Source organism: Bdellovibrionota bacterium (genome assembly GCA_040386775.1).
Classification (GTDB): domain Bacteria; phylum Bdellovibrionota; class Bdellovibrionia; order Bdellovibrionales; family JAEYZS01; genus JAEYZS01.
This window is the reverse complement of record JAZKEU010000017.1, coordinates 115344-156401: the sequence shown is the minus strand read 5'-3', so window position 1 is coordinate 156401 and position 41058 is coordinate 115344. Positions and strand designations below refer to the sequence as shown.

The following is a 41058-nucleotide window of genomic DNA, read 5'->3' as shown; positions in this document are numbered from 1 at the left end:
CTTTTGTGATTTTAAAATCGGCAATATGAGGCCTCTTTATAGAAATATGATCATCACTTTTTGACCAGAAAACCGGATTCGAAATATCTCTTAAAGAGCTTAAAGAATAAATATCAAAGCCTTGAGATGACTCAATTTTTCCAGTGTACAGTTTCTCCGAAGGATCTTCTAAATCATTGAAATCATCCGGCACCAACACATCACCTTTTAAAGTGAGCTCACCATAAAGAGAAACACTTTCCTCTTCCGGCTTTGGAGCCTGTCCAATTTCCCAAAGAATTCCCGCCGCTACCGCAAGGTCAATCCCTCGAGAACTTTTTTTTAAATAATTGGGTTTAAGCTGAACGATAATTTGTTTGGATTTCGGAAGATCAAATCCGCAATGCTTTAAGGCCGATTGAATTCTCAACACACTTTCCTTGATGGTCGCATCCGGCAACCCCAAAAACTGAATCCTCGGGATTCCAGGCGTTAAGCTGACTTCCACTTCTACTGGCCGAAGCCCCATCTTATCTCTAATGAACGATTGAATTTTCATAAAAGACAATAGATGCAAAGTTAAAGCACTGCTTAAACTTAATTAAATAAGCCCTTAAATAAATTGTCCGGACGGATTTCGAAATAAATTCGGATTTAAGACAACTTATCTCGCATGAATAAATTTGTTAGATATCTTTGATTGTAGAAAGTGGATGGTGGTCTTCAACAGTTTGGGCGAGCTTATTGCTGGTCACTGTTGTGTAGATCTGGGTGGTCTGAAGACTTGAGTGACCTAATAGCAGTTGAATGGATCTTAAATCCGCACCCGATTCTAGCAATGCCGTTGCACAACCATGTCGGAATTGGTGGGGGCTTACCGCTTGCTTGAGGCCCGCTTTCTTTGACCAACTTGATAACCATCGCCAGATATCGACTCTGCTGGGACGATTTCCACGATCATTGATGAAAATACTTTGCGTGTTTTCTTTTAAAATTTTAGGTCTAATTTGTTCAAGGTAAATCTTAAGTTCTGACTTTAAGTGTTCGGTTAAAGGAACGGCTCGCTGCTTGTTGCCTTTACCCGTAATGATCAAATAACTTTCTGTTTCGTTAAAATCTTTAAGGTCTAGGCCGATCAATTCTGAAACTCGGCAGCCCGATCCAAAAAGCATTAAAAGCGTCATTTGGTTTCTTGCGGATCTGAAGGGATCTTCGGCTTTGCAAGATTCAAACAAGCTATCGAACTCTCCCTTAGTTAAAACATCGGGAAGCTTGTTCTTTACTTTTGGAAGCTTAAGCTCGCGAAGTTCTGGACTCTTCATCCCGCGATCTTCACAGAACTTAAAATAGGTTCTAAGGCTTGAGATCACACGAGCTTGAGATCTTTCACTCAAACCCTGCTCTTTCATAAAATGATAGAAAGCTTGGATATTGGAAGATGTTTTTTTGAAGGCCACATAGAGCTCAAGATCACGACGATAAGCCATGACTGTGTTCAGAGAACGACCTCTTACATTTTGCAATTCATCAAAGAATTCAACCCATTGTGGAAGTGACATGGCTATATTAAATGTCCATAACGAGAGAAGCGCAAGAAAATAAAACAATACAATGTAGGTTCCTAATATTTGGTTTTGAGCATCAATTTAATATGTATCAATGATCACAAGATCGCCCGTTAGCGCATCTATTAAAATATTATCTCTTTTTAAAGATAGAATAGAATAAGCTGGAGGTATTATATAAGCCCATTCTAAAATACTATTACCGGCCTCAACCCGAAGCGCTCCAAGATTTCTTTTAATTCTTTCCTCTAAAATTTTACTTATTTCTAAATATCTAGACTCATAATGTTTTGCTTTAGGATGTTGAGAATCAATATAAAAACTAAGATCTTTACCTTGCACTGACTCCAAATCAATAAAAGACTTTGAATAATCTAAGACTTTTACTACCCTTAACCCCTCAATTCCTTCTGCATTTTTTTGAAATTGAATAATATTTTCCACTTCTTCTTTAGTAGAAATATTTTCTTTTATTATTTTTCTTACAAAAACTTTAGAGTCAATTGTACTTTTGAACCTGAAGACTCTGCCCGTAGCTCCTTCACCCAAAAAATATACATCCCAACCAGGATTTTCCTGGCTCATCTGAGCATCTAATACTCCATATTCTATGATTTCCGATTTCTCAAATAAAGAAGCACACTGCGCAGAATTGGCAGCAAGTACCATTTCGAAAGTTAGCCCAGATAGGAAGCCAATACACCCGATAAATAAAATCAATTTGGCAGGCAAGAACATAGATTGTTGACTCCTATTTTTTCGATATCGTTCAACTCTTCTCTGAAAGTCATTGCTTTGAAGGAAATTACATTACGTTCATAGATCCGCAACCTGTGAGCACAACCACACCGCTCATTCTGCGTGCACCGTCTGGTTCTTGTTGGTTCGTTAAAAAACCTTCAACATAAACATCGATACCATTCTGAGTTCTCATCGTAAAACCTTGGCCCATCGGAGGAAAGAAATCTCCATTGTAGTAAACTCCTGGAGCAATCGTTTCTAGGTTGTAAGTTTGTCCTGCGATTAATCCTGGACAGGCATTTGACTTCACAATTAAAACTCCCATTGCACCGGCTCGTCCACCGTTGACACCACTGATGGTGAATCGGATGTCTATATCATAACCTGATCCAACAGCATTGGCCAAAACACCGCCGCCCACTCCTGGACCGTATCCATATTGTCCGTTAGGATTCGGGTTCGTGTTATTTTTTTTATCTTTACTGCAAGCATTCATATTGAGCGCTACAAAAGCAAGCACCAGAAATCCTAGTACCGTAAAGATTTTTTTGATTAAATTTTCCTTCATAACTTACCTCTGCGATTAATTCTGCTGTTCTTCTTTAAGGTCTTTTACAACCCTTGGTTTAAAGCTTCATCTATATCTAAATTCGTAATTGTAAAGAGCTGTTGGTATCCTGGACCGTTGTAACCATCTGGATCTGATCCATAACCTGGAAGATCAACAGCATCTGGTTTTACATTTTTTCCACTCATGTAGGCTCTACAGTCGTAGGGACCTGCAGAAATATTCCAACACTTCGATGGAGATTGAATATTACACTGTGCCGCCATCCAAGGAGGTGGGTTTGAACACACCCCAAAGTCAAAGTTTCTAAAGTAAACTCTTCCTTTATATTTAGTTTCTAAGTCATTCACGTTTATGGCTTCTACAGATACGATGATCGCGCCGAGATTATCTTGGAAGAAAAGTTTTAACTTCTCTGTTCCGCCAGTGTTGTAGAACTTGTTGTACCTAGTGTCTTGAATCGAAGTTCCAGAATTAAAGTTTCCAGAAACTGTTCTCGTACCACCATTGTATGATTCTTCGTAACTGATTTTGAAAGTACCACCGTATTGTTTAGTTGCGCCTGTGTTTGCAACGTTGAATACATCAAGAGTGATTCTTAAGTTCTTTGGATTATTGATTCTTCTACCAGCATACGTTTCAAGTAATGATAAAGAGAAACTGTCCACTGGTGCTGTACCGCCGTCGTATACAACATTGCCTGCATCGTCTACGCCTTGCGTATCATCAGGGATATTGTCGGCAGCTTTCTTAGTTTCTTTTTTAGAACAACCAGCAGTTGCTGATAAAGCTAAAGCCATCACTAGCGTGCTTTTCAATAGGTTGTGTAAGAATGCGTTTTTCATAAATACTCCTCACTCATACATTACTAATGCGAGTGGCATGCCGACTTTATGTACACGGTTTAAGTATATGAAATTATTCAACTATGATTTAAAAGTGTAGATGATTGAGACACTGCTTTTTAGACACAAAAAGACTTTTTTTGTCTCAACTTGATCGTAATTTGAAAATGTACTTTAGAATTCAATGACTTAGGAGTTTGTAGAAGGTCAGTAACGGCTGACCAGTTATTTTACAGGACCAACTAACTAGCTGCTTTTTCTGATGTTTCTGACTTGATCTCTGCATAGACCTGCTTAAAATGAGAAAAAATCTGCATTCGGGCCTTTGGATCTGTTTGTTTTCTAAGCTCCTCAAGAGTCTTCTCAAGTTCTTGCGTGAGTTGCTTTAGTTTTTTGATATTCATGCTCACTCCCCTCATCCTTGAAGGATTAACTTCAGATATTATGACATAGCCAAATAAAAAGTGGGTTACAAAAAAGTCTAGAATTGACCATTTTGCCAGATGTCGTTATTTCTATTGTTCTCTCAAACTCAATGAAATGCGAGCGTGGTGGAATTGGTAGACACGTACGTTTGAGGGGCGTATGTCGAAAGACGTGGGAGTTCGAGTCTCCCCGCTCGCACCAATCTCCAAGCTATTCGAACACCTACGATTTTTAATAAAATTTAGCCTAAGAAGTCAGTATAAATATAAATGCCTATTGAATCGAAACCATTCCATTTTTTGTCAGTGTAAAGAGATTATGATCGTTTGTACCACCTTTAAACTATTTCCTGATCATTTTCTTCTGGGTTTAAAATAAAGGACCCCAGTACAACTTGAACTACTGCATCTTGATCTTGAGAACTTGAGAGTTCGTATACGGATTTTCTAAAGTCTCTCACGAGATCCTTGAGTTTTATGAAATCCTCTTTTTTTATTTTTGCAGTAAAAGCGGTGTATTCACGCTCATTCAAAGGTAAATCATAATTTTTTTTCATTAGATCAAAAGATTCTGCAAGGTATTGCTTTGCGTGATCAAGCCTTACTCCAGATGGTACTGACAACTGATATTTTCTTTCTGTTTTGACAAGGGTTTGAGAGTCTTCTGCTACAAGCAATCCTTCTTTTAATAAGAGCTCTATAGATAAGTGAATTAAACTTCCAGGGAAAATAGAATTCATGCTCCGAACAATGTCTTGAGATTTCATTTTTTTGTTAAGGCCACAAAGATTTAAAATCATTGTGTGAATGGGATGCGAAAGAACATTTGCGGAACCTAAAACATACTCTTGGGAAAAATTCGGCGAAGTCGGCTGATATCCTTCGGCCAAACAATCGAGAGCTATTTTTTCTGAAAAAGATAAATCCAACGCTGTAGCAAGTGTTGGTATTTTATTTTTTGGAAAATGCCTTTTGTTGCGAATGATCTGGTTATAAGTGACTCGAGATTTGATATCCAAACTCTTGATGGTATTCAGAAAAAAATCATTAGATACGTGATTTTTTATAAGTTGAAAACTATTTCTAATAAATTCGGGAACCGATTTTGATGTTTGAGCTTGTGGAATAACATTTGAAATTTGATTTTTTTCCATCCTTCGACTTCTCCTCTCGAGATTGCTGACCAAAATCAGCATAATGTAAACTTTTTGGACAATGGGAGCTCATTGTGTCTCCTTTAATTAAGCTTAGACCTTGGTCTAGCTATTGCACTTACAGCCTATGGGTAAGTCTAGCGAAACCGCCTCTGCCTAAAAGCTAAAAACAAAAAGGACAATATATTTTATGAAAAAATCTTTAGTTTTCGCATTGGTTTGCGTAGGCCATTTCGCTTTTGCAGATGGAGTTGGTAATAACAGTTATGTGAGGAGCAACAATGCTTATGAACTGGAAATTTATTCGGGCGGAACTTCTGTTCAGAAATGGGCTCGTATAAATGACAGTGGTGTTATAGAAGTTGCATATCCTAGCCTTGGAGGCTGTAGAGCAAAATTAAAAGTAAACAACGATAAAACTACGACAGTAACTTTAGAAGCCCTGGACTATAATGGGAACAAAATATCTAAAGAAAATTATACTCCTCTCTCAGACAATGGAAATGTTCCTTATCAAGATCAATATACTTTATATCCGGGATCTATATTGTTTTACCATTCGTATGTCTCAGGACATTGCCAGCTAAAGCAGATACCTTTTGAAGGTACTCCTCTTGATACGGGTTATAACTTATATCTTAATGAGTGTAATGATTTAAAGTCATATGGTTTACAAGTTGCCGAGGCAGGAGTGCTTGATTACACAATTTATTGTGGAAAAAATAAAGAAAGGAAATCTGCTAAGTTTCCACGTAGCGAAGGTCCTTTGTGCTCAAGTGAACATATAGATTTACTGCATTATATAGAATCTAATGTTAGCACTAGATGCAAATGGGATGATTTGGCTTGTCTTCAAAAGATGGAAGCATTTTGTAAGCAAGACCATATTAAAAAACTAGAAATTATAGAAAAATTCGATAGTGGCTGTAATCGTACTAAATCAGGACTCAGTGGCTTTGGATCTTATTCTTTTAAAAAAGAGTGTATACAAAATGGCAAAGTATTGGAAAGCTTAAAAGGATATTTAGAGCGAAGAAAATAAAACATAAAATTTGGAATGAGCCCCGCATTATGCACTGTCTAATGTGAGGGGCTCAGGCCAAACCACTCTATTTCCATTTGTAAACTGTATTAAAATACACAGACTTTCTACAATTTGATCTTTTTCTGAATAGTCAGGGAGAAAAGGAAATTCCTATAACCTTACTTCTAAGCTTCCCATCACATGATTACAGTTATACAAAACTGTTACATGCAAATTGTCACTATCAGCAAAGGCGCTAAATTTAGGAGCTACAGCATGGGCTCCTGTCGAAAATAAAAAAACTGCGAATAAAAATAATGTCTTCATTTTTTGATCAAAGTTTTTACGTTAGTGAAATATTTTTATAAGTAATGATTAAATCACTGCTAACCTGATATTGCTGCTATATTCTACATTAATATGAAAAATACATTTATAATCTTAACGATAGTGTTTTTGTATCAAGGCGTAAATGCCTCTAGCCAACAGTGCAGTCAGTTGTTTTCAGAAAACAATACTTCCATTCAAAGCCAATCATCTCGTGATTTGGCTCAAACGATCGAATTTTATAATACTGTTTTTTCTCGTACGCGTGCATCTTTGATCCGCGAAGGCAATAGCGATCTCGCTTTAAGAATAAGTTATCTTAACTTTAAATTTAATACTTCTGTGGATGCTATTATAAAATTGCATAATGACTTCTTTGATCTCATTGGCGGAAATGAAAAATTAGCCATAAAATTAACAGAAATAGCATTGGAAAACAATCTGACCCGCGATGAGGTCTATTCTCTCTATAGAGATTTTTATGTCAGAACACATAAAGGAGACGAGCACTCAACAAGAGTTCAGGATAGCTTACAGTTTACGAAACTGGCTTTTTCTTCTGGCAAATCTATCGATGATACTATCCAAGCATTCAACTCAGCTTACAGGCGATCTCATCAAGATTCAGAGTTAGCAATGCAATTGACCACTTTGTCTTTGCTATTTGAAAAGACTTTGGATCAAGTTATTGGTCTCTACAACTCCGCTCACAATTATAGCCATTTAAAAAGAAGCAAAAAATTGTCTGAGAATCAGTTTGCTTATGAAATCGTTTTCATAAAGCTTCAGTCTGGCAAAAGCCTTGATGAAGTCGTAGATATTTTTAATAGAACAGCCTTAAGTCAGTTGTCTATGCTCAATCGAGATATTGATCCTATATTTGCCATGAACCTTACAAGGTTGGCAATTTTAAGCAATCAAAGCACTACCGAAGTATATCAAGTATACCGTGATGCTTTGAGTTCTACAAAAATTTCTTTTTATGATCACGAAGGAAACCACAGCCTAGCTATGGCACTCACCTACTTAAATTTCAATTTACAAAAGTAAAAGAAGAGGTATTTTATGAAAACATTAGTATTAATAATATCATTATTTTCGACTTTAACTTGGGCAGAAGACTCCATTAAAGAAAGCTGTGAGAAAATTGCATCGGTTGCAATAACAACGTATCTTCATTCTTCAAACAAGTTATCTCCATATTCCTCCGATGCGGAAATCGTGGTAGCGGAAAGCAAAGCACTAGCATCCATGACCCAAATTCAGGAATTAGCTTTAAAAACAAGCGATAATGCCGAATACGCATCTTGTAAAACCGCCAGTCTTTCTATCTATAATACATTGAACCCCAATGTTGTCGTAATTAATGGAATTGAGTGTGAGAAAACTGCAGCAAGAAGTATCGAGGAATTGCAAATTGCTTTGAATAATAAAAATTCTTTATTGGCGGGAAAAATTGGAGAAAATGCTCTTAGAACCATTTTCTCTGGCGGAGTACTTAAAGCCAAAAATCCATATGATCTTCGAAAATGCGCTCGCTCGCAGGAACAACTTTTTATTTATCTCGTGAATATGCCCGGCGGCATTGCGGAGTTCATTCGTAAAGAAATGCCTGAATACGCTGATAGACTCGAGTAGTATTTAGTTCTTTTTAAATAGAGGCACAGTTTGCTCCAGTACCAACAAGTGCAGGTACTGGGGCAGAAAAATTAATTGCAAATCCATTAGAACAAATCGAATCGACGAAACCACACACATCTGTTCCCGTATATGCAAGATCCGTTTTTGTATATGTGATTTCATCAAAACCCGCGGATATTGTGCAATCTCCATGGGCCCCATCTACAGCTAGAATAGTATCCCCAGGCAACGGACTACCCAAAGTCAGTGTATAAGCATAATCTATTGGTTCTGAGTCAGAATCTTGATCTGGCAAAGCCTGTTGGTTACAAGAAATTACTATCATTGAAATAAAGACCAACGAAAGTAACCTAAATATAAGATTTCTTATATTACCCATATGCTGTTTCTCCTTCATACGTACCGCTTCAGCAATTAATAATTTTTTAGATGCACCGATAGTTTACCAGAGTTTCTGGTGAAATAGATTAAATTAAAATTTAAACGAAATAGACAGGAGAATTCGTCTCAAAATATGATGTAATCAAAATGATACGTTTTTCTTTGATTTTATTTGAAACATTTTTTATTAAGGAAGCGGTCCTTCAGGCAAAGGAATCCATTCTGCTTCTCCAGGAACCTGTCCAAATTTTTGCGCTTGCCAATCTAAAGCTGCCTTTCTTAAACGTTCTTTGCTTGAAGACACAAAGTTCCACCACATAAAGCGTTCCTCCAAAAAAGGATCTCCGCCTATGACAACAAATCGCGTACCCTTTTCGAATTGAATTTCTGCATTACTTGGATCTGTAAGTACCATTAAGTCATCGACGATCATTTCTTGATCGTTCACGACGGCTTTTCCAGCAACTAAAAATAGACCGACCTCAACTTCATTGAAAGAAAGTTTTGTTTTTAAATTTTTTTCACTCAAGATATCCATAAATAAAGTTCGCGAAGCACATGTGACAGGAGACTTTACGCTTCCGTATTCCCCGATCATGAGCTTTACTTTCAAGCCGTCTACAATCTGCAAGTTGGGTAATATTTCTTTCGGGTAATGAGTAAAATAAGGATCACATTCTTCTTTATCTTTGGGAAGTCCTACCCAAATTTGCACGCCATGCATATTCACCTGGGCACTAGCATGACGATCTTCCTGCGGTGTTCTTTCTGAATGAACAATTCCTCTTCCTGCCGTCATCCAGTTCAAATCTCCTGGCGTGATTAATTGCTCAGAACCAATGCTGTCGCGGTGAAACCCTCTTCCACTAAAAAAATAAGTCACTGTAGCCAAACCAATATGAGGATGAGGCCTAACATCCATGGCATGTTGTTCATCAATACTTACAGGTCCGATATGATCTAAGAATACAAAAGGCCCTAACTGCCTCTTCTTTGCTGTCGGAAGTGATCTGTGAATTAAAAATCCACCGAGGTCTTTCTCTTTACTTTTAATTATATAATCACTCATGACTCAACCATTTGCGTGGTACGAATATTCGCACCACGAACTAGGAAGTGGTGTATTGGGCACTTTTCAGCAATAGCTAACAACATAGTTTTTTGTTCTTCGGTGAGGTTGCCTTTAAACTTCACTTCTCTTGTAATTTCATTTCCCTCTTTGCCTTCTTTCGTGATCGAAATTTTAACGTCTACACTTTCAAGAGGAATACCCTTTCTATTTGCATACATCTGAACTGTGATGGCAGTACATCCTGCAAGTGCCGCTTCCAAATAATCGTGGGGATCAGGAGCAGAGTTTGCACCGCCTTGCTTTTCTTTAACATCCACACGGATTAAAAATTCTGGCAATTTTATATCATAAGCTAAGCCACCTACATGCTTTGCTGATTCTACTGACATCTAAGCCTCCAATTCTTCTTTTTGACGAGATCTCTTATCAAATTTTGAGAATAAGCTATACACTATAGGAACCACATACAGTGTTAATAATGTTGAAACCAACACACCACCAATCACTGCAATTGCCATAGGCTGACGAGCCTCGGCTCCCGGTCCAAAACTCATTGCTGCTGGCAAAGCTCCTGCAATCGTCGCAATCGAAGTCATAAGAATTGGACGTAGGCGATTTGGACAAGCCTTTAGAAGCGATGACAATACATCTTTTTTCTCGTGATCGCGCACTTGATTTGTAAAGTCCACAAGCAAGATGGAATTCTTTTTCACAATACCCATCAGCAGCACTAAACCAATCATACTGAATAAGTTGATTGTTTGTCCTCCGATAAGAAGTCCTAAGAACGCTCCCGAGAAACTGAATGGCATTGCTACGAACACTGTAAATGGATCGATAAAGCTATCAAACTGTGAAGCAAGTACCATGTATGCAACCAGGAATCCCATTCCCATTGCAATCAATAGTCCCAAGAAACTTCTTTCCATTTCTTCTGCTGACCCGCTCAAGTTGAATGTGTAACCTTCTGGAAGAACATTTTTTGCAGTTTCTTCGGCCTTCACTAAACTTTCCTGCTGACTTAATTTATCACCAGGGTTTCCAAAAATTGTAATCGCTCTTTCCCTGTTTTTTCTAGAGATCGATGAGGCTACGACTTCTTCTTTAACATCTACAACATCTGCTAATGAAATCATCTCGCCGCGGTTATTACGTACATAAAGTTCTTTGATTCTTTCTACCGGAGATCTGGCTTCGTCGGTGAGTTTAACTCGGATATCATAACGATGCCCACCTTTTTCATAAGAGCCAGCAATCGCCCCACCCATTGTTGCATTCACGACAGCTCCAACAGATGTAATATCGACGCCTCTTTCAGAGGCTTTCTGACGATTTGGTACAATGTGAATTTCAGGAGCTCCAGTTAAAAGATCTGAGTTCACATCAGTCATTAATTTTTTAGTTTTCAATTCTTCCATGATTTTTTCAGCGTACTCACTGAGCTTTATCCAATCTGGTCCTTGAATCGTAAATTCCACAGGATATCCGTTACCACTCCCTCCAAAACCTTGAGTGGATGGATCTTGGACTTGAGGTTTTGATTCTGGAATGGTTTCGTTTAAGAAATCTCTGACGACTGCGATAAATTCTTGCTGAGTTAATTCTTTGCCACTCTTGGCATCAATTCCACGACTGCCTTTTGGCTTCATCTCAATGAATATAATTGCTGCATAAGTCTCACCACCAGTAAAACCACCAGCGGCTAAGAAGAATGTATTCACTTCTGAACGTTCTGCCAAATATTTTTCTACAAGCTTAGCTCTCTCATCCGTCAGAGTGATCGCCGAACCGGGAGGATTTGTCATTTGGATCATCAACATACTTTGATCCTGGGCTGGTTGAAATTCGCCCTTTAAAAAAGCAACGGACCCAAAACTCAATACAAAGAAAACAAGAGATGCAATTAACACTTTCCAACGGTGATTCAAAGTGGAAGTCAAAGTTCTCTCATAAAAATCTTTTACTTTTACAAAACTCGCTTCAAAGAATTTACCAAATTTAGAATGACGTTCAATGTCTCCTTTAAATTGCGCCGCTCTCATGGGAGTAAGAGTTAAGGCTTCAAGCAATGAAATCATCACGGCAGCACTTAACGTAACACCAAACTGGTACAAGAATTTTCCGATAATTCCTTCCATAAAAGCAATCGGAAGAAAAATTGCAACCAAAGCCACCGAGGCCGCCATTGCTGCAAAAGTAATTTCTCTCGCACCAAAAATAGCAGCTTCCTTGCGAGGTTTTCCCATCTCGCGATGACGAATAATATTTTCTAAAACCATAATGGCATCATCGACAACAATACCAATCGCTAAACTTAAACCCAAAAGAGTAAAAATATTTAAAGTAAAGCCAGCAAAAGATAAAATAATAAAACTTCCGAGAACAGAGGTTGGAATCGCTAGCAAAACATTCAGCGTTGAAGCCCAAGAACCAATAAATATCCAGCAAACTAGAGAAGTAAGAATGGCCGCAAGAATTAAAGTTAAAATTAATTCCTGAACAGCTTCTTCAACGAACTTTGTTCCGTCGAAGTTTACAACCATCGTCGTACCTTCAGGCAAAATCTTTTGAATAGCTGCAATTTTAGCTTTCACTGCCTTTGCAACGCTAACGGCATTCGCCCCTCTTTGCTTTACAACTCCAAGACCCACAGCTGTTTCACCATTGGTTCTGGCAAACTGCATGATATCAACAGTTCCCTCTTCCACTTTTGCAACTCGACTGAGAGGAACAGGATTGTAGTTCGGACCGCCGCCACGAGAATTAATAAGAATATTAGAAAAACCCTCTACAGTTTTTTCTTCACCTAACGTTCTCAAAGAATATTCTTTCTTGTCAAATTCTGCGCGACCTGAGGGCGGTTCCGTGTGCTCAGTTTTTATTGTGTTTACAATGTCCGTGATCGAGAGCGCGTAGTTTTGAAGAGCTTTATTGTCTACCCAAACTCTAAGATTTGGTTCTAAATATCCTGGCATCCAAAGATTCCCTACACCAGGGACTGTCGTGATGTGATCTCTGATTTCATTTTTCACATAAACCATAAGATCATTGAGCTGCATGGTTGAGCTCTTAACAGAAATCCACATGATCGGAAACTCAGACATGGCGATTTTCATAATGGAAATCGGCTCCATCTCTGTTGGAAGCATATCTTGAATTTGAGAAATCTTGGCTTGAACATCCTGAAAAGCAGCATCGATATTGCGATTCAAATCAAATTCCACTGTGATCTCTGCAACACCTACTCTAGACTTCGAAGTGACATTCTTGACTCCTTGAATACTGACTAAAGCGTCTTCTAAAGGATCTACCACGTCAGCTTCAATCACTTCCGGAGCGGCGCCTTCATACCTGGCAGTCAAAGCGATGATTGGAAATTCCACATCAGGCATCTCGCTCACACCCATACGGGTAAAGCTGATCGCACCAAAAGTGATCAGACCAAACATCAACATCCATGCAAAAACCGGTTTTTTAATTGAGAGATCTGATAAAGTCATATCCTATTTCAGTGCTTGCTGTGGCAAGCACTATGCTCCTTTATGTATAATCAAGTTGTGTTTCAATAGTGCTCGCCATAGCGAGCGCTGTATTAGGATCAGGCAAATCTACGCGCAGAAATCCATTTTGGAATTTCACGACCAAATACGAGATCCGTTAAACATTTTCCAGTATGGAATGCCATACCGATTCCATGCCCCGTGTATCCACCAGCAAAGAAAATTTGATTGTCATCTGGTATTGATCCAATCATTGGCTCGCCGTCTTTAGAAAAGCCCATCACTCCTGACCATCTGTGAGTCACTTTTGCGTTTTTGTACTGGGGAAGATGAGTCATCACAAAATCATGCAAAGAGTTTTGAATAGGATCAGTGATATGATCTGAACAACCAGTTTCTGTTTCTTTTTCCACTTGTCTAAATCCACCAATCAATAATTCACCAGTCGGAATTTGTCTGAAATAATCCAGGTAGAAGTTTGCATAACAAGGACCTTCCATAAATCTCGGAACTCTCTCCATCATTAAGCATTGGCCACGCGTTGGATAAATTTTATCTTTGAAATACGGATGCAATGTTGAAGAATAACCATTCAAGTTGATAACAATCATCGGAGCTTCAAAATCACCATTGTCTGTCTTTAAAATTCTCGTGCCTTCATCGGTTTGCGTAATCTCATAACCTTCTGTTAACTCAAAAATATCAGCCTTTACTTTGGAAGCCATTTCATTAACAAGTTTAACCGGATTTACTGAAGCATCATCCATATACTTGATTCCGCCCACAAAGTTTGTTGCACCTACAAGTTTTTTAATTTGTTCAGAATTGAAAGTTTCGGTTTTTATATCAAGACCTGCCATAATCTTTGCAACCTCAGCAAGTTCCGCATATTCGTTTTCTTGAGCCGCAAGTGAGTATGCACCGTTTTGTTCGAACTCGAGCGCCGCAGCTTTATCTTGAATGATTTCACTTTGTAAAAGTTTAAGATTTGTTTCTGAATATCTCCAGATGTCTACAGCTTGATCTAATCCATGTTTGCCGATCATACGGTTGAAGTGTTCAACAGATCCACAAGTTACAAATCCGGCATTTCTTCCGCTAGCGCCAAAAGTAAGTCTCGATTTCTCAACGATTGCAATTTTTAAAGAAGGATCTTCTTTGTTCATCCAATAGGCTGTTGATAATCCAGAAATTCCAGCTCCTACGATAACAACATCGTAAATTTTTTTTTCTTTATTCGGACTGCGATCTAACCAATATGAAGTACTCATACTTTTTCCCCTCTGATCTCAGTGGTCACTGTGATGACCACTATAATTCTAAATATTTTCTAAATTTAAATACATCTCCTGAGCCGTGCAAAGACATGGTGGTTTTCCGCAACGAGTGCAGTTGTAATCCACTTCTTTCCAATACTCCGGATGTTCTTTGATCAATTCAAAACCTATTTTTTTTAAATAACGTGTTGATGAACCATTTGGGCTTTCTTTCCAAGAATGACAAACAACACCTTTAGCGCCAACTTCCTTTAACGCAAAGAGAGCTTCCTGCGCAATCTTTCCGCCCCAACCCTGTCCTTGGAGATCTGTCGAAATGAATGAAGATTGGAAGTAAGCAGTTTCCTCAAGAGAGTGCGGCCATTTTTCCGAACAGAGTCCTTTTCCTTTTCCATGCTTCCATTGTCCTTGGGGATAAGAAATTCTAACTCCGCGAATTTCACCGTTGGAGTCCTCAAGAAGAAGAGAACACATAACGCCATTTTTGGACGACCTCTCAAAAATGCTCTGAATTTCTTTTTCAGAGTAATAACCAGCTCCAATTTCACGGTCCGTGAACTGGCGTATGGCCTTTAGATCTGCCTGTTTAAAAGGGCGAATTTTTAGCATCCGACTATTCATTATGATATGGGTATTCTTGTCAAAGGTTTCGCAAAGCAATTTTTGCGCAACAGCAATAGTAATCCTATCTAAGATAGCCCAAATTAGGTTTAAAGCTACTCTTAAAGCCCTTAAAGTATAAAGAAAGTAATATTTGGGTTTTATACACAAGACAATTTGCCCAGTTTTATGCTAAGTATCTACCACCAAAACCCAAAGGACAAAAAAATGAAACATATTATCATAGGCATTACACTTCTTGCTTCACAAACTTCACTCGCAACTGACGGTGTATTTTCTAAATTAAACCTGAATGAACCTGCCTGTTACGGCCGTGAATATGGGGCTGACTACTTAAAATCTCATGACAAACAAACTGTACAAAAAATCCAATCTAAATTTGTAAGATCTAAACGTACAGATTCTAAGTATGAAACTAGAATTATGGAAGTTGAAGTAACCCTAAAAGGCAAAAAACATGAATTTAAAAACTACCGCGGATTCTTTTTATGCAATGAAGAAGACAATTATTGCGGAATTGAATGTGATGGTGGACGTGTTCAAGTCAGCCTCAATAAAAGTGGAAACCTGATATTGGAAAACAAAGGTTTTGTTATTGAAGGCGGTTGCGGAAACGAAGAAAAAACTCTTTTCTTGGAAGCTCTGGCTGGAGGCGACGATAAATTTGAAATGGTTCCTTTGCCTAAAGCCTTCTGCCAAAGAACTTCTGAGCTTAACTAAATAATTGTAAACTCAAATATGAGGTTACAACTGCTATTAAAATAGTCAGAGGTAATCCAACTTTTAAAAAATCCACAAATCGATAATCACCAGGACTTAAAATCAACAAATTTCCATGATGACCAATAGGAGTTAAGAAAGAAGCTACTGCTCCAACCGTTGTGGTAATGACAGCGGCAGTTGGAGAGATCTGCAATTTATTAGCGAGTAGGATCGCTACCGGAGCCAAGAGTACAGTGGTCGCGGCATCGGAAAGAATTTGTGTGAGAAGTGCTGCGCACGTGAAAAGCATGAGCATCACATAAAATGGCGACCATGAGCCTATAATCTGAGATAAATTACTAGCAATCAGATTTGCAACCCCAGTTTTTTCCATAGCTATACCTAGCGGAATTACTCCCGCAATCATAACAAAAATTTTCACTTCGATCGATTCATAAGCTTTTTCAAGTGAAACACAACCGGTCAATACCATCATAATGGCGCCAGCTAAAAAAGAAATATGTGGGGGAAGCCAATCATAGGCAGCAGAAACAATGGCCGTAATCATGATTATGGCTGCCACCCAGATTTTAGCACGTTTTTTTCCGGCAACACTCAAAGGATTTAAAAATAAAAAATCTTGAGAGGCAATAAGTCGATCAAAGCCATTGTTCTTTCCCCAAAATACTAGCAAGTCATTTGGTCTAACTTTTGTTTCAGAAAGTTTTTCTTTCAACCAGCCATTTTTTCTCCATACACCAACTACGATCAGTTCGTACAATCGTAAAAAATTAATGTTGGCTATAGTTTTTCCTATATGTCGCGAAGTGGGCGAAATTATAGCTTGCAAAAGTGCGGGTTGCTCTTTGGAACCCTCTTCTGTCTGTATTTGCTGCGCATATTTTTTAACGGGATTTAAAGCCAACCCTAACTTTTCATCAATAGAAACTATCTCTTCAGGAGAAGCTTTGACTAAAAAAAGATCTCCCTCCTTAATAGTGTGGCTGGAAGAAATAGGACTTCTCGTCGCCCCTTCCCTGACCCAGTCAACGACATCAAAACGCTTTTCCGTGCTGGCTGAAAATTCTTTGTATTCCACTCCAATCCATTTTGAATTTTGTGGTATGACCAGCTCTGTGTAGAACTGCTCGATTTGAAATTTATTTTCTAAACCACTTTCTCCAGATCTTTTAGGTAATATCCATCGAATTAAAATAATAAAGACAATGCTCATCAAAGTGAGCGTTATCCCCAGAGGAAAAACAGAAAACACACCTAAAGCCGGCTCACCGGATCTTTTTAAAATACTAGCCGCGAGTAAAAATGCTGGAGCACTGATGATGGTCATGGTGGTTCCAAGAGAAGCGGCCGTCGCCATAGGTATAAGAACTCTAGAAGACGCTATTTTTTTTTCTTCACAAAATTTCATCACCACAGGAAGCATCATCGCGGTGATCATCAAATGATGAGTAAAGGCCGACAATGATGCCACTACAAACATAAATACCAAAATGGCTCTCCACTCGCTTTTACCTGCCGCGAGACTGACCTTTTCCCCAATCCAATCCGTTACGCCCGTTGTGGCTAGAGCTCCTGAGAGTACAAATACAGCTGCCACGATGATGGCGGGTTCACTTGAAAAACCGCTCAATGCCTCTTTTGGATCTAAAATACGAGTTATGACCAAGGCCAAAATCACTAAGACAGCTGTCACGTCAACGCGCACTTTCTCGGAAATGAAAAGATAAAGTGCGCCCATCATAATTATAATAAAAAATATTTGATTGAGTTCGAGCGAAATAAGACCTCCAAAGATTATACCTTAGCTTACACTAAAAAATGCAGCTACCGTAAGATTGTGTGATTATCGCAATGAACAATAAGCAAGTTTATTGAAAGAACAGAGTTCCAACCCACCGCGTGAATTTGTCCTATTTTTTCAAGTTTTAGGACTCTAGCATCATAAGGTTTAAGTAACTACAAATATTAATTCCAATATTGTCCCTGTTAAGTAATTATGAATTCGTAATGAGTTTATTATTATTTTTTATTTTAGGTTTAAGCGTTGGAATTCTAGGAACACTCATGGGTATTGGCGGAGGAATTATTTTGATTCCCGTGTTACTCGCTCTTTACCCTGAATTGCCCCCTCAGCATATTACCGCCATAAGTTTATTCTGTGTTGCAATTAATTCTACGGTGGGCTCCATTTCCTATTTGATAAAAAAGAAAGTCCATCTGCGCTCAGCCGCTTTATTTTCCCTGGCCAGTCTTCCCGGCGCATGGCTAGGCGTACAACTAAATGGTATGCTAAATAGAAATACCTATGAGACATCCTTTGGTGCTTTTTTATTTATCATGGGTGTCTATCTTTTTATTAAGAAGCCAAAACCAAGTTCCACCGTCAATACTCATCAACTCAATCCGAATCGAAAAACTTACATTCTAGGCACTATAGGGAGTTTTTTTGTTGGAATATTTGCAAGCGTTTTGGGACTTGGTGGTGGAATCATCCACGTCCCTTTTTTGATCGAAGTAGTTCAATTCCCTGCTCACGTTGCAGTAGCAACTTCGCACACTATACTAGCAGTCTCGACAATTGTGGCCAGTGCTGAACACTACATCAATCAAACTTTAACCTTTCATCAACCGGTGGTCTTTTATATTGCAGCCGGAATTGCGCTAGGCGCACCATTTGGAGCAAAATTATCTTCACGGGTGAAGGGTACAACCATTGTAAGACTTTTGAGCGTAGCTCTGATATTGGCAGCTCTACGATTGGTATTTTTTTAAAGAGAATTGCCATCAGAGTGTTTGATCTTGATAACAAAAGAGCTTCCCTCGTTGATATTGGTTTTTAAAAGTACCACATCACCACCCATAAGTTGAGCTAGGCGTTTTGCTAATACTAACCCTAACCCCGTGCCTCCAAATTTTCTGGTAATAGAATTGTCTGCCTGCATGAAAGGCTTGAAAAGCTTTTCTGCCTGGTCATTAGCAATTCCCATCCCCGTGTCTTCAACTGTAAAAGAGAGCATTTGGTCTTCTTCTGAGTAAGAAAGAGACACGGTAACGCTACCTTTCTCCGTGAATTTAATGGCATTGCCAATGATGTTGGTTAGAATTTGTTTTAATCTCGTCGGATCTGCTACAGATGTTTGCGGAAAATTTTTAGAAACATTCATTTTTAAAGCGATATTTTTTTTGTCTACTTTTACAATCATGAGATCTAAAGCTTCATTAACTACTTGTTGTGGAGAATAATTTATATTCTCTATTTCTATGTGACCAGCTTCTACTTTAGATAAATCCAAAATATCATTGATGATATACACCAATGATTTTCCATTGCGAGAAATAATTGTCGAATACTCGATTCTTTCTTCTGAGGCAATATTTTCAGCGCTCAAGATATCCGCGAAGCCTATAATCGCATTGAGTGGAGTTCTAATTTCATGACTTATGTTAGCTAAAAATGCAGACTTTAATCGATTCGCATTTTCCGCAGCTTCCTTGGCATGCCTTAACTCTTTCATTTTAAATTGAAGAAGTTCTTTCTGGGCATCGAGCTCCATAAATATGCGAACTTTGCTTTTAAGAATAGCTGGGTTGATTGGCTTATACATAAAGTCAACGGCACCTCTTTCATAACCTTTAAATGCGAATCCCGAAGACTCTGAAGCGGCTGTCACAAATATAATCGGAATATTTTTTGTTTTATCTGCGCCATGCATAAGCTCGGCAAGTTCGAAGCCATCCATTTCTGGCATTTGGACATCTACAAGTGCCAAAGCAAAGTCATTGTCAATCATAAGACCTAAAGCGTCGGCACCAGAGCTTGCAGAAAAAATTTCAGCGCCAGTATCTTCGAGCAATGATTTCAAGGAAAAAATATTTTCTTTCCTATCGTCCACTATCAATAATTTTATCAATAATTTATTGTTCAATTGTAACTCCGATGTCATTTGTACCTCTAATATTAATTTATTTTTTTTGATAAATTTTTTCTTGTTTTGAAAATTCATTAAAACATTGAAAGTGACTCGAGAAGCGAATGGTTTCCTTAGAGCCCAACCCTAGAAATCCACTTCGGCACAAACTGCCAGAGAATAAACCCAAAGCGTGTTCTTGCAATTCACGACTAAAGTAAATCAATACGTTTCGGCAAGAAATCATTTGCATCTCCGAAAAAACACTATCCGTTGCCAAGCTATGGTCTGCGAAAACAATATTTTTCTTAAGGGATTTGTCAAAGAGTGCTGCTCCGTAACTCACAACAAAGTAATCTGAAAAGTTTTGCTTTCCCCCACTTTTTTTATAGTTGGATTCATATTCTTTAATATTCTCTGCTGAGAAAATCCCATCTTCAGCTTTTTTAATGCTTACAGGATTGATATCCGTTGCATAAATCGTGGTGCACTCTAAGAGTCCTTCCTCCTGAAGAAGAATAGCAAAAGAATACACCTCTTCTCCTGTACTGCATCCCGCAATCCATATTTTAAGAGAAGGATAGGTTTTTAAGATGGGAATAACATTTTCTCTTATCGTTAAATAATAAAAAGGATCCCTAAACATTTCAGTGGTAGTGATCGTTAAAAACTGTAAAACGGATAAGAAAAAATTCGGATCATAAAGAATTTTTTCTTGAAGCCTTGATACCGTTCTAAACTTATATTTATTTAAAATCATATGCAATCTGCGCTTAACTGAAGCCATTGCGTAACTTCTAAAATCATAGCTATACTTTTCATATATAGCCTCAATTAAAAGTTTAACTTCAATATCAAAATTCTCTTCAGAGCACATTAGACTCTCCCGCTGTGAGATATCCAAACTCGAACCAAAGATAATAATTTTTCAATATCAATTGGCTTTGTTAGGTAATCATTAGCACCGGCATTTAAGCAAAGCTCTCTATCATCTTTCATTGCCTTTGCGGTCAGAGCAATTATCGGAAGCTTTGCAAATTTCTTTTGTTTTCGAATTTCCTGTATGGCTTTATAGCCATCCATAATGCCCATCATGATATCCATCAATACGATGTCAACCGTATCCTCCTGAAGTCTCTTCAAAGATTCTTGGCCATTTTTGGCAACAACTATCTTTGCTCCTTTTTGCTCAAAAGCTGCCGTCAATGCAAATACGTTTCTCATGTCATCATCAACTATAAGAATTTTCTTGGATTCAAATATTTTTTCACGACTTCTTAGTTCTTCAAGTACTTTTTGGCGATCAGGATCAAGTTCTGTTTCCACTTGATGTAAGAATAGCGTAACTTCACTCAACAATCGCTCTGGAGATTTTGCGCCTTTAACAATAACAGATTTAGAATATTTTCTAAGCCTATCCTCTTCTGTCATTGAGAGGTCTCTCCCTGTATAAACAATCACCGGAAGATTTCCGCCTAATTTGGTCTCAGAAATTTTTTCCAAAAGCTCAAACCCAGTCATATCAGGAAGATTCAGATCTACAATCATGCAACTGTATTCTTCTTTTGTGAGAGCCTCCAGCGCTTCAGTACCTGAACCTACCGCAACTGTTTGCACTTTATTGTTTCGGATGAGATGTCTTATGGCCATTCTCTGAGTTTTATCATCCTCAACAATCAAAACTTTCTGCGTAGTTTCTAAAATTTTTTCTTTTAAGAGTGAGAATACTTTTTTTAGCTCTTCATCTCCTGCTGGTTTTATTGCATAACCTACTGCACCCATTTCTAAAGCATCCTTCACGAAATCCATTCCTGAAATAATGTGCACAGGAATATGCTTTGTGGAGACATTGTGTTTCAATTGATCAAGTACGATAAGACCGCTGTGATCCGGAAGTTTTACGTCCAACAAAATAGCTTGAGGCTTTATAGTCAAAGCTAATTCTAAGGCATCCGAGGCATGATCCGTAATAATAGACTCAAAATTAGAAGCTTTGGCCATTCCATAAAGTATTCTGGCAAATTTAGGATCATCTTCAACAATCAAGACTACGTTGGAGTTCTCCGTGATTTTGTCTCTATCATCTACGACGAAAGGTTTTCTTACTTCCTCAACCACAGGTTTTGATTCGGGTTGAGTTGGCAGATCACGAGAAATGGCATCTTGTTTTCCTATATCATTTAACTTTTGGGGAATAAAAACTGTAAATGTACTGCCTTTACCTTTTACACTTTTTACGCTTATCTTTCCGCCCAAAAGATAAGCGAGATTTCTAGAAATTGATAATCCTAGGCCCGTTCCACCGTACATTCTATTGGTGGTACCATCGGCTTGTTTAAAAGCTTCAAAAATAACTTCTAGCTTATCCGAATCAATTCCGATCCCCGTATCTACGACAGAAAAATCAAGGAAGGACGAATAATCTTTAGATTTAGAAATCGTCAGAGTGACAGAACCTTTCTTCGTGAATTTGATAGCATTCGATAATAAATTCTTAAGTACTTGCTCCAATCTCAATGAATCAGTGAAAATTTCTTGAGGTGTATCGTTAGATATGTCGATTGCAAAATTCAAATTTTTTTCTTTTGCCAAAGGTAAAAACATTTTTTCTAAATTTGAAGTGAATTTTTTTAATGGAATATTATCTGCAGAGACTTCTAGCTTACCAGCTTCGACTTTTGATAAATCCAAAATATCATTGATAAGATGCAATAGATCATTGCTAGAGTTTAAAATCTGTTCTGCATACTCTACCTGCTGCCCAGTGAGATTCTTATCTTTATTGTCTGCAAGCAATTTGGCTAGAATCAACGAGCTATTCAGTGGAGTTCTCAATTCATGAGACATGTTTGCTAAAAATTCAGATTTATATTGGCTAGATTTCTTGAGTTCCTCTGCTTTTTTCTTGAGATCTTCTTGAGCTAAATTCAGCTGTTGATTCTTTTCATTCAAAATATCAGCTTGATTTTCTAGAGCTTGCGTTTGTTCTTCTAACTGAGAGTTGGTTTGTTCAAGTTCTGCATGTTGGGATTCTAAATGAGATTGAGTTTCTTTTAAAATTTTCGTTTGTTCTTCTAACTCTTCGTTATTGACCCGTAACTCTTCTTGTTGAGATTGAAGTTCTTCCGCTTGATTTTGGACTTCCTCCAGGAGAACTTCAAGATGGTCTTTGTACTTGGCTGTCTTTATAGCAGTGCCGATACTTTCGCCTACTTGATTTAACCATTCCAAAGATTGAGGATTCACATCATCTATAAATCCAAGTTCAATAAGCGAGTTCACCTGCTTATTGTAAGAAATAGGAACAATAACAACATGCTTAGGACTCATCTCCCCCACTCCAGATGTGATTTTAAAGTATTCAGGAGGTAGGTCTTTGGTTTGTACAATCTCGCCTTCTCTGGCCACTTGTCCCAATAACGTTTCACCAATTTTAAAGCTCTTCAGGGGAAATGTTTCTTGAGCATGAGCGTATGTTGATTTTATTTCAAACACTTGATGATCGTTGGCAATATACATCACCCCAATTTTTGCTTTTACAAATTGCGCTACATACTGGAGAATTTTTTCACTTAAATCTTTTAAAAGCATATCGGAGGTCATTACAATACCCAGCTCTGCTTGCCCTGACTTCATCCAATTTTGTATTTTTAACGTTTCATTTTGCTTAACTTGCAATTCTAGAATGTCTTCATAAGAAGTCGAAAGACCTAAAAGTTGTCTACGACCATAAACCGCAATCAAAATTCCAAAAAGCAAACTCAATACAATGGCCACACCCATTGCTATACGTGCAAAACGATGTTGAGAATAAACGCGCTTATTTCTCAGGCTTTCTTCGGCATCTCGAAATTCACCGAATTGTACATAGAGAGTATCGACAATTTTTTTTCCTTGCCCTTCCAATATATGATCAGTTGCGGCTCGCTTTCCATTTTTTCTTTGAATTTCTAACGTTTTTTCCGCAAATGATACCCAATTATCATATTGTTTTTTTATTTCTACAGCTCTGCGGGTTTGCATAACGTTATCAGATACCTTAGATTCTAGCTCCTTTAAAAGTTCTTGATATATATCTTTAGATTCATAGTAAGGCTCGATGAATTCTTTTTTTTCCGTCAAAACAAACCCTCTAAGAGAGGAAACAGCCTTAGAAAAAGTTCGTTCTATTTTTCCAGTTTTTAAGAGAATAATGTTTGTGTGATACACCCAGCCATTAAGATTCATAATATAGATAATTAAACTAACAAAAATCGAACAACTCACTAGTCCAAGTGCTAGCGGTAAAATAATGTTACGAAATAAAATCTGACGAAACGTCCGTTGATCTACAGCTCCAGACACAGGCACCCCTTTAATTCAAATAACTATGCGTGGATTATCCACCTTATCAAAGTTTAGAACTTACGATATTACACTATAATTGTTTAACTACCTATAAATATCAATTGCAAAAATATCAGTCCAATATTCCAACCGTGAAAGATGATATAAAACAGAGTGAGTTTATTTTTATTTTGGGCTTTAGTATTGGATGTCTCGGTACTTTGATAGGAATCGGCGGTGGAATTATCCATGTGCCTTTACTCGGACATTCTAACAAACGGTATTTAAAAAAAAAGATAAAAATTGCGTCTGCAAAATTCGCAGACGCTAACTTTATTAAAATGGTTCGATTAGATCAGCGCAATGAGAGATGCGATCAATAAAGAAACTACGCTCATTACCTTGATGAGAATTGCAATGCCGGGACCTGAGGTGTCCTTGAACGGGTCACCCACTGTGTCTCCAACTACTGCTGCCTTGTGAGCATCCGAACCTTTCTTATGACCTTCAAGATTTCCTTTTTCGATGTATTTCTTAGCGTTATCCCAAGCTCCACCCGCATTTGCCATGAAAAGAGAAAGCGTTGCACCCACCGCTAAAGCACCCGCTAACATTCCCGCTAGCGCCTGCGGCCCCATTAAGAATCCAATTGCTACCGGAGCAACAACGGCAATCATTCCCGGTAAAATCATTTCTGTTAACGCCGCTTTCGTCGCAATGTCTACGATCTTTGCGGGCTCAGGATCTGCTTTACCTTGCATCAATCCTGGAATTTCTTTGAACTGACGAGCAATCTCCACCACAATTTTTTGCGCCGCACGCCCTACGGCTGTCATTGTTGTTGAGCCCACAAGGAATGGCAAGATCGATCCGATCAAGATACCGATAAGAACTTGTGTCGAAGCTAAATCTAAAGACATTTTTGCAAGATTATTCAATTCACGAATGTGATTCACTTCCATATTGAAAGCACCAAAAAGAGCAACAACCGTTAGGATCGCAGAACCAATCGCAAAACCTTTTCCAATGGCAGCAGTGGTATTTCCCACAGCATCCAATTCATCGGTGATTTCACGAACGTTGGGGCCAAGACCTGACATCTCAGAAATCCCACCAGCGTTATCTGCAATCGGTCCGTAAGCATCAACTGTCATCACAACTGCTGTACCGGCAAGCATTCCTACCGCAGCCAAGGCCACTCCGTAAATTCCAAGAACATGATCCGCAATGTATGCTGCGATCACCACAACGATCAGTGGAATTGCAACGGATTCCATCCCCACCGCTAAACCACGAATGACGTTTGTTCCCGCACCAGTTAAAGATGCTTCTGCAACCAAACGAATTGGTTTTGCCGCCGTGTAATACTCCGTGATCAAACCAATGATCGCACCACCAAAGGCACCCGCGGCTAAAGCCACTGTCACACTTTGGGTTAAACCAAACATTGGCATTAAAATATAACTAGCAATGGTTAAAAGAATTGGAGGAACCATCAACGCTCCTCTCAAAACTGCTGCTGGGCTCGAACCACTGAAGGCACGTGCCGCAAAAATCACCACCACAGAAATTAAAAGTCCAAGAGTCGAAAGAAGTAATGGTGCAACAACACCCACAAGTCTTGTTTCTGCGTAAGCGGTACCTTCCACCGTTAAATTTGTAAGATTCGCCACTGGAATCGTAAAGGCAATCGCCATTGCTGAAACAATTGCTGCAACCAGGGATTCATAAAGATCCGCGCCCATACCTGCAACGTCACCGACGTTGTCGCCAACATTATCCGCAACTACGCCTGGATTTCTTGGATCGTCTTCAGGAATTCCTTGAACAACTTTTCCGGCAATGTCGGCTCCTACATCCGCAGCCTTAGTATAAATACCGCCACCAATACGAGCAAAAAGTGCAATTGAAGATGCGCCCACAGCAAATGAATGAAGAACCGTACTTACGATTTCTGTACCTTGATAAATTAAATATAAAGCTCCAAGACCAATCAACGCTAAGCCTGCCACTGACAATCCCATCACCGCACCACCATCAAGTGCTACAAGTAATGCCTTGGCTTTTGAACCTGTAGATGCTGCTTGAGTTGTTCTTACGTTTGCGTAAGTCGCAGCTTTCATTCCGAAGAATCCAGCCAGAAGTGATAATGCAGCTCCAAGCAAGAAGCTCCATGCCGCTACTAAACCGAGTGCGTACCATAACGCTAAACCAACAACTATTGCATAAACAAAAAGAACTTTATATTCACGCATAAGGAATGCCATCGCACCTTCTCGAATATAGCCTGCGATTTTATTCATTAATTCATTTCCAGTAGGCTGGCGAATGACACGGATGTAAAAAGCTAACGCAACTAGAAGCCCAAGAGCTCCGATAATAATTGGTGAAATCAGTAGTGATTGACTAAACACGGTTGTACCTCAGTTTGTTTATTTCAAGTTTGTTTTTCAGTTTTATTATTTTATTGTATAACTGCAAGGATTTAGAGGTACTAAATGGCAAGAGTTGCGTCAAGAAAAGGTCGTCATAGCCACTGCCATTAAAGTTAGTTTTTATTGCCCAAAAAATCAGCTAATTCTCCTTTCGATACGCATCCTTAGAAGAATTTTCCACGCTGTCTAGAGAGTTGACAAGGGCTCAAAAATTGATCAACAAACCATGCGTTTTAACCTGAGATTATTTATTAATTTCAATAGTTTAACTTTGGCAAGCACATTGCTTTATATACCTGTATCTGGGCGCTTTATTTATCCCAGATGGAGGCAACTAATATATGGCATTTCAACTCAAAGACAAAAAGGCATTCATCGTAAGATTAAGCGACAAGAAATATCGTCGAACTCAAGCTGCATGCTTAGGCTTAGCTTTAGTTATTGGATCATTCTGTGTTTGGAAAACCGTTGAAATGGGAATGCTCTATAACGAAGAGTCTTTAAGAATTCCATCCCTCAGTACACCAAAAGTTGTAAAACAAATTAAAAAAGAACAAAGCGTACTTTTAAATGACCCCGCAATTAAGAAAAATTGGGGACTACTTGGAACAGGTGGTTTATCAGACATCAACGTCGACAAAGCTTGGAATATCACTACAGGTTCAAGAAAAGTAGTGGTAGCAATCATCGATACAGGTATCGATATTAATCACCCTGATATCAAGAATAACCTTTGGGTTAACGAAGCAGAAAAAAATGGTAAGACTGGAATTGACGACGATCAGAATGGTTGTATTGACGATATCCATGGTTGTAATTTCATCACAGGAACTGGAAATCTTACTGATAACCACGGTCACGGGACACACATTGCTGGTATCGTAGGTGCCGAAGGCGGAAACGGAATCGGTATCAGCGGAGTTTCACCAAAAGTCAGCCTTATGATCTTAAAATATTATGATCCAAAAGCTCCAGGAACAGACAACCTAAAAAACACAATCAAATCTATTCACTACGCCGTAGACAAAAAAGTCGATATCATCAATTACTCTGGTGGCGGACTTGATTATTCTCAAACAGAATATGATGCAGTAAAAAGAGCTAACGATGCTGGAATTATCTTTGTGGCAGCAGCCGGCAATGAAAAGTCAAATTCAGATAAGGCTCACTACTACCCTGCAAACTACAATTTACCAAATATCATCTCTGTGACTGCAATCAATGCTGACGCCAATGTTTTACAAAGTAGCAATTATGGAATGAAGACTGTGCATATCGCGGCTCCAGGCGAAGGAATTTATTCTACACTCCCAGGAAGCAGATACGGGACAATGACAGGAACATCACAAGCAACCGCTTTCGTGAGCGGTGTGGCTGCATTACTTAAGGCCAACAATTCAGATATGGATTTCAAACAAATTAAGAATCAAATTTTAGCAACAGCAGACACAAGAGCTACCATGTTCACCAAAACTCAGACCTCAGGGATTTTAAATTCTTGGGCAGCTCTTGCAATCCATCCAGCAGTTCCGGTGAGTGGAATCGCAGCTCCAACTTCGAATCAAATTTTATCAAACACAACAGCCGTTGTGGACAACAACAACCGTAACCCAGCTCTCTCACAACAACTGAATCAGTTGAACCAACTTTTAAATACAATCGCAGATAAAAATGAAAAGACTCTTAACTGATTCAACTGATTGGATTAGGGTCTTCTCGACATGAACATTAAGGTCATAGCTATCACACCAATAACTATCAATGCTAAGATGGAAAGCGTGATCCATCTTGTGTTTTTGGGTGGTTCCTTTCTAAAAGGTGGAACATAAGTCAGTGTTGCGATCTGAATGATCTTATCGATCATTCTTTTGGCAGTTTCGTCTGCACCGTTCATATCGAGCATTTTGCGATATTGCTGAGAGGCGTACTGAAGATTCTTTTCTTTGAGGGCATCAGCAATAAAGGCCTCATGTTTGTCCTTGTTATCGTACTCAGTAAGAAGCTCGCGCCATTTCTCATCTAGCTTTTTAGAGCCATTCACCTGAGAATTTACCTTCATGTTCTTTTTTTCGTATTTTTCAAAGATCAGCAGACAGCGTTTACAAGATACGCTGCCCTTGGGATTTTCATAACCACATTCAGGACAAGAAAAGTGTTCCATAAGTATAAATTCCTATCTATAATGTTCGAATGTTTAAAGGAAAATATCAATGACTTTCTTCTCGAGACTGACATCATTTTTTACGCTTTCGAAACCGCTAAGGCTATGCATACTCTCGGGGATCATGTTTGGAACAAGTTATATTCCTTTTCCCCCTTGGGCCTTGTTCTTTTCCCTTTGTCCTCTTTGGACAGTCTTACTTAAAGAATCCAGCCTAAAGAAAATCTTCTTCTATAGCTGGCTCACCCCTTTTGTTTTTACGATCATTGGATTTCATTGGATTCCACACACAATTATGGAATTTGGCCACATGCCTGCCTTTGCTGGAGCGATTGGTCTTATTGCCTTTGCTTCTTTCACAAATCTGCATTTTCCTTTAGCAGCGGTGGTTTGGTATCGCCTCAATCAAAAACTTTCTTTCTCTCAAGGAAAATCCATTTTTGTTCTAGCCCTACTTACAGCTTTATTCGAAAAACTCAACCCTCAGATTTTTCCTTGGTACTTTGGATATTCTTGGTTCTACGGAGATTTTCCTGCTTATCAATTGGCAGACACAATTGGTGTTACTGGCCTCAGCTCTCTGACCTTGATTATCAATGGATGGATTTTGTATATTTATCTCAATATCAAAGATCGTCCGGTATTTAAAAAACAAGTGACTTATTTTGTTTTATTTTTTGCAATTATCAATGCAATCGGTCTCTACAAGCAACATGTTTGGGAAAAAACAGACACAGAAATCAAAGCCCTTATGGTTCAACCCAATATTGGAAATCAAGAAAAGCAATGGGAAATCTTTGGACCAGAGTTCAAAAGCAAAACTGTACAAAAGCATTTTGATTTAACTACTCCGGAGTTAGTCAACAAGCCTGATCTGATCATTTGGCCAGAAACTTCTATTCCAGAATTTATGGAGCCCAGATTCTACCGTGTAAAAGCTGTCAAATCTGTTTTGAATTATGTAAAATCAAACCAAATCAATTTGTTTACTGGCGCTTTCACGGAAGACAGCAAAACTCGAAGACAAAGCAATGCCATCTTCACCTTTGATACGACCGGAAAAAATACTGGCGTTTACCAAAAGCATATTCTCCTCGCTTTTGGTGAATATTTGCCCTTCTCTGATCACTTTCCATTTCTTTTAAAATTACTTCCAACCATAGCTGATTTTGAAAGAGGCGTAGGCCCTCATGTCCTTAGTATTACAAAACCCCAAACATCCGAAGAGGTTCAACTGGGTCCACAAATTTGTTACGAAGGATTACATCCTTGGTTTTCAAAAGGATTAGTTGATGATGGCGCGGATATTTTCGTGAATATTACAAACGACTCTTGGTTCGGACATACCTTTGAATCTTATCAGCATCTCTATATGACGCTGATGAGGTCCGTGGAATTTAGACGTCCCATGATTCGCGTGACCAACACCGGAATCTCCTCTGTGATTTTAGCCAGCGGAAAAGTTATAGAAATTTCTCCACAAAAACAAGAGTGGGCTAAAACCGTAGTGGTTCCTTATTTAAAGAATGCACCCAAGACAATCTATTCACGTTTTCTATATCTTGACTATTTCGCAGTAATACTTGCCCTCATCTATCTTCTAAAGCTATATAAATTGAAGCCATATAAATTAAAAAGGTGGAGCAAAAAAGAAAATGAGTAATAGCCTAGAGCACAACAAAAAAGACCAATTTAAAAATTTAGATTGGCATGATACTTTGGAGAAAATTAAAAATTACTCCACCAGCTCTACTGCAAAAGATTTAATTGCCAAGACCGCTCCTTTCAAAACCAAGGAAGAATCTCAAAAACAAGTGAATGAAATTTATCAAGCGAAAGCAGTTGTCTCCTTAGATTTTCGCCCAAGATTAGACTCTCTCGATCTTTTCTTTAGTTGGTTTGAACGTTTAAAAAGAAAAGCGGTACTTAAGACTTCTGAATTCCAAGAAGTAAGAAGGTTTTGCTTTGATATTTTTAATCTTCAGAAAACTCTATCGCAAACAACCAATGATTGGACGACCTCATCTCTTGCGCAATTGATGGACACTACGAAAATTCATTCTGCCATAGACCAAATAATTACCTTTGAAGGCGACATCCGAGTTGACGCCAGTGAAACACTTCATAATCTTTATAACGAAAAGAAAAATCTAGAAAGACAGATCAGAACAACGCTGGATAAATTCGTTAAGACTCACGAGATGGAAACACTTCTTCAAGACCGTTATGTGACAAATCGTGAGGGACGTTGGGTATTGCCTATCCGAAGTGGCAAACAGCGTCAGTTTGACGGGATCATTCATGATTCTTCTCAAACAAAACAAACTGTTTTCATGGAACCTAAAGAAATTATCGCGATCAATAATCGATTAAAAGAAGCCGAGAGTGAAATTGAAGCGGAAATTGAAAAACTTCTCACTCAACTCACCCACTTTGTCGCCGGATCATGCAATGAACTCTTAAGAGCTTACCACAAGATGCTTGAGTGTGATCAACGATTGGCTCAGGCACAATTTGCACTTAAAACAAATTCAAGTACTTTTGAATTTACAGACAATGAGTTTTTCTTAAAAGAAGTACGACATCCTTTGCTCTCATTTCAAAATATCAAAGAAGTCATTTCAAATAATGTAGAGTTTGATGATGGAAAGAAAGTTCTAATTCTCTCTGGTCCCAATGCTGGGGGAAAAACAGTATTATTGAAGGCTATCGGCCTCACTTGCCATATGGCAAGATGCGGACTTTTAGTTCCTGCAGCTGAAGAATCAAAAATTCCTTTTTTTAAAACTATCTTTGTCGCCATTGGTGACACACAGAGTGTGGATGAACACATGAGTACTTTCGCCGCTCATCTCAATACTCTGAGTAAGGCGCTCACAGCGAAAGGAAAAGATAATTTAATCTTAGTGGATGAAATTTGCGGGTCTACGGATCCCGAAGAAGGCGCTGCTATTGCTAAAAGTTTTATCGAGCATTATGCTGAAAACGATGTCTTTGGAGTTATCACAAGTCACTTGGGCCCACTAAAACAAATTTGGCCAAAAGAATCTCCAATCACCTGTGGAAGCATGGAATTTACAGATCATCCTACTTACAAACTCTTTATGGGAATTCACGGAAGATCCTTTGCTTTGAAAACAGCTAAAGCTGCGGGGGTTCCTGAGAGCATTATTCAAAAAGCTATGAGCTACTTGTCTACGGAAACCCGCGTGCGTGAAGAAAAACTCAACGAACTCGACCAATACAAAGAAAAAGTTGTCGAGCTTTCCAGAAAACTTGAACTTGAAACACGCATGATGGAAACGGAAAAGAACAAATACAAAGACGTTCTTAAAAAATTCGAGTCCGAAAAAAACCATCATATTTCTAAAGCTGTAGATCGTGCTGAGAAGAAAATCGAAAAAATCATCGAAGAATTTAGAGCTAATCCCAATGTTTCTAAGGTTAAAGCACAATTTCCAGAAATCGTAAAGTCTACAGGCTCGACTCCTTCGGTAACCTCAGTAGAAGAGTTCTCCAGACAGTTTCCGCCCGGAAGCACAGCCTATTTATCAAATTTAGGACAAGATGGAATCATCCAAGGACTTCCTAACTCTAAAGGTGAAGTGACTGTACTTTCTAAATCTATGAGACTACAAATTCATTGGAAAGATGTGAGAGCTGCAAATGCGCCGAATATCCAACATCCTGTACAGCAACAGAAAAAATCCAAAATCAAACTTCCTCAAGATGAAATCGAAATTGATATTCGTGGAATGTCTACAGATCAAGCCATTGAAGAACTAGAAAAATCTTTCGACAAAGCTCTTCAAGAGCAAGTGGACCGAGTAAAAATCATTCACGGCCACGGCACTGAGGCATTAAAAAAATCTGTAAGAAAATACTTATCAAGAAGTGTCTACATCCAAAAGTGGCAAGCCGGCAGCGAATCCTCCAACGACGACGGCTACACCTGGGCCGACCTCAGCTAAAAGGAGCACCTTTTTTTAGATTTTTACTTTTGCGACATTTGGTAATGGGCCATTGGCATCGGCAGGATCACACACCGGAGCTCTTCCAGCGAAGGGATTGATTTTTGATTTTTCAGATTTTAAGATGGATTGGATACAGGTTGATACTTTCATTTTCACACCCTGAAGTTCGAGAGTTTCTTCGTTTCTTGACCAGGTCCAAATCTGACTTCCTGTTTTTGGACGATAGAGTGAATAGCCTGAGATTTTACTTTCGATTGGCATCTTGATTTGATCAGGGAATACTTTTCCAGACCACTCAATTTCAGCACAGTATTCGTTGCCAAAACATTTAATGGCTTTTTTAAGAACCATCACAAGCTCCAGTTTCATTGGCATTTGACTTTCGAGCGTGACCCATTCCGTTTTGTAGGTCCAAGTGTCGCCGACTTTTACAATTTTATCTGGAAGTGGTAATGGCGATACAAAAAAAATCGTTCCGGGATTATGTTTCCCTGCTTGAATCACTCTTCCGCGAGAATCAAAAACAAAATGAATTGTTTCATCAAGCTCCGGATAAGCCATATCATGAAGACTTAATGATCCTTCTTTTTTTGTGGTCTTTGTATCAATCGCAACTGTAGAATTTTTTTTATCGATTTTAGAGATCTCTGTTGCTACATCAAATTCTACAATTTCGATTTTCTGATGAAGAAGTTTATCTGTGCTTACATTTTCAACGAGAGTTTGAGAGTGAATTGCATAATTGTCTTTGTGCCCAGGAATGCCTTCTAGGCTTAAGGAAATCGGACCGTTTGTCTCTTTTTGAGACAGTGAGCATGAAATTAATCCCAACCCACTGACAAATAAAATTAACATCTTTAAAATAAGCTTCATATTTAGGCTCTCTCTCATTTATAATTATCTTATGAAACACAGCTCCCTGGCAATGCTTAATATAGCGAGCAAAGCTCTAAGAACTAGCTTACTTGCATCTATTGCGATTTTATTATCGTTTGTGATCTCCTGTGGTAATGGAGCAAGCTCTTATTGCACACCAAACTTTATCCAAGGTGGTGTTGGCATGCGAGTGACTTTCTTGGTAGGCTCACTCAACGAATTCAACTTCCAAGTTTGCTACAATGATACTTTTCTCGGAAGCGAAGTTTCTATCTATGGCGTTCAAGTGGAATCAGACATTGCAACCCTAAATACAGCAACCGATGTACGACTTGCGCATTTAACCGATGGCCTAAGACCTGGCGATAGTTTTTCGGTGGTCTTCAATAGCAGCGACGCTTGGTTTGTAATTTACGAAGACGACAACCTAGGAAACCTTGATAATACCAACGAGGTACTTCGCGGCGAATTCAGATAAATACTAATTCCCTAATGCGATTCTTCCCGAGTATATGAAGCTGCATCTACCGATTCGCCCTGCTTGTATCTATCCACTAGATTTGGATCTTTTGTTGGGAATGAAAATAATAAGTATTGGCTTTCCGAAGCTTCATCTTCAGTGGTCACAACAATGTATTTTACATCTCCAGCATCTTCGATGGATTTAACAAAACTCACTAAAATACGACCTTCAGAATCAATTTTTCTCCAGATCTCATCGGGCTCTTCAATTGTTTCCTCGCGGTGCTTGATGTAGCTCGGAAATTCATTCTCAGGAATATCCGTTTGATTTCTCAGCTTTAACATCGCACCATAAAGACCAACCGCCAATTCATCACCTTCCGTCAAAGCATCCACGGCTTCTTCATCAGATTGAATCTCTTGATTATTACGATCATAAATTTTTTCACCACGTTGATATTTTTTTACAAGATTTAAATCTGTTGTCGCAAAATGCAAGAACACAAAACGCGGAATATTATCTACAAAGTATGTCAGCGTGATATAATAAAAACTAATGTCTTCTTCTTCAGCCTCAAAATATCCAACAAAAGTTCCTAAAGAAATTCCTTTAAGAGTTGTTGTCGACAACCAGACCTCATCGGGTTCTTGTAAAAGTTCAGAGAGATGCTGATCAATGTTTTCGATCTCATCCAAGTTGATGTCGGTTTCAGGACGCCACTCATGATATTCTTTTTCGAGAATTTCGATTTGCTCTCTGAAGTGCGCAACCACATCATTTTCGTCATTAAAAATCCAACCTCGACTTTCATCGATGATGATTGGAGTTCTTTGTCCTTGAGAGTCTCTTGATTTTTTAGATTTTTTCTTTTTACCGCTCACCTTACTATTCACTCGCGTCTGACTGCGCATGTCAAACACAATTGATTTTTGTTGCAAAGAGACTTAATGGCGCTTGAAATAAAGGTAGGGGAAATTAGTACATTCGGATGAAAACAGCACCAAAAACTTCAACAGGGGGGATGGCTTTGCAAGGACGCAATGTCATACAAATATCAGCAGATAAATTGAGCGAAATAGAGTATCTACTTTCGCAATCCATTCAGGGATTGCATCTTCTTTTTGACAATAAGATTATTGGCAAAATTTTGAAGACACCAACAGAGGACATCGACTTTTTTAACTTTGATAATGTTAAAAGAGTTCAAGGAATTTTGAGTGATTTTATCTCTCAAAAATCCATTGTCGAAAAGCAGAAGTTCTTAAAAAATCTAGATGAAGAGGCCTATGAACTTTTGGTTCGTACGTACTTCAACATCGTAGATAATGCGATTTTAGAATCTGCGAAGTTTAAACATTAGGCTTAAACTTTAAAAAGTAAATTCTAAATACTCATATTATTTTCCACTAAGATATTTATCTTTCGTGAGTGGCAGCCTATTCTTTTAATAATTAGCACTCATCTTCTTTAGTGCGTTTCAATATGAGACACTCCAAACGTCTCCCTGTCTTATTAGAATACAGATTATTATTCAGAGAAAATTCAGCAAGACTTATGTCCAGCGGTATAGACAGCCGATAAGTATATAATTTAAGCTGACAAAATCTTATTCTATTAAGAAAGTATTAATATGAAGAAAAATAAATTAATTACATTATTTTTAAATCAACGTGGGGTTGGTTTAGTGGGGGCACTTATCGCCGCCGCATTGGTCATAACAATAGCAATGACTGTTGCCTATGTTGTTAGCGATCAGAGTAGACTTTCAAAAAGAATCGAGATTGCAGGGAGCTGCCAAAATATTGCAAACTCTCTTGTGGAATATATCAAAAAAGATGAAACCTCTCTGTTTATTTCTTCATATGGTCCTGCTGGCGGCGTAGATTTTCCACAAGGCCTTGATCAAACTGACGATGGCATTGATAGATTTAGATTCACCTCTACGCCCATTCCTATATACACCGGAACAGGTACATTGAGTTTACCACCAACAGCAACTCAAATTCCTCCTCCATGGAAATATTTTAACTATCTCAACATTAAAAATTCTACGAATAGACTCATTGCCCTAGCGGCCAGCGGAAACTTCTGCTGCAATGGCCTGGACATGGGCCCCAACTGCGGTGAAAGATTCTACGACGATTCCACTCCCAGACCAGGATTTACAATCACAGATAGAAACGTAGAAATAGATCTTGCTGTAGATTTTGATGGTATCCCTTGTACAGCTCGAAGACTTGCCATGGCCGACCTCCCTAGCTCACAAGACACTACACGAGCAGAATTTAAAGTGCGTGTAACCATCCAACGAGGAACCGATCAAGAAAAATCTTGCACTGGAACAGGAACTGTCCAAAGAACAATGGATACAACTCCTGCATTGACTCTGATTCAATACCAAAATCTCTGTGGACCTGGAATTATATCCCCTGCGATTTGCGGAGCTCCTGCGCCTGTACAAATTGCGATAAGAACTTTCAAAAGCAATGCAGGAACTGCCTGCCAAACAAACTGCCAACAACAGATTAACTCTACAACATGTTCTGATGCCACCGGGGCCGGACCGGATTTATTTGATTCATTCAATAATGCTGCGTGTGCTGCTTGTCTAGAGTCAGAACCAGGAACTGCTTTCCTATGTAGAATTGGAGAAAAAACTTGGTTTGATGATCCTACCAATGCGAACGTATGGGAACCTTGCGAAAATGCAACTGTGAAAGACTCTGATGGCACTACGGCAGGAAATGTTTCAATATCGTATCAGCCCCTTGTCTCTGGCAATGGCAATACACAAAGAACAGCAAATGCAATTCTGACTCTCTCAGGCCTTCGCTCTATGAAAGGTTATGTTGTCGATGTAAGAACTGTTGATACATCTGGAAATGTTGGACCTTCTTTTTGTAATCCAGCCAATGGATCTCCAAGTTGCTCTTCTGCTTCACCGGCCCACTTCTCCATCATTGATTCAGTTCCTGTCATGGGCCCTATATCTGACAATACAAATCACGTTGCAAATGCGGGAAATGCTGTGGGAAGCTTTGCACCAAGTCTAACTGGAACATCTGCACCAAAATATACGGACGCTATGGTTGCATTTGCAGGAGGCAAATTTCAATGTCAAGGTGGAGCGCCAGTATTCATAGGAAGTGTTGTTTATACTCCACCGTTACCACCAGGCCCCTCTTCAATCTCACATAATTGCAGCGGCTTATTAACAAGTCCCAGTGGTGCTACAACAATAATACCAAGTGCCGCTCCGGGTGTAATTCCCGGCTGTAACTGTGTAGGAGTAGATTGTACCGCAAGACTTCCTGCCGTGGCTTCGGAAGGTGGTTATACACTTTCTCTCTCTGCTGAAAATAATTGTGGAACACTTCAGGCGATACCTGTGCAAAGTTGGTGCTTGGATTCCACAGCTACCGTTGGTGCAACTTACTCACCGGCAGAAAATTTTTCGACACCGATTCCAAGTTTTGCATCGGTCATTACCGCGGCTACTGCACCTGCCAAAGCTTGTGGGGTTTCTACATTATGTCCTAATTTGGATGCAACTTTTACTCCTACACTAGGAACAGTATGTGGTACAGGCGGATGGAATAGCATGACCAACTCTGGTTGCACCCAAGATCCTTCCGGTAATTTTTGCGCCATTGTCGTAGATCCTTGTGGTAGATATCAACAGAACACGACTCCTCCGATGAGATACTCGACACCTCTAACCAGCGTTCCTCATACATTCCCCCCCGCGGCCAATCATTGCTTCCGTTACGGCGGAACACAAAGAGGCGGAAATGTTTGCGAAGCAGGATCTTATTGTTCAAGAACAGGAAAGTGTTTCAACACTTGCGCCAAAGAAGGTACCGCCTGCACAACTGCAGTTGACTGCGAAGATCCAAGTTACGGCGTAACTTCTGCAGAAGCTGGAGGCCCTACTTGCACAGGGAATATTTGTACATGTCCTACGAATAACAGCTCTCCTGCCGCAAACGATTGCTCTCCGGTTTATTGTCCAGCTCTTAACTCCTGCACTTCAGGAATTGGCAGCCCACAAGGGCCGACAAGTTGCACACCATGTTCAAACTGGAACGTCGGTGCATGGGGTGCTTGCGTTGGTGCAGTGAGAACTCGAACTGTAAATTGTCCAACATCTTGCTGTATTGGACCAATGCCTGCGAGTACAACGCCATGTACTGACTGCCAAACACCTTGGGGAACTGAGATTCCAAATGGAACTAGCGTTACAGCTTATCAGACAAGTTCCGTAGCCTGCGCGAGCACTTGCATTTCAGAAAACCGAACTTGCACCAATGGGGTTTTAAGCGGTTCATTCACAAATCAAAACTGCTCTGTTGGCGCATGTACTGCCGGTTGCTGGAGCTGCTTCGGATCAAACGCCGAGTGCTCTCCGGGGCCATCTAGCGGCTGCGGTTACAATGGTTATACTACGGCACATGGAGTTCCTAACTTAATCGGAACTGCATGTACAAATGTTGGAGACCAACAGTATTTCCAAAGGCTTCTACCGATTGGAGTAGTATGCACCCAAGGAAACATCGAATGCATTACATGCGGAGGAACAAACGGAGCTTGCGGCAGTGATCATGGAACCTCTGGCCCTACAGCGCCTACCTCATTGTGTAATGCAGGAACAGCTTCTGCTGTGTCAGGCTCTGGCCCTTGGACATGGTCATGTGCAGGAACTGGAAGCGGCACCAGCGCTGATTGTAGTAAATCTTATTCTATCCCTGTCATCAACGGCGTTTGCGGAACTGCCGATGGGACTGCCGTTGCATCGGCCCCAACCACAAATCTTTGTTCGAGTGGGACAGCCTCTGCAGTGACTGGCGCTGGCCCATGGAGTTGGAGCTGTGAGGGCTCAGGGGGAGGCGGAGATGCTGGCTGTTCTGCTAGCGTAGGAGCAATGGTGAATGGTGCATGCGGAACAGCGAATGGAACTACGGTTGCTTCAGCCCCAACCACAAATCTTTGTTCAAGTGGGACAGCTTCTGCTGTGACGGGGTCAGGCCCATGGAATTGGAACTGCAATGGCTCTGGAGGCGGCAGCAACGCAGGTTGCAGCGCATCTCCTCCTGTTGTAATGGGAGTCTGGTGCTTCGCAGGACTTGAAGACTATGGCTGCGGTATACCTGGGCCAATCCTTACTGGCACACCGTGTACCCCTGTTGGAGACACAGCTTCACAGCCTGTAGCTCCTTGTCCATCAGATAAATCTAGAACTTATGAGTGCCGAGTAGGACCAACCTGCTTCTAAATCAAAAGTGCCTTACTGGTTTTTACGATTCGGACACTAAATACTAAAGTAAAATAATCCGAAAAGAGGAGTATGAGAATACTCCTCTTTTTATTCATCACGATAATGTCTTTTATATTCGTGAATTCAGCATTCGCCGAATACCGTGTTTTTGAATTGGTAATTCAAAATCAAGAAACCAAAAGCGAACGCATCGTGATCAGCTCTTTAGATCCACTCCAATACCCAGGATACTACGACCTTGGCCAAGGAGAAATCGTTATGTACCGTGATACTTGGATGTGCTGGGGCGACTCCAGTTATCATAAAAAGTACTGCGAAAAACCTTCCCGTCAATCAACACCCAGCCAAAGCCCAGCTCAGCGCAAAATCGCATCTCCATAAGAGACAAACTCATGCTAGAATTTAAGCATGAGTTCCGTGAACAATGATTCCAATGCCAAGCTTGCCGAACGCTATGCTCAACAGCGCGAACAGATTGTAAAATCTGAAGAAGAACGCATTAAAAATTTACGCGAAAGTTACGACAACAAAGCCGAGACCGAAAAAGATTCTGGTGAAGCGGCCGTCAATCACATCCGAACTTCCAATAGAGATCGCGAAGTCAATCTCCTTGCTCAAGGCAAAGAAAAAGAAAAAAATCTTAAATCTGCAGTAGACCAAAAAAATGAAGCCATCAAGTCTACCCAAGAAGAAGAAGCTAAAAGAACAAACTACATAAAAGATCAAAATCAAAAACAAATTTCTCAAGAAACAAAAAGATACAATGATCAATATAGAAATTTAAAAAATACATATTCTGAAACTCTTTCTAAGGAACAACAGCAGAGCGAAAAACGGGTTTCTGATATCCAGAATAGATCCAATATGGAAATTCAAAGAATTGAATCGGAGTCTAGCGAAAAAATCAAAAAGATGAATATCGCCAACCGTGAGCAGCTTCAAAAAAACCAAGGTCAGCAAAGTTCAACGCTCAGCGAACAAGACGCTTTCTTTGAAGGAAGAATGAAAGCAGAGCAGGAAAAAGCTAAAAAAGAAATCCAAATGGTTCAAGAAAAAAACCAAGCTTCTATAAAAGCTGAGCAAGACCAAAGCAACCAGAACCTTTCAAAGATTCAAAATGAATACACTAAAAACTACAAAGAAATCCGTGAGCAAGGGCAAAAGAAAATAGAGACAAATCAAAAGCAAAATGAATCTGACCTCCAAGCACAAAATGAATTGCACGCTACAAAATCTAAGAGAGATAAAGAGCAATACAGAAAAGAATTAGCAGAAACACACAAAAAAGGTGATCAAGCTTTAGCAGAAGAAAATCAAAGATTCGAAAAACATCAAGTAAAGCAAAAAAACTATCAAAAAGTAGAGATGACTGAAGCCGAAGCTCAACATGAGAGTAAAAAACAAGAATCTCTTAAAAATCATCAACAGCAAAAATCAAAACAGGAAGTTCTTTACAAGCAAGATATGGATCGCCAAAAAGCGGAACATATCGAGAAGTACACAAAGAATGAGCAGCATTATAAAGACGCCCTTGGAAACCAAAGAGCCGTTTTCAACAGAGAACTCGAAGCCGCAAAAACCAACAACGTTAAGCAACTCAACAAATACTCTGAAAAAGAAAATGACCCCTTCTACTCCATGTCAAAAATCAATGCGAACTTTGCAGATAACGACGACTCCTACATGGTGACGGTGAAAGTTCCTCAGCATGAAGCCAAGAACTTTGATGTCATTGTGCAAAAAGACAAACTCGTAGTCACCGGTAACCGCTCGTGGAAAGACGACAATGTACAGGAA

At 39.3% G+C, this 41058-nt stretch carries 35 protein-coding genes and 1 tRNA gene (1 of these 36 cut by a window edge); 15 read left to right on the top strand and 21 right to left on the bottom strand.

Features of this window, described 5'->3' with window-relative positions:
- From V4596_10890 to V4596_10865, 6 genes are all read right to left on the bottom strand, one after another.
- A partial coding sequence (locus V4596_10890; protein MES2769638.1) for a magnesium chelatase domain-containing protein occupies positions 1-538 on the bottom strand: 538 nt, incomplete at its 3' end.
- A gap of 127 nt (positions 539-665) precedes the next feature.
- A complete protein-coding gene (locus V4596_10885) occupies positions 666-1538 on the bottom strand; it encodes a tyrosine-type recombinase/integrase (GenBank protein ID MES2769637.1) in 873 nt (290 codons plus the stop codon).
- A gap of 87 nt (positions 1539-1625) precedes the next feature.
- Positions 1626-2282, bottom strand: a complete 657-nt coding sequence (locus V4596_10880; protein MES2769636.1) for a hypothetical protein — start codon at positions 2280-2282, stop codon at positions 1626-1628.
- A 67-nt stretch (positions 2283-2349) separates the two neighbouring features.
- Positions 2350-2853, bottom strand: a complete 504-nt coding sequence (locus tag V4596_10875) for a hypothetical protein (GenBank protein MES2769635.1) — start codon at positions 2851-2853, stop codon at positions 2350-2352.
- A 44-nt stretch (positions 2854-2897) separates the two neighbouring features.
- Entirely contained in the window at positions 2898-3698 is an 801-nt protein-coding gene (locus tag V4596_10870; protein ID MES2769634.1) for a hypothetical protein, read from the bottom strand.
- A 242-nt stretch (positions 3699-3940) separates the two neighbouring features.
- A complete protein-coding gene (locus V4596_10865; GenBank protein MES2769633.1) occupies positions 3941-4102 on the bottom strand; it encodes a hypothetical protein in 162 nt (53 codons plus the stop codon).
- 138 nt (positions 4103-4240) lie between these two features.
- On the opposite strand from V4596_10865, the gene V4596_10860 reads away from it, so the two are divergent.
- Positions 4241-4325 (top strand) — tRNA-Leu (locus V4596_10860).
- A gap of 136 nt (positions 4326-4461) precedes the next feature.
- Here the strand turns inward: V4596_10860 and V4596_10855 are convergent.
- Positions 4462-5277, bottom strand: coding sequence for a DUF4423 domain-containing protein (locus V4596_10855; GenBank protein ID MES2769632.1), 816 nt, complete (start codon positions 5275-5277; stop codon positions 4462-4464).
- 190 nt (positions 5278-5467) lie between these two features.
- Here V4596_10855 and V4596_10850 point away from each other — a divergent pair, with 190 nt between their 5' ends.
- From V4596_10850 to V4596_10840, 3 genes are all read left to right on the top strand, one after another.
- Entirely contained in the window at positions 5468-6319 is an 852-nt protein-coding gene (locus V4596_10850) for a hypothetical protein (protein ID MES2769631.1), read from the top strand.
- Between the two features lie 402 nt (positions 6320-6721).
- A complete protein-coding gene (locus V4596_10845; GenBank protein MES2769630.1) occupies positions 6722-7678 on the top strand; it encodes a hypothetical protein in 957 nt (318 codons plus the stop codon).
- 15 nt (positions 7679-7693) lie between these two features.
- The gene (locus V4596_10840; protein MES2769629.1) at positions 7694-8266 is read left to right on the top strand and encodes a hypothetical protein; all 573 of its coding nucleotides are present in this window, start codon (positions 7694-7696) and stop codon (positions 8264-8266) included.
- Between the two features lie 13 nt (positions 8267-8279).
- Here V4596_10840 and V4596_10835 read toward each other — a convergent pair whose 3' ends face one another.
- From V4596_10835 to V4596_10810, 6 genes are all read right to left on the bottom strand, one after another.
- On the bottom strand, positions 8280-8594 hold the full coding sequence (locus V4596_10835; protein MES2769628.1) for a hypothetical protein: 315 nt from the start codon (positions 8592-8594) through the stop codon (positions 8280-8282).
- Positions 8595-8837: 243 nt separating this feature from the next.
- Positions 8838-9719 carry a pirin family protein gene (locus tag V4596_10830; GenBank protein ID MES2769627.1) on the bottom strand — a complete coding sequence of 294 codons (882 nt, stop codon included), beginning with the start codon at positions 9717-9719 and terminating at the stop codon, positions 8838-8840.
- Positions 9716-10111 carry an OsmC family protein gene (locus V4596_10825; GenBank protein ID MES2769626.1) on the bottom strand — a complete coding sequence of 132 codons (396 nt, stop codon included), beginning with the start codon at positions 10109-10111 and terminating at the stop codon, positions 9716-9718. Before V4596_10825 ends, V4596_10830 begins: the two co-directional genes overlap by 4 nt.
- Positions 10112-13222 carry an efflux RND transporter permease subunit gene (locus tag V4596_10820; protein ID MES2769625.1) on the bottom strand — a complete coding sequence of 1037 codons (3111 nt, stop codon included), beginning with the start codon at positions 13220-13222 and terminating at the stop codon, positions 10112-10114. It lies immediately after the preceding gene.
- 98 nt (positions 13223-13320) lie between these two features.
- A complete protein-coding gene (locus V4596_10815; protein ID MES2769624.1) occupies positions 13321-14493 on the bottom strand; it encodes an FAD-binding oxidoreductase in 1173 nt (390 codons plus the stop codon).
- A 48-nt stretch (positions 14494-14541) separates the two neighbouring features.
- Positions 14542-15108 (bottom strand): GNAT family N-acetyltransferase, encoded by a 567-nt coding sequence (locus V4596_10810; GenBank protein MES2769623.1) that lies wholly within the window; start codon positions 15106-15108, stop codon positions 14542-14544.
- A gap of 219 nt (positions 15109-15327) precedes the next feature.
- Between V4596_10810 and V4596_10805 the strand changes: the two genes are divergently transcribed.
- Positions 15328-15840, top strand: coding sequence for a hypothetical protein (locus V4596_10805; GenBank protein MES2769622.1), 513 nt, complete (start codon positions 15328-15330; stop codon positions 15838-15840).
- Here the strand turns inward: V4596_10805 and V4596_10800 are convergent.
- A complete protein-coding gene (locus V4596_10800) occupies positions 15833-17584 on the bottom strand; it encodes an SLC13 family permease (protein ID MES2769621.1) in 1752 nt (583 codons plus the stop codon). The two genes, V4596_10805 and V4596_10800, sit on opposite strands and share 8 nt — an antisense overlap.
- A gap of 266 nt (positions 17585-17850) precedes the next feature.
- Here V4596_10800 and V4596_10795 point away from each other — a divergent pair, with 266 nt between their 5' ends.
- Complete coding sequence (locus V4596_10795) at positions 17851-18615, top strand: sulfite exporter TauE/SafE family protein (GenBank protein MES2769620.1); 765 nt, start codon at positions 17851-17853, stop codon at positions 18613-18615.
- Here the strand turns inward: V4596_10795 and V4596_10790 are convergent.
- From V4596_10790 to V4596_10780, 3 genes are read right to left on the bottom strand one after another with little or no spacing between them, the layout of a single operon-like run.
- Positions 18612-19769 carry an ATP-binding protein gene (locus V4596_10790; protein MES2769619.1) on the bottom strand — a complete coding sequence of 386 codons (1158 nt, stop codon included), beginning with the start codon at positions 19767-19769 and terminating at the stop codon, positions 18612-18614. The genes V4596_10795 and V4596_10790 overlap by 4 nt on opposite strands.
- A 37-nt stretch (positions 19770-19806) precedes the next feature.
- Positions 19807-20628, bottom strand: coding sequence for a CheR family methyltransferase (locus V4596_10785; protein MES2769618.1), 822 nt, complete (start codon positions 20626-20628; stop codon positions 19807-19809).
- Positions 20628-23978 carry a response regulator gene (locus tag V4596_10780; protein MES2769617.1) on the bottom strand — a complete coding sequence of 1117 codons (3351 nt, stop codon included), beginning with the start codon at positions 23976-23978 and terminating at the stop codon, positions 20628-20630. Before V4596_10780 ends, V4596_10785 begins: the two co-directional genes overlap by 1 nt.
- Before the next feature lie 251 nt (positions 23979-24229).
- Between V4596_10780 and V4596_10775 the strand changes: the two genes are divergently transcribed.
- The gene (locus V4596_10775; protein MES2769616.1) at positions 24230-24460 is read left to right on the top strand and encodes a hypothetical protein; all 231 of its coding nucleotides are present in this window, start codon (positions 24230-24232) and stop codon (positions 24458-24460) included.
- On the opposite strand, the gene V4596_10770 is transcribed toward V4596_10775, so the two are convergent.
- Positions 24428-26491, bottom strand: a complete 2064-nt coding sequence (locus V4596_10770; GenBank protein ID MES2769615.1) for a sodium-translocating pyrophosphatase — start codon at positions 26489-26491, stop codon at positions 24428-24430. The two genes, V4596_10775 and V4596_10770, sit on opposite strands and share 33 nt — an antisense overlap.
- Positions 26492-26853: 362 nt before the next feature.
- Here V4596_10770 and V4596_10765 point away from each other — a divergent pair, with 362 nt between their 5' ends.
- On the top strand, positions 26854-28203 hold the full coding sequence (locus V4596_10765) for a S8 family peptidase (GenBank protein MES2769614.1): 1350 nt from the start codon (positions 26854-26856) through the stop codon (positions 28201-28203).
- A 14-nt stretch (positions 28204-28217) separates the two neighbouring features.
- Here the strand turns inward: V4596_10765 and V4596_10760 are convergent, their stop codons facing one another.
- Positions 28218-28673, bottom strand: a complete 456-nt coding sequence (locus V4596_10760; GenBank protein ID MES2769613.1) for a zinc ribbon domain-containing protein — start codon at positions 28671-28673, stop codon at positions 28218-28220.
- A gap of 49 nt (positions 28674-28722) precedes the next feature.
- Between V4596_10760 and lnt the strand changes: the two genes are divergently transcribed.
- Positions 28723-30336 carry an apolipoprotein N-acyltransferase gene (gene lnt, locus V4596_10755; GenBank protein MES2769612.1) on the top strand — a complete coding sequence of 538 codons (1614 nt, stop codon included), beginning with the start codon at positions 28723-28725 and terminating at the stop codon, positions 30334-30336.
- Positions 30329-32644, top strand: coding sequence for a Smr/MutS family protein (locus V4596_10750; GenBank protein ID MES2769611.1), 2316 nt, complete (start codon positions 30329-30331; stop codon positions 32642-32644). The genes lnt and V4596_10750 overlap by 8 nt, the downstream gene beginning before the upstream one ends.
- A 15-nt stretch (positions 32645-32659) precedes the next feature.
- On the opposite strand, the gene V4596_10745 is transcribed toward V4596_10750, so the two are convergent.
- The gene (locus V4596_10745; protein MES2769610.1) at positions 32660-33520 is read right to left on the bottom strand and encodes a hypothetical protein; all 861 of its coding nucleotides are present in this window, start codon (positions 33518-33520) and stop codon (positions 32660-32662) included.
- Between the two features lie 52 nt (positions 33521-33572).
- Here V4596_10745 and V4596_10740 point away from each other — a divergent pair, with 52 nt between their 5' ends.
- A complete protein-coding gene (locus tag V4596_10740) occupies positions 33573-34001 on the top strand; it encodes a hypothetical protein (GenBank protein ID MES2769609.1) in 429 nt (142 codons plus the stop codon).
- An 11-nt stretch (positions 34002-34012) separates the two neighbouring features.
- Here V4596_10740 and V4596_10735 read toward each other — a convergent pair whose 3' ends face one another.
- Complete coding sequence (locus V4596_10735; GenBank protein MES2769608.1) at positions 34013-34897, bottom strand: PBECR2 nuclease fold domain-containing protein; 885 nt, start codon at positions 34895-34897, stop codon at positions 34013-34015.
- 77 nt (positions 34898-34974) lie between these two features.
- Here V4596_10735 and V4596_10730 point away from each other — a divergent pair, with 77 nt between their 5' ends.
- The 4 genes from V4596_10730 to V4596_10715 form a co-directional block, all read left to right on the top strand.
- Positions 34975-35346, top strand: coding sequence for a hypothetical protein (locus tag V4596_10730; GenBank protein MES2769607.1), 372 nt, complete (start codon positions 34975-34977; stop codon positions 35344-35346).
- A 270-nt stretch (positions 35347-35616) separates the two neighbouring features.
- The gene (locus V4596_10725; protein MES2769606.1) at positions 35617-39258 is read left to right on the top strand and encodes a hypothetical protein; all 3642 of its coding nucleotides are present in this window, start codon (positions 35617-35619) and stop codon (positions 39256-39258) included.
- 72 nt (positions 39259-39330) lie between these two features.
- The gene (locus V4596_10720) at positions 39331-39642 is read left to right on the top strand and encodes a hypothetical protein (protein MES2769605.1); all 312 of its coding nucleotides are present in this window, start codon (positions 39331-39333) and stop codon (positions 39640-39642) included.
- Between the two features lie 27 nt (positions 39643-39669).
- Positions 39670-41058 carry the 5' portion of a hypothetical protein gene (locus V4596_10715; protein MES2769604.1) on the top strand. Its footprint extends 132 nt past the window's final position, so the window shows 1389 of its 1521 coding nt (coding positions 1-1389); the start codon lies at positions 39670-39672; the stop codon falls past the right edge of the window.

What these genes read in the sequence shown, in the direction of transcription:
- V4596_10885 (MES2769637.1), bottom strand. Translation starts at nt 1,538, where the DNA reads ATGTCACTTCCACAATGGGTTGAATTCTTTGATGAATTGCAAAATGTA.
- V4596_10880 (MES2769636.1), bottom strand. Translation starts at nt 2,282, where the DNA reads ATGTTCTTGCCTGCCAAATTGATTTTATTTATCGGGTGTATTGGCTTC.
- V4596_10875 (MES2769635.1), bottom strand. Translation starts at nt 2,853, where the DNA reads ATGAAGGAAAATTTAATCAAAAAAATCTTTACGGTACTAGGATTTCTG.
- V4596_10870 (MES2769634.1), bottom strand. Translation starts at nt 3,698, where the DNA reads ATGAAAAACGCATTCTTACACAACCTATTGAAAAGCACGCTAGTGATG.
- V4596_10865 (MES2769633.1), bottom strand. Translation starts at nt 4,102, where the DNA reads ATGAATATCAAAAAACTAAAGCAACTCACGCAAGAACTTGAGAAGACT.
- V4596_10855 (MES2769632.1), bottom strand. Translation starts at nt 5,277, where the DNA reads ATGGAAAAAAATCAAATTTCAAATGTTATTCCACAAGCTCAAACATCA.
- V4596_10850 (MES2769631.1), top strand. Translation starts at nt 5,468, where the DNA reads ATGAAAAAATCTTTAGTTTTCGCATTGGTTTGCGTAGGCCATTTCGCT.
- V4596_10845 (MES2769630.1), top strand. Translation starts at nt 6,722, where the DNA reads ATGAAAAATACATTTATAATCTTAACGATAGTGTTTTTGTATCAAGGC.
- V4596_10840 (MES2769629.1), top strand. Translation starts at nt 7,694, where the DNA reads ATGAAAACATTAGTATTAATAATATCATTATTTTCGACTTTAACTTGG.
- V4596_10835 (MES2769628.1), bottom strand. Translation starts at nt 8,594, where the DNA reads ATGATAGTAATTTCTTGTAACCAACAGGCTTTGCCAGATCAAGATTCT.
- V4596_10830 (MES2769627.1), bottom strand. Translation starts at nt 9,719, where the DNA reads ATGAGTGATTATATAATTAAAAGTAAAGAGAAAGACCTCGGTGGATTT.
- V4596_10825 (MES2769626.1), bottom strand. Translation starts at nt 10,111, where the DNA reads ATGTCAGTAGAATCAGCAAAGCATGTAGGTGGCTTAGCTTATGATATA.
- V4596_10820 (MES2769625.1), bottom strand. Translation starts at nt 13,222, where the DNA reads ATGACTTTATCAGATCTCTCAATTAAAAAACCGGTTTTTGCATGGATG.
- V4596_10815 (MES2769624.1), bottom strand. Translation starts at nt 14,493, where the DNA reads ATGAGTACTTCATATTGGTTAGATCGCAGTCCGAATAAAGAAAAAAAA.
- V4596_10810 (MES2769623.1), bottom strand. Translation starts at nt 15,108, where the DNA reads ATGCTAAAAATTCGCCCTTTTAAACAGGCAGATCTAAAGGCCATACGC.
- V4596_10805 (MES2769622.1), top strand. Translation starts at nt 15,328, where the DNA reads ATGAAACATATTATCATAGGCATTACACTTCTTGCTTCACAAACTTCA.
- V4596_10800 (MES2769621.1), bottom strand. Translation starts at nt 17,584, where the DNA reads ATGATGGGCGCACTTTATCTTTTCATTTCCGAGAAAGTGCGCGTTGAC.
- V4596_10795 (MES2769620.1), top strand. Translation starts at nt 17,851, where the DNA reads ATGAGTTTATTATTATTTTTTATTTTAGGTTTAAGCGTTGGAATTCTA.
- V4596_10785 (MES2769618.1), bottom strand. Translation starts at nt 20,628, where the DNA reads ATGTGCTCTGAAGAGAATTTTGATATTGAAGTTAAACTTTTAATTGAG.
- V4596_10780 (MES2769617.1), bottom strand. Translation starts at nt 23,978, where the DNA reads ATGAATCTTAATGGCTGGGTGTATCACACAAACATTATTCTCTTAAAA.
- V4596_10765 (MES2769614.1), top strand. Translation starts at nt 26,854, where the DNA reads ATGGCATTTCAACTCAAAGACAAAAAGGCATTCATCGTAAGATTAAGC.
- V4596_10760 (MES2769613.1), bottom strand. Translation starts at nt 28,673, where the DNA reads ATGGAACACTTTTCTTGTCCTGAATGTGGTTATGAAAATCCCAAGGGC.
- lnt (MES2769612.1), top strand. Translation starts at nt 28,723, where the DNA reads ATGACTTTCTTCTCGAGACTGACATCATTTTTTACGCTTTCGAAACCG.
- V4596_10750 (MES2769611.1), top strand. Translation starts at nt 30,329, where the DNA reads ATGAGTAATAGCCTAGAGCACAACAAAAAAGACCAATTTAAAAATTTA.
- V4596_10745 (MES2769610.1), bottom strand. Translation starts at nt 33,520, where the DNA reads ATGAAGCTTATTTTAAAGATGTTAATTTTATTTGTCAGTGGGTTGGGA.
- V4596_10740 (MES2769609.1), top strand. Translation starts at nt 33,573, where the DNA reads ATGCTTAATATAGCGAGCAAAGCTCTAAGAACTAGCTTACTTGCATCT.
- V4596_10735 (MES2769608.1), bottom strand. Translation starts at nt 34,897, where the DNA reads ATGCGCAGTCAGACGCGAGTGAATAGTAAGGTGAGCGGTAAAAAGAAA.
- V4596_10730 (MES2769607.1), top strand. Translation starts at nt 34,975, where the DNA reads ATGAAAACAGCACCAAAAACTTCAACAGGGGGGATGGCTTTGCAAGGA.
- V4596_10725 (MES2769606.1), top strand. Translation starts at nt 35,617, where the DNA reads ATGAAGAAAAATAAATTAATTACATTATTTTTAAATCAACGTGGGGTT.
- V4596_10720 (MES2769605.1), top strand. Translation starts at nt 39,331, where the DNA reads ATGAGAATACTCCTCTTTTTATTCATCACGATAATGTCTTTTATATTC.